Consider the following 57,671-nt stretch of genomic DNA (forward strand, 5'->3'; position numbering starts at 1 on the left):
TGTTCCTGTGTCTGGCGGCGCTCTACGAGAGCTGGTCGATCCCGTTCGCCGTGATGCTCTCGGTGCCGGTCGGCGTGTTCGGCGCGCTGGCGGCCGCGCTGATGTTCGGTCAGACCAACGACGTGTACTTCAAGGTCGGCCTCCTGACCACGATCGGCCTTGCGGCCAAGAACGCCATCCTGATCATCGAATTCGCGATCGCGCGCCAGCAGGCGGGGCTGGGATTGCATCGCGCTACCTTGCTCGCCGCGCGGCAGCGGTTGCGGCCAATCCTGATGACTTCGTTTGCATTCATCCTCGGTGTCACGCCGCTCGTCGTGGCCAGCGGCGCAGGCTCGGCGGCGCAGAATTCGATCGGCATCGGCGTGATGGGCGGCATGCTGGCGGCGACACTGCTGGGCATTTTCTTCGCACCGCTGTTGTTCGTCGTGGTCCGGCGTGTGTTCAGAGGCGCGGCCGGCCCCGAGATCCCCGCCAGCCTGTCCCCGCCTGACGCGGTCGCCTTGTCGGGCCGGCGCGAGTCGTGAGGGAAGACATGATGGAAGCGCGAACCGGGATGATGCGGGCTCGGCGGTGGCTGATGCGCTGCGGGCGCGCCGGAGCGATGGTCGTGACGTTGGCGTCGACTGCTACTGCGCTGAGCGGCTGCGCGATCGAGATTCCGCTGGCCCCTGCGAAGACGTCACCGCCCGCGCAGCCGCCAGCCCCACCTGCGAAGCCTGCGCCCGCGCCGTCCTTTGCGATACTGATGATCCTCGTTGCGGCGTTGCTCGGCGGATGCGCGGTCGGACCCGACTATCGGACCCCGCTTCTCGCGACGCCGACGCATTGGAGCCGGACTGGGGGCGTGACGACTGCGCCGCCCAAGCTGACGCGTTGGTGGGCTCGGCTTCACGATCCGTTGCTGGATCAGCTCGTGACCGAGGCGGTGGATGGCAATCTGGATGTCGCGACGGCGAGCGCGCGCGTGCGCGAGGCGCGAGCGAGCTATCGGCAGGCGGTGGGCGCGTTGCTTCCGACGATCGCTAACAGCGACTCGGCACGGCTGGCGAAGGGGACGAACTCCTTGTCGGCGGTACCCGGTGGGACAAATATCGGCAGTCCGTCATCACCGGTCGGACAGAACGGTACGTCTGGTCTGTATCAGGCGGGCTTCGATGCAAGCTGGGAGCTCGATCTGTTCGGCGCCAACCGCCGGGCCGTGGAGGCGGCGGCATATGGCATCGATGCCTCGGGTGAGAATCTGCGCGCAGCGCTGCTGACGCTGGTCGGCGACGTCGCATCGAACTACGTCCAAGCACGCGGTTATCAGGCGCGCATCGCGCTCGCCCGTCGCACGGCGCTGTCGCAGGACGAAACCACCAAGATCACCCGCAATCGCTTGGCGGCGGGCACGGCCTCCGCGGCGGACCTCGCCAATGCGACCGGGCAGGCGGCGACGACGCGCGCCTTCGTTCCGACGCTCGAGACGGCGTATGCTGAAACCGTGCATCGGCTGTCGGTGCTGACAGGACGGCCGCCGGCCGCGCTGGCGGACCGCATGGCGAGGCCGAGGCCGATCCCGGCGCCGAAGCTGCCGGTGCCGGCCGGTGTTCCTGCCGATGTCTTGCTCATGCGTCCCGATGTGCGGCTGGCAGAGCGCCGCTACGCGCAGTCCACGGCGCGGATCGGGCAGGCCGAAGCGGCGTTGTATCCGAGCGTCAGCTTGACGGGGAACATTGCAACCTCCGGCACCAAGCTCGGCGATCTCGGCAAGAACTCGTCGATCAGTTGGTCGCTCGGTCCGACGCTCACGGTCCCGATCTTCAACGGCGGAAAATTGCGGGCGGCGGTGGATATCGCGCAGGCGCAGCGTGACCAGCAGTTTCTGGCCTATCAGGCGTCTGTGCTCGCCGCATTGAAGGACGTCGAAGACGCCCTGGTGTCGCTCGGTCACGAGCGTTCGCGAAGCCGCCTTCTGGCGACATCGACCACGGCCTACCGGCAGGCAGCGAGCCTGTCGCAGTCCCTGTATCGTTCCGGATCGTCGAGCTTTCTCGACGTCCTGACCGCCGAACGATCGCTCTACAGCGCCGAAGATTCGTTGCTGCAGAGCCGGGTCAAGATTGTTGCGGACTACATCGCACTGAACAAGGCGCTCGGAGGGGGATGGGGCGGCGACGTCGATACGCTGACGCCGGAGGTAATCGATGTCGACACCGGGCCGCATCCGGCCGATGCGATCACGCATCGGCGTGCGGCTTTATGAGCGAGACGATTGGGAAACACAGGTCGACAATGCAAGAGACGAAGCAATGAGATTGGATGAGGCAAAACGCGTCATCCTGGTCCCGGAGCAGGAAGCGGATCTGACGGATCCTCGGCTCGGCCTGCAGGACGATGATCGACTTCGCTTGCGTATCGCGTTAGCCGATTCAAGCCAGTGAATCTCGCGACTGCCGACGCGCTTCGTCGCGATTCGGGCGCGGCCTCGTCCCGGCCGGCCGTGATCCGCTATTGCTGGTTGCAACGCGCTATTCGCCGCGGCGCTGCGGCGCTGGTGCATCCGCGGCTCGGCACTCCGTTGCTGTTGGGCGTTGTCCTCAGCAACGCGCTGCTGTGGGTCGCTGTGCTGACCATCCTGAAATTCGCTCAGGTGCTGCATTCCGACAGCACGGAAGCGTTCGCGTGGGGCCAGACCCTGGCCTGGGGCTCGGGTAAGCACCCGCCGATGGCCGGGTGGGTGGCGCGGGCGTGGTTCAGCGTGTTTCCGACCAGCGATTGGGCTTTCTACGCGCTGGCGATGGCTGTCACCGGCGCCACCGTCTTGCTGATCAGGTTGCTGGCCGGGAAGGTGGTCGATCGCCGGCGCGCCGTGCTCGCCACGCTGCTGGCGATGATCTACCCGATCCTGAATTTCAAGGGCTACAAGTTCAATCCCGACTTGTTGCAACTGCCGTTCGTGGTGCTGATCGTTTGGGCCTATATCGTCGCAGCCGAACGGCGGACCGCGCTGTGGGGCGTGGTAATCGGGCTCGCCGGCGCCGCCGCGGTGATGACGAAATACTGGGGCGCGTGGGCGCTGGTGGCGATAGCGGTTGCAGCGGTGACGCGACCGGACCGTAACCGGTTGTTTCGCTCGCCGGTGCCCTATGTGGCGGTCGCGGTTTTCATGCTGGCGATTGCTCTGCATCTCGACTGGCTTTATGCGGTCGGCTTCACGCCGTTCCGCTATGCCTCGCAATATCTCGTGTTCGATCGCGGGACGGCGGCACGGTATGCCATCGACTCCACGCTGCACGCCTTCGCTCTGCTGCTGCCGGCGCTGGTGGCCGGCGCCGTCTCCGTGTCGCTGCCGCGGCTTCGGCGTGTGGCGGCGCCCCCGGCCGACGCGCTGGATCGCGCCTGCCAGATCTGGATCATCGTCGCCGTGTTGACGATCGGGCCGCTCATCGCCGCCATTGCGACGCCGGTCTTGATGAAGAGCGATTGGACCGTCCCGCTGTTCTCGCTGGTCCCGCTCGCCGTTCTGACGTTGCCGAGGCTTGCGGTGCCGCTGCGCGCTTTGGCCAGGGCGGCGGTGATCCTGCTGATGCTCGGGGTGGGAGCGTTGATGGCGGCGCCGGGGCTCGCGACGGTGAAGGTGCTGTTCGAACCGAACCGTGCGCTGTCGCCGCGGCTGGATCGTTTGGCGGCGCTAGCAACAGACCTGTGGCGTGAGCGCGCCGGCACGCCACTCAAGTTCGTAGTCGGCGACAGCGAGGAGATCACGACCGTATCGTTCTACAGCCCCGACCATCCGCGCATGTTCTTGGTCGGCGCGCCCGAACTGACGCCGTGGACTTCGGCTGAAACGCTCGGTCGCAGCGGCTTCGTCGGGATATGTCCGGCCGCAGCACCGGCCTGCGTCGACCGGGTCCTCGCACTGCGACCACGGGCCGAGCAGATCGCCGTGACCACCGAACGGAGTGCGCTCGGGCAGACCCTGCCGCCAGACCGCTGGGTCATGTTGCTCGCGCTACCGGAAGCCGATGCTGAGGTCACTCGCTAAGGCCCCGCCAATATGGAGAAGCGGGGGGAACAGCTCGCCTCCGGCTTTCGATGACGCATGGGCGGGCGGCTCTATGACTGAGACGATTGGAAAACAGGTCGACAATGCAGGAGACGAAGCAATGAAATTGAACGAGGCAAATCGTGTCATCCTGGTTCCGGCGCAGGACGCCGACCTGGCGGCTTTCCGTCAGAATCTGCAGGATGCGTTCGCTGCCGGATTTACGGCGGCATTCGGAACGGTCCCCGAAGGCCCGATCCCTTCAGACGCAGAGCTCGGTGATTTCTTCCATGCGCCGGGGGCGGTCACGTATCACCTGCTGCTTGATGGGGTGCGTGTCGGCGGAGTCGTGCTGACCATCGACACCGTCTCGCACCGCAATTCTCTCGATCTTTTCTTCGTATCTACCGAGCATCACAGTCGAGGCATCGGCTCCAGAGCGTGGCGTGCGATCGAAGAGATGTATCCCGAGACAGTGGCCTGGGAAACGCACACCCCGTATTTCGAGAAGCGCAACATCCATTTCTACGTCAACAAATGCGGCTTCAAGATCGTCGAATTCTACAACGTTCATCATCCGGATCCGCATCCCGAGACCCGAGAGGGAATCCCGGGCGGGGAATCGTTCCGGTTCGAGAAGGTGTTTGCGGATCGATCGACGCATTCAGGCGAACGATGACCGGCAGGCCTACGGATAGAATTCAAACACCAGTTGGTTAGCGAACGGGGGTAGGGAGGAAATCAGTCCCTCTCCGCAATATACGCCGTGTCCGTTCGCAGCAGACTGCCGCGGCTATAACTGAGGCCCGCGTCCCCCTCGATCCATCATTTCAATCGTTCAGCGAGAAGCGCACGACGAAATGGCCGCGAAACAGCCCGTCCGGCGGCGGGGGTGGTTGGGCGGTTTTCATCATCGAATCGATTGCGCGGTCGAGCGCTTCGTTGCCGGTCGAGCGGGTGATTTTGTAGCTGATTACTTTGCCGGACGCCCCGATAGCGAACGACAGTGAAGCCGTCCCCTGCTGGCGGGTCTGGCGCGCGGATGCCGGATACACTTTGCGGCGATTGAATTCGGCGACCACCAGCGCTGCGTAGCTCGCCCGGGACGTGGCGGTCGATGTCTGCTGTCCTGTGTCCGCACCCATGCGTGTCCGGACGCGTGATATCTCGGAATCGCCGGTGTCGTCGGAGGTCGCGGCTGCGGGGCGCGAGGCGGGGCGAGCCGGTGCGGCGATGTGCTTGTGGTCTCTCTTGTCGTGACGCTTAACCGGTCGCGATGGCTGCGGCCGGTTCGGCTTCGCCGAGGTCTCGACCCGGATGGGGGATTGCGGCGTCTCGACAACTTCCGGGGAAGGTGCGGGGGAGGGCGGCTGATCGTTGGCGTGCGCTGGTTCGTTGGCCGCTGGAGAGCTTTCGGGCGGTTCGGGCTGCGAACGCTGCGCCGGTGCCGCGACGGCTTCGGGGATATCGATCGCCGCTTCGCCGACCGCGATGATTGTCACTTCCATCGGCGTCTCGGTCGCCAGCGCCGACGGCGTCGCCGCCCAATGCAGGAATATCATCGCGTGAAAGGCGGCGACCGCGCCGAGCAGCACGAGCCGTCCGCCGGGTGTCAGCGCCGGAGTCGGCTCCGTCATCTCGGATCGCGCGGTTTGTCGTCCTGGCGCGGCGCGCGGCCGCCAGGGGCGCGCTCGGTCAGGATCGCCACGCGGGACAGGCCGTGGGCGCCGAGTTGGTCGAGCACCGCCACCACCGCTCCGTGCCGACATTCGCGATCGGCGCGGATATGGACGGCGCGCGTTCGGTCGCCGGCGGTCAGCGTCAGGATGGCATCGCCGACCCCGTCCACCGCGACGCTGGTGTCGCCGAGCTGGACGTTGCCGTCGCGATCGAGCGTGACGACGATCGGCTCGGATCGCTCGAGCGGAGGTGCAGTTGCGGCTTTCGGCAGATCGACCGGCAGGCCGGCGGTCAGCATCGGCGCGGTCACCATGAAGACGATGAGGAGCACGAGCATCACGTCGACCAGCGGCGTGACGTTGATGTCCGCCTGCGGACGCAGCTCGCTGCCCCGAGAACGCATCGCTTCGAGAACGCCCATGAGGCGGCGCTCCTACCGGGATCTCGCGGAGGGTCGCTCGAGCTCCGCTCCGGTCAGGCGCTCGGCCTCTGCCTGCACGAAATCGTCGAGCGCGATCGCGGTCCTGTTGAACAGTGCGCCGATGCGGTTGTACCCGATCGACGCCGGAATCGCGGCCGCAAGTCCCCACGCGGTCGCCGCGAGCGCCTCGGCGATACCGGGAGCGACCACAGCCAGGCTGGTGTCCCGCGCTTCGGCAATGCCGGCGAAGCTCGTCATGATTCCCCACACCGTCCCGAACAGGCCGACGAACGGCGCGACCGAGGACACGATCGCCAGATTGGGCAGCCCGCCTTCGGCCTTCAGGACCAGGTCGCGTGCAGCTCGGGTCATTGCGTCGACGATTTTTGCCCGGCGGTCGGCTTCGCTTGCGCCTCGCGGTGACGCCTCGCGTGCCGCCGCACCTGCGGCCGAGACAGCGGCGAGGATGGTGGCGTCGTCGCCGTCGCGGCTGCGGCGGAGCGCAGCCGACAGCCGCATGAACGCCACCACCGCTTCCACGATCCAGACCCAGGTCAGGATCGATGCCGCGAGCAACAGGACCAGCACGGTTTTGACGACCGGCCCGGCCTGGGCGAACACCGCGGTGGGTGTCAGCGAAACGTCGTGCATCGAATTCTCCGTTGCAGGCCCCGCCGGAGCAGGGCCTGCTTGCGTTCACACGGTCAGAAGGTGCCCTTGAAGCCGACGTAGAACGTGCGGCCGGGCTCCGGATAACCCCAGGCGAGCTGGTAATCCCTGTCGAAGATGTTCTTCACGCCGCCCGACACGGTGAAGTTCTCGCGCACCTTGTAATCAGCCGCGAAGTTGGCCAGCACATAGGCGCCGGTCTTGACGTAGCTGGAGACCGATTTGTTGCTGATCACCTCCGTCTTCTGCGACCAGCGTTCGTCCGCATAGGTCACGTTCGGCGTCAGAGTCAGTCCTTCGACCGGGCTGTAGCTCGCATAGAGCATGCCCTTCACGGTCGGAATGCCGGTCTGCTGGATCGACGGGTCGATCGGATTGGTGAGTGTGTTGTGAATGTAGGAGATGTTGCCGCCCGCAATCAGCGTTGGGGTGAAGGCGTAATCGACGGCGACATCGACGCCGTAGCGGTAGCCGTCGCCGACGTTCTGGTATTGCGTGATCGCCGAGACCTTGCCGGATATCGGGTCGGTGTAGCTCCGGCCGGTGGCGACCGACTGCATCATGTTCTCGACCGTGGCGTAATAGCCGAGGATCGAAATCTGGCTCTTCGGCGCGAAGGCGTTGGTCCAGCCGATTTGGTAGTTGATGGCGCGCTCCGGCGCCAGGCCGGGATTCGACGCGCCGGTGCCGAACCGTGAGCTGAACCGTTCGAACAGCGTCGGGAAGCGGGTGCGGTCGGAGATGTTCGCAAATACCTTGGCGGTCTCCGAATAGCGCCAGACCGCCGCGGTCTGCCAGTTCAGCGCCGAGGAATCGCTCAGCGGGTAATTGATCCAGTACGGCTCGTAGTAAACCGACTTGCTGACTTGCCCGAGCACATACTCTTCGGCCTTACTGATGTGGCGCCAGTCGTAACTGATGCCCTGCACCCAGTCGATCTGGGGGCCGAAATGGACGGTGTTCTCGGTCGCGACCGAATAGGTGTCTTCGGTCGACGTCTGGGCCGGTTCGTCGAAGCAATTGAAGTTGGCCGTCTTGGTGGTAGCGCAGGTCTTGCTTTTCGGCGTCGTCGTGCCGTTCAGGCCGTAGCTGTCGGTGTAGAGTTCGTTCCACTCGGAGTGATTGTCGCGCCGCACATGGGTGGCGAATTTCAGCGTGTCGAGTTGGCCGAAATCCTTGCCGACCTCGATCGTGTTGCCGATCGCCCAGTCCTGATAGATCGAGCGTGACGCGCTGCTCGAATAGCGCAGCGTCTGCGCGGCGTCGTCCCACATGTCGATCGCGTTGTCGAACGTCTCCCAGAAGGTCCGCGTCTTGACGTAGGCGTCGTCGCCGATCGCCGTTTTGGTCGCCGCGGACAGGATCTGCACGTTCCAATACGGCCACGACCAGTATTTCTGCGACGACGTCGGCTCGACGTTGTAGGGCGCGCCCTTCCGGCCGTTCTGGCGGATGAAGTTGATCGAGTATTCGTCCTCCGGATTCGGTGTCCATCCGGCTTTCAGGTTGACGCTCCAATCGTTCGACGACGAAAAGTCGCGCCGCCCGCCGTCTTCGTTCACGGTCGGCGTGAAGCTCGACGGCAGCTCCCAGCCATCGATCTTCTGCCAGCTCGCGCTCGCCTGGAAGTAATAGTCGTTCTGCCGGCCGCCGACCCGGCCGTAATTGCGGAAGCCGTCGAACCGGCCGCCGTTGCCGAACTCGGCTTGGGAACGCCATTCGCCTTCGATCGGCCGCACCGGCTTCTTCGTCACCAGGTTGATGGCGCCGCCGAGGCCGCCCGGACCGTCGAGCACCGAGACGTAGCCCTTGGCGATCTGAATCTCGGAGATGTCGTCGGTGAGGAAGCGCGAGAAATCGATCCGGTTGTCGGCGGGAAGATAAATGCGCACGCCGTCGATCGACAGCGGCACCTGCAGCCGGTCGAAGCCGTGAATATAGATGTTGGTCTCGTTGCGCTGGCTGCCGGTGGTGCCTGCGGCCACGCCCGGAACGAGGTCGATCGCCCGGTCGAGCGTGTGTTTGTCGAAACGCTCGGTCTGCTGGTTGGAGACCGTGCTGCCGCCGAAGTTATTGAACTCCGACGAGTTGGCACCGGCCGCGGTCACATGAATCGTCCCCAATTCATAGACGCCTTCGTTGCCCGCTCGTGCAGCGTCGACTGACGTCATCGTCGCCGCGCTCGCGAGCAGGATGCTCAGCTGGCTCACTCGTTTCATTCTTGCCCCCTGTGAACGACGCCCCTTTGCGTCGGAAAACGAGAAGCGCCGCGGTCCTTGGCCGGCCGCCGGCGATAATGGTGTCGTGAGGTCGGTGCTCCGGCCGATCCGATCGAGCGTCGCGCGATCGAGACGCGACGATTCCGCGGTCAACGCGTCATCGTGCTGGGTTGTCGGGGCGGAGAGACCGATCTGGAGCGTCGCCGGATCCCCGCATGCCGAGCGACAGGTCGCTCCCGTGGCCGGCAGAAATTCTGGGAAAGCCATCACGACGTCACAATCATATAATCCATTTACATATAATATCTGCGCTGGCCGCTTTGCGAACCGCAATGGGCAAAATCGGTCAGTTCGCGCGCAAGTGCCTGGACGTTAAGCAATTCGGTAATTGGGTGTGCAGAAACGGCCAGAAGCGGGTATTTTTGGTGCCATACGTTGCATTTCCGCAACTATGTCGGGAGCGATCGCGTGATCGCGAGCTGGCGTCGCTAGCGAAGGCTGGGCGTGCGAACGTCGGCCGTCCCCGCTAGTCGAAGGTCGAGCTTGTTTCTTTTATGTACATATAACTGATTATGCCCTTACCTTCGTCGAGACCTCTCGATGGGCAGCAAAGGGCATGTGAGCCGAGACATGGGCGCGACCGACGACATCCGAGCTGGCGAACTCGCCTCAGATTGGTCGGGAAGCCCCGACGCCGGCGTGGTCTTCATCGGCCGCATTCACACGCCGTGGAACAGGCTGGAGGAGTGCCCCCGCCACGGCCGTGCCGATGGTCCGGTTTGTCGAATCGAGGTGTTCGAGACCTGGCTGCCGGCTCTCGCCGGCATCGACGACGGCACATTGCTCGAAGTCTTCTATTGGCTGCATCGGTCGCGGCGCGATCTGCTGCTGCAATGTCCGCGCAACGACGGTGACGCGCGCGGCACGTTTTCGATCCGCTCGCCGCTGCGGCCGAATCCGATCGGCACCTCGATCGCCCGTGTCGACCGCCGCGACGGTGCCAACCTGTTCGTGCGCGGACTCGATTGTCTGGACGGCACGCCGCTGGTCGATCTGAAGCCGGACCGCGCCGAATTCATGCCGCTGGCGCCGGCGAAGCCGGGCGACTTCCAGGTCGGCGAGCCGCGGCGATGATCGGACCTGCCCGGCGTCTGGTGGTCCTGCTTGCGCTGACGATGTTGATCTTTGCCGCATGCGCGCCTGACGCGCACGCGCGCACCGTGACGGACTCCGTGGGCCGCCGCGTCGAGGTTCCCGACACCATTACACGCGTGTTCGCGGCGGGTCCGCCAGCCGGGATCTTTCTCTATGTGGTCGCACCCGAAAAGATGATCGGCTGGGGCCGCGCGCCACGCGACATCGACAAGCCGTTCCTGCTGCCGATGGTCCGCGATCTTCCCGAACTCGGACGGCTGACCGGGCGCGGCGATACCATCAGCGCCGAGCGATTGATGGCCGCGAAGCCGGATCTCATCATCGATCTCGGATCGGTCAACGAGACCTATCGCTCGATTGCCGACCGCATTCAGGCACAGACCGGGATTCCCTACGTCCTGATCGACGGTCGCTTCGAAAACACGCCCGCCGCGATCCGGCTGCTCGCGCAGATCCTCGGGGTGAGCGCGCGCGGTGAGGAGTTAGCCAAAGCCAGCGAGGCGATCTTCGTCGAAGTCGACCGTGTGGTTGCGACCGTGCCCGCAGCGTCGCGTCCGCGCATTTATCTCGCGCGCGGCAATGACGGCTTCGAGACGGGCTCGCGTGGCTCGATCAATACCGAGATCATCGAGCGGGTCGGCGCCGTCAATGTCGTCGAAGGCATCCGCGAGGCTGGCGGGCTCGCGCGCGTGTCGCCCGAGCATGTGATCGGCTGGGCACCGGATACGATCATCACCATCGATCCAGCTGTGCGGGATCTGATCATGAGCCGTCCCGAGTGGCAGCCGGTCCCGGCGGTTCGGAACAAGCGGGTGTTTCTGCTGCCGAACCAGCCGTTCGGCACGATCGACCTGCCGCCTTCGCTCAACCGGCTGATCGGTCTGCCGCTGCTGCTGCACGCGCTCTATCCGGCGCAGGCAACGTCCGATCTGAAGACCGAACTGCGCGACTTCTATCGTCTGTTCTATCAGGTCGATGTGCAGGACGCCGATCTCGACAGGCTCCTCGAAGGGCTTCGTCGCTGAGGTGCCGATCCTGCGCGTCACGCCGGTCGTCGCCGGCCTTGCCATCCTGTTGCTGGTCGTCGCGGTGATCGCCGCCGGGATCGGGCCGTATCGCATTGCGCCGGGCGACGTCGTTGCGGCGGTCGTGGCGTGGATCGGGGGTGGCCACATCGACCAGCACATTGCGGCGGTGCTGTTTCAGGTGCGGCTGCCGCGCATTGCCGCGGCGATCTGCGTCGGTGCAGCGTTGTCGGCCGCCGGCGCGGCTTATCAAAGTCTGTTTCGTAATCCGCTGGTGTCTCCGGACATCCTCGGCGTTTCGCAGGGCGCGGGCTTCGGCGCCGTCATCGGCATTCTGTTCGGGCTGCCGGTGGTGATGATCGAAGCGCTCGGCTTCGTGAGCGGATCGCTGACGGTGATCCTGGTCGTGACGCTGGCGTGGTCGCTGCGCCAGCGCGGCGATATCCTGATGCTGGTGCTGTCCGGCATTGTCGTCGGCGCGCTCGCGGCCGCGGCGATTTCGCTGGTGAAGATCGTCGCCGACCCTTACGCGCAACTGCCGATGATCACCTATTGGCTGCTCGGCAGCCTGGCGAGCATCCGGCCCGACGACATCGCAGTCGTCGCGCCGACGGTCGCGGTCGGCATGATTCCGCTGTTCCTGCTGCGCTGGCGCATCAGCGTGCTGTCCTGCGGCGACGACGATGCGCGTGCGCTCGGCGTCGATGTCCGCCGCACCCGGCAGATCGTCATCGTCGCGGCGACGTTGATCACCGCGAGCGTCGTCGCGATCTCCGGCATCATCGGCTGGGTCGGCCTGATGGTGCCGCATCTCGCCCGGCTCCTGGTCGGGCCGCGCTTCGACCGGTTGCTGCCGGTATCGATTCTGATCGGCGCGGCCTTCATGGTCGTGGTCGACACCATCGCCCGCACCGCCGCAACGATCGAGATTCCGATCGGCGTGCTGACCGCCCTGGTGGGCGGCGGTCTGTTCGTCTGGTTGATGACGCGGCGGGGATCTCGTTCGCTGTGGAGGCGCGAGTGACCAAACGCCTCGTGCTCGACGGCGTCGCGATCGGCTATGACGGCGAGCCGCTCGCCGAAGGAATCGACCTTGCTCTGTCGGGCAGCAGCATCACTTGCCTGATGGGACCGAACGGTGTCGGCAAGACCACACTGTTCAAGACCGTGCTGGGGATTCTGCCACCGCTGCGCGGCAGGATCGTCATCGGCGGTCATGATATCTCGACGCTCCGCCCGGAGCAGATCGCGCGCCGCATCGCGCATGTTCCGCAAGCCTACCAGGGCGATCCCACCCATACCGTGCTCGATATCGTGGTGATGGGCCGAACCGCGCGGCTCGGTCTGTTCGCGTCGCCCGGCCGCGACGATTATGCTGCGGCCTGGCGCGCCCTGGAGGCGCTTGGTATCGCTGACATCGCCGACCGATCCGCCGACCGCATCTCCGGCGGTCAACGGCAATTGATGCTGATCGCACGCGCCCTGACGCAGGATACCGAACTGATCATCATGGACGAGCCCACTGCCAGTCTGGATCTCGGCAACCGCTTCGGCTTGCTCGACCAGATCCGGGCGCTGTCGGCGCGCGGCCTGTCGCTGCTGGTGTCGACCCACGAACCCGAGCACGCGTTTGCGATCGCCGATCGTGTTATGATTCTCGGCCACGAGCAGCGCGTCGAGGTCGGGCCGGTCGACGAGATTCTGACGGCGGAACGGCTGCGCAAGCTGTATGGCCTCGACCTCGCGATTGAGACGACCGCGATGGGACGGCGCGTCGTCACGCGATGCGATCAGCCGCCGCCCCGGTAACTCAGCTCAAGGAGACCCGACCAATGGCCCCGCTTCCTCTCGCCGTGATGGTCTACCAGGCCGGCGATTCGCTCGAGCAGATTTTGGCCGCCGCACGCGATCGCCTTGTCGAGTTGCCGGACGTTCGTATCGCCGGGCTGGTGCCGCGGCTCGGACCGCGCCACTCCAACGGCCGCGCCTCGCTTTGGCTCGACGATATCGCTCGCGGCGATTCAGTCGCGTTGTCTTTGGATCTCGGGCCAGGTTCGACCTCGTGCATCCTGAGCGCCGATGGCCTAGCGGCCGCGCGGGTGCGCCTGGCCGAAGCGATCGCCACCCGGCCCGACCTGGTGTTCTTTGGCCGATTTGCCAAGGAGGAGATCGCCGGTCGCGGCATCCGCGAAGATATTGGGCTGGCGCTCGCGCAAGACGTTCCGGCGCTGGTCGCTGTGGAGCGCAGCATGCTGCCGGGCTGGATCGCGTTCGCGGCCGAAGACTGGACGATGCTACCTGCCACTGCCGACGCTGTCGTTGGCTGGTTCATCGCACTCGCCGCACAGCGCCAGTCCGCCGCGGCCTGATTGCGGTGCCGATGATGCGATCGGCATGACTGGCTTTGCCTCTGTCCCCGTGCGCTTTCGTATCGAGACTGGATCGCCTAGGTTAGCCGGCGGCTAGCGACCCGTGGCACGAGCGATGACAGACAACAAGATCGACGCATATCTGGTGTTGCGGAGCGGCGGGCGTCTTCTGGCCGGCCGCGACCGCATCCACCTGCTCGAGGCCGTCGCCGAACACGGCAGCATCAGCAAGGCCGCCAAAGCGATGGGCCTGAGCTACAAAACCGCCTGGGAAGCTGTCGACGCCATCAACAATCTGCTGCCGACGCCCGCGTTCCTGACGCGGACGAGCGGCCGCGTCGGCGGCGCTGCGGACATCACTCCGGAGGGGCGGCGGCTGATCACCGTCTTCCATCGGCTCGAAGAGCATCTGACGAAGATTTCGACGCTGATCGCGGAAGAAGGACTGGAGGAAATCGGCGACGCGCTGCTGTGGGCGAGCGGCTTCAAGGTCTCGGCGCGCAACAAGTTCATCGTCGAAGTGGTCAACGTCCGGCGCTGGCCGGTCGACGTCGAGGTCGAGCTCAAAGTGTCCGACGACCACACCATCCATGCGACGATCACCAACGCCGCCGCCGAACAGCTCGATCTCGCCCCCGGCCGCAAGGCGCTCGCGCTGATCAAGGCGCCGTTCGTGCGCCTCGTCACCCTTGACGAAGCGTCGAGGCTGCGCCGCAATGTGTTTCGAGGCGTCGTCAAGCGCAGGGTCGACGCCGAGGTGCACTCGGAAGTGAATCTCGACATCGGGGGCGGCAAGACCATCGTTGCGGTGGTCCCGCGCCAAGATGCCGAAGATCTCGGAATCGTGGAGAACGGCGAGGCGGCCGTCACCTTCGAAGCCGATCACGTCATCATCGCGGTCCACTGAGCGCGCGCAAGGCAGCGCCCACCCGCTTTCCGCATCTGCCCCCAGCGCGGCGTCAGGCTGGTTGCGAGAACACCGTCACGGCCGGAACGGGGCCGGTGTATCGCTCGACCTGCGCCACGCCGGTCTGGCCGCAGTTGCCTTGTGCCAGTCGCGAAGTCGCGATCCCTGTCGTCAGAGTGTTGACGTCGCCATATCGGCACAGGCTGCCAATCTCGCGCGGATCGACCGGGTCGAACCAGCCGCCCTCATTGATACGGATGACACCGGGACGAATGTCCTCCGTGATCTTCAGGCCTGCCAGAATCTGGCCGCGGTCGTTGAAGACTCGGACGACGTCGCCGTCGGACAGCCCGCGCGTCGCCGCGTCCTGCGGATTCATCCAGCACGGTTCACGCCCGGCCACCGCATAGCTGCGCCGGTTCGAGGTGCCGCAGAGTTGGGAATGCAGGCGCATCTGAGGATGGTTCGACGCAATGTGCAGCGGGTATTGCGTTGTCGGACCATCGAGCCGTTCGATCGGCTCCATCCAGGTCGCATGCGGCGGACAATCGTCGTAGCCGTATTTCTCGATGGCGGCTGAGTACAGCTCGAACTTGCCCGAAGCGGTGCCGAGCGCATTCAGAAGAGGATCAGCCCGGAAATCCGCGTGACGCACGAAATTCGCCTGCTCGGTGCTGAGCGGGAATTCTAGCGGCTTGTTGCTGTCCCAGAACACGTCGAACACCGGCAGTTCCATGCCCTTGGCGCGCGCTTCGACCTTGGCGGCCTCGTAGATGCCGCGGATCCAGTCCATCTCGCTGAGGCCTTTGGTGAACTCGAAGCCTTTGCCGAGCTTGGCGGCGATCGCGGCGAAGATGTCGAAATCGTTGCGCGATTCGAACATCGGCTCGACGATCTTCTTCATCGGCACGATGTGGCTCAATGCGTAGTCGCCGACCTGCTCGATGTCGTTGCGCTCGTAGCTCGTCGTCGCGGGAAGCACGATATCGGCGTGGCGGGCCGAGGCCGTCCATTGGAAGTCGTGGACGATGAAGGTGTCGAGCTGCCGCCAAGCGCGCAGCATCTCGTTGCGATCCTGATGATGCGAAAACGGATTACCACCGGCCCAATAGGCCAGCTTGATCAGCGGCAGTTTGATGTCGTGTCCGTTGAACTGCATCGTCTTGCCGGGATTGAGCAAGGTCTCGACCAGCCTGGACACCGGAATGGAAACCGCGCCGCTCTGGGCGAGCCATGCCGCTCCTTCGGCTTTCTGCCCCGAAGCATCGTCGATCGCCTTGAGAATCGGCGTCGTGTGCGTCGGAGCTCCGCCGGATGCGTAGTGATAGCTCAGACCGTAGCCGCCTCCCGGCAGGCCGATCTGTCCGAGCATCGCCGCCAGCGTGATCAGCATCCAGTGAATCTGCTCACCGTGATGCTGACGCTGTGTCGAGTAGCCCAGCGCCAGCATTGTTCTGTTCGCTGCGAAACGGCGTGCGAGATCCTGGATCTGGGCCGCGGGCAGCCCGCAGATCTGGGAAGCCCACTCGGCGGTCTTCGGCGTGTTGTCGGTCGTGCCGAGCAGGTAGGGCAGGAACTTGTCGAATCCGGTCGCGTAGCGCGCCAAGAAATCCGCGTCATGGAGCTTTTCGACATAAAGCGTATGAGCGATCCCGAGCATCAGCGCCACATCGGTCTGCGGCCGGGGAGAGATCCATTCGCCGTTCAGTTCCTTGCAGGTCTCGGTTCGGACAGGGTCGATACAAATGACCTTCGTGCCGGCAGCCTTCAGGGCCTGCACGCCCGGGAAAGCGCCGTGATCGGCGACCTGCCAGGAAATCTGCGAGTTGTTGAGCGGGTTGCAGCCCCAGAACACCATCAGCTTGCAGTTTTCGGCGAGGTTCTTCCAGGTCGTGCACTGTTCGTAGACTTCGATCGAGCCGGAGACGTAGGGCAGAATGACCTGAGCCGCGCCGGTCGAGTAGTCACCGGCACTGTTGGTGAAGCTGCCGGTCAGGTTCAGCATGCGTCGCAACAGCGTCTGGCAATTGTGGATCTTGCCTGGGCTCTTCCAGCCGTAGGAGCCGGCGAAGACGGCCTGCTGTCCATACTTCTGGCGCACCCGGGTGATTTCGCCAGCGACGAGTTCGATCGCCTTGTCCCAGCTCACGCGCACGAAATCGCCGCTGCCGCGCCCATCCGGATCGGCGCCGGGACCATCCTTGAGCCAGGCGCGCCGCACCATCGGATAGCGGATGCGGGATTCCGAATAGATCGAATCCATCACGCCGGGAAGCTGCGGCGAGGGTGCCGGATCGCCTTCCCAGGGCACGAACGCCGTGGCCCGTCCGTCCTCGACCTTGCCGTAGAAGACGCCCCAATGGCAGCCGGACAAGATCTGCCGGGTCTGGCCTTGCGCTTCGGCACCGTGACCGAACAGACCGAGGCCGGAAAGGCCGAGGGCCGCGGCTGCAGACCCCTTGAGAAAGTCCCGCTTGGATAAAGACAGGCTGTGTGCAGCCTTTGACGGCGTATTAATGCTCATAACCTGCCCTTTCATAGTCCCTGGCATTGTCCTGCTCGCGGCCTGTCTCGCCGCAGAGGCGTTTGCCTATGCGGTCGAGCAGCGGGACCAGGAAGCGCGCCAGATCTCCGTAGTAGTTAGTCCCATCGGCTTGGATGAGCGCTTCGCTGAAGCGAGGCACCCAACCGCGCATATCGCTCGCCAGCGCCGAAACGACATCCTCGCGCTCCTGCCGCAGTGCTTCGGCGAGCACGGCAAGGCAGATGCCGAGGTGGTCGGGCATTTCCTTGCACGCGCTGTCGAGATGGATATCGAGATCGCGCATCAGGCGTTTCATTCGAGTCACGGCGGGGCCACCCAGTCGATCGGTCCCGTCCCAAACGCTGGCGTAGGGGAGAACGCAACGCTGGCGAAACATGCCTTCGAACAGCGCCACATGCCGGCGCTGCAGCGTTTCGGCGACGCTCTCGCTCGAATCTGCGTTCATCATCTGGCAGATCGTGTCGGCAGCCTGCTGCTGATTCAGCGACGCTCCAATCTCGCGCAGCGCAATCTGGCCCCGAAGGCTGCGGATGGATCGAACCTGCTCGGCATCCGGCGGAGCGAGAAATTGCTTCGCCAGCCACTCGCACGTCAGAACCATGTCCGAGCCGCCGGGATCGAAAGAGCTCACCCCGCCGCTCAATGCTTGGTCCCTCCGCTCGCCTCGTTCAGATCCTTGGAATGGTTCTGGAGATAGGCCAGGATCAGCCGGTACTGGTCGTCACTGAACGACGTGAAGCGCTTCATCGCCTTCAGCGTGCCGATCCATTGGTTCGCCGTGAAATGCGTCTTCTGCGGCAGGACGTGGCAAGCCGAGCACGACTTCTGGAAGGTCGCCTCGCTGTAGCTCCAGAGCGCCCGACGATCCGTATTGAGGTTCTTCTCGTCGCTCCAGAAGGTGATCTGAATCGGCATCCAGGACTGGCCGGTGTCGGCATCCTTCTCGGCGGCGCCACGCTCGATTACGGCAACGGCGTCCTTGTCGAGAACCGCCACCATGATCCGATGGCCTTTGCTCTGGTAGACAATCGACGGCACATCGGTCATCTGCCAGCCCTTCACGGTGAGCTGCACCTTGTCGCCGACACGTTGTCCGACCTTCGCATGCGCGCCTCCGAGCAGTTTGCCCTGCTCCGGCGCGGCGCTGCCGACGCCATCCTGCGACACCCACAAGGACTTGGTTCCGGCGACCCATACGTCGGCGCCTTGCACGATCGCGGTCTCTGGCGACACCGGCAGCGTGGGCACTATTCGCACCGCGTTCTTCAGCATCACCACCTTGTCGGTGCGGTTCGGCTCCGGCATCCCGGGAGCGGGTTTGTCGACCGCCGGGACGTGCTTCAAGTAGAGCGCCATCGCCTCCAGGTCTTCGCGGGGAAGCTGTGAGGTGTTCTTGATCACTTCGGCCATATCGCCGGCGGCAGTCCGGCCGATCGGATTCACGCCAGTGGCGAGGTAGTTCGCAATCGCCGCGGGCGACCAGAAGCCGATGCCGGTCTCGTCGGGCGTGATGTTCGGAAAGTAGTCGACTCCGTCGGGCGCGCTGCCGCCGGAGTAGCGTTTATTGGCGATGACGTTGCCCATGAAACCGCGGGGCGAATGGCATTCAGCACAATGGCCGGGGCCTTCCACGAGGTACTCGCCACGCTTGAACTTCGCGATATCGACGCCCGTGGGGACGGGGGCCTCCTTGCGGACGCCGTCGAGGAAAAGCAGTCGCCAGGCGCCCACGCCACGGCGGATGTTGTACGGGAATTTCAGCTCGTGGTCGGACACGACATTGCGGATCGGCTCGAGCGTTTTGAGATACGCGAACAAATCCCTGACATCGTTGCCCTTCAGTCTTTGATAGGAGGTGTAGGGGAATGCCGGATAGAGGTTCTTGCCGTCCGGCCAGACCCGGTCCGGGCCGACGCCCTCGCGCAATGCGCGATCGAACTCGGCGAGAGTCCATCCACCCAGACCGGTGTCGCGGTCCGGGGAAATATTGGGCATGTGAAACACGCCGAATTGAGTCTGAAGCTTTCCGCCGCCGCCGAGCTTCGTGTCGTCCTGCTGACCGGGCGTCATGTGGCAGGTCGCGCAATCGGATGCGACGAACACCTTCCGGCCGTTGGCGAGGTCCGCGCCGGCGAGATCGATCGCCTCGCGCGACGGGTGGGTGGCAGACCACATCCAGGGAGAGGTCAAAGCCAGGAAGCCGACCGCACCGAGGAGCACGCAGGTCCCGGCCAGGAGATAGAGCTTTTTGTGGCGCAGTCGCATGTGCTTGCCTCCTGGCATTGGAAAGCGTCCAGTGGATAAGCCTTATCCTAGTAGGGTGACGGCTGTGGCGGGCTGCCGTCTTGTGAGGGAAATGTAAATGGCTTGTAAACGGCCGGCGGCGGCGACTGGTGTCGTTGGCCCGCACGGGACGCGTCATGGCGATTGGCCGAAGGAGCAGCCGTGAGGACTTGGCCCGCGGAGTTGACCGGCCCTTTGCTTTTGCGCCAGCAGGAGCAATTGGTCGACAGGACGATCGAGCTTGCACAGGAGCGGGGCTATTCCGACAGGACGAGTTCGCTGCGCGCAGCGTGGACCGAATCGATCGACAGCCTCAATGAAGGACTGGTCGCCTATCTGGCCGATCATGTGCGCAGCGGCGGACATAACGGACGCTACGACTACCGCGTCGACAGCCGGTTCACCCGGCTACGCCAAGCCGCGCAGGCTCACCACGACCTCGGCATCCCGCTCGAACTGCACAATGGGCTCTTCAAAATATATCATCGAGCCTATCGCGAGCACTTCAGCGACCTCTTCGCCTCGGCATCGGCCAAGGACGAAGCTGCGCTGCAGCTCTCGCCGCCCGAGGAGTTCATTCGAAGGCTCGACGACTTCTTCGGCGAGGCCGAACTCGCCATGCTCGCCCCTTGGGCGGCCACCGAAGCGAAGGACAGCGCGTTCGCCGAAACGCAGAGACGCCTCGCGCGTGAGCGCGACCAGTATTTCGCTGCGCTCGAGAGCTTGCGTAACCCTGTCCTGATCGTCGCCGAAAACGGCACGCTGATCACAGCCAATCAGGCGGCGCTTCAGACATTCGCGGGGGTCTCCGAGCCGGGCGGATTGAATTATCGCTTGGCCTTGCAGTCGCATCGCCAGCATCTGCAGGCGGTCGTCGATCAGATCGTCGGCGTCGCCGGGAACGAGTGGGACGCGATCTGGATGCCGACCCGCCTCGGCAGCCGATGTTTCGATATTCGGCTGCGGCGGGTGGAAGATACGGCGAACAAGCTGGAGGCTTCGCTGGTCCTGCTCCTGCACGATGTCACGGAGCACCGGGCGGCAATTTCGAAGGCGCGTGAATCCGAGCGCACGATGTCGCTGTTCCTGGCAGCGATGTCCCACGAAATCCGTGCACCGCTTCACAGCATCCTGGGCATCGTCGGCCTGATGAAGGGGGCGGACGGCCCCCAGCAGCGCGAACTCGTCGACCTCCTCGAAGTCTCGGCCCGTTCGCTGAATTCGACGCTCGGCAACGTCATGAATTTCTCGCGCTTCGAGCATCAGGCGCCCGTGCCGCGGCCGGAGAAGGTCGTCTTGAGCAAGGCGCTCAACGACATCATCCGGGTGAAGGGCGTCTTCGCGCGGCAGCGGGCGATCCCTCTGCGGCTCGATATTGCCGAAGGAATGCCCGATGAGGTCCAGCTCGATTGGTCGATGTTCGAACAGGTTCTGGGCAATCTGATTCAGAACGCATTACGCTACGACGATGGACGTGGCGTCGAGGTCAGCGCCCGACCCGGTGATGGGATGCTTGTCTTCCGTGTCTCCGACCATGGACCCGGCCTGCCCGACGAGATCGCCGAGATGCTCGAGCATCCGCCGAGCGAGCTGCGGCCGCGGATCACGCACCGAACCGGTTCGGGTCTCGGGCTGGCGATCGCGCAACGAATGACGCTCGCTCTCGGCGGGAGCCTCGAGGCGATCGAGGAAAGCGACGGCGCCGTCCTCGAAATCCGTCTGCCTCTCGCGCTGCCGGATCCGGGAGGTGCCGTCGGTCGCGATGGCTTTGCACAGCGGGAGCTCGATCTGAGCTGCCTTCTGGTCGATGACGACGACATCAATGCGTGGGTTACGACCGCGATGCTGGAGCGGGCGGGCCTGTCGGTCGATCACGCGCAGAGTCTTGCGGAGGCGAACGTCCTGCGCGATGCCGCATCGGATCACTACGACATCTTCATCGTCGATTATCGGCTTCCTGACGGGACCGGCGTCCAATTCGCCGAAGAGCTCCGGCGAGATCCGGCGTACAGCGCCACACCGCTCTTTCTTCTGAGCGCGAATGTCGATGTCGTGCGGGAGTCGGCAGAGCAACGTGGCCTGTTCACCGCCCTGCTCCAGAAGCCGCTCGATGCCGAAGCCTTGTCCAAGGCAATCTATGGACTCTCACCTCGGTCCGCCGACTTGCTCGGGGGATTGTCCGTCGCCGCGCGCACCAAGATGGCCGATGCCCTGTTGCAGAGCTGGGTCGAATTTCGATCCATGTTGAGCGAGATGAAGCCGGGATCTGCCGATGGCGCGGTCTCTGCGAAAGCCCACAAGCTGGCGAGCGGTGCGGCGATCTTCGGATTGAACGATCTCGCCATCATGTTGCGTCAACTCGAGCAGGCGGGCGAGGAGCGAGCGCCTTGGTCGTTCACGGCTCCGATCGTGGGTCGGCTGCTCGCCTATGTGATTCCCGAAGACGGTCTGACGAGCGAGCCGACGAAACGATCAACATGAATTCTCCAGCGAAAATCCTCCTCATCGACGACGATGTCCTGATCCATTTCATGGTCGAAGACATTGGCAGGCAGATGGGGCATTCGATCACCTGCGTGGCCGATGGCGCCGGCGGGCTGGCCGCGCTCAAGGAGGAGCATTTCGACCTCGTCATTCTCGACAGGCGGCTGCCCGACACCGACGGCTTGCTTCTCGCCCAGGAGATACAGGCCGGCGCGAGATCGTCCTTCATCGTTTTGTCGAGCCTGTCGGCGCCGAACGATCAGTTGCTGGGGCTTGGTCTCGGCGCGCTCGACTACATCAGCAAGCCGGTCGAGCCGGCGGTGTTGAAGGCGCGCATGGCGAGACACCTTGCGACGCGTCGCGACACGGCCGCCCCTGCCACATTGTCGATCGGCAAGACGTTCCATCTGAATCTCGTGACTCGCCGGCTCGCGGTGGCAGGACGAACGGAGTGCCTTTCGCCGGCGGAGTGCCGCCTGCTCGCTCATTTCATGCAGAACATCGACATCCCCCAAAGCCGCAGCGACATCAGCAAGGCCATCGGGGGGCGAGAGTGGGTTTATGGCGACCGCACGGGTGATGTGCTCGTTTCGCGGCTCCGGAGGCGGATCTCCGGGAGCTCGCTGCAGATCATCACGGTTCACGGTCTCGGTTATTCCTTGACCGAGGACGCAGGGGCGTAATCGTCCGGCGCCGACCGGGCCGGTCAGACTGCCGACTTCGTGGGCTCCGGAACGTCCGAGTTCAGCGCGGGCTGGAGCGGGGCTTCGTCTCTCGGATGGAGCTGCAGCCGGTTCGTCGCGATTCCGACGACTTCGTCCCAGCGCTCCAGAAAGACGTCGACGCAGGTCGGATCGAAGTGCTGTCCACGGCCGTTTTCGAGGTGCTGCCGCGCCACCGGAAGCGGCATCGCTTCTTTATAAGGACGGGCGGTCGCCAGCGCGTCGAACACGTCCGCGACCGCGACGATCCGCGCCGCGATCGGAATCTCCTCGCCCTTCAGTCTGTTCGGATAACCTTTGCCGTCCCAGCGCTCGTGATGGCCGATGGCGATGTCGGCGGCGAGCTGAATGAGCTCGCACCGGCTGCCGGCGAGGATCGACGCGCCGATCGTGGTGTGAGTCTGCATCACGGCGATCTCGTCCGGCGTCAGCTTGCCCGGCTTCAGGAGTATATGGTCAGGGGTGGCGACCTTGCCGACATCGTGCAGCGGGGCGGCCAGGTAAATCTCGCGGCACAGCCTCTCCGGCAATCCCAGTCCTTCCGCGATCATCCGGCTGTACTTCGCGACCCGCAGGGTGTGATCGCCGGTGTCGTTATCGCGGTACTCGACCGAGAGCGCCAGCCGCAGGATGATTTCCTCCTCGCGCTCCTGCAGCGCACGGGTGGCGCGCGCCACCTCGCTGGTGAGCAGCGCGGCGCGGTCGTTCAGCTTTCGGACCGCGGAGCCGAGCCGGATCATGTTGCGCAGCCGGACCTGGGTCTCCAGATTTTTCGGCCGCTTCGGGAGGAAGTCGGTCGCGCCTGCGTCGAGCGCGTGCAGCCGCACCTCGTCGCTCTCGATCGAGGTGATCATGACGATGGGAATGTCGGAGAATTTCGGCAGGGATCGCAGCCGCCGGATCAGGCTGATGCCGTCCATCTTGGGCATCTCGTAATCGGCAAAGACGATGTCGATGTCGAGGTTGCGGGCCGAAGCCAGGGCCTGCAGCGGGTCGGTAAAGGCGCTCACATGGACCTGTCCGTCCGCCTCGATCGTTCGTGTCAAATACTCCAAGGCCGACCGGCTATCATCCACAACCAGTGCTTGAATGAGCATTATTATACCATCCAAATTGCATGCGCTACAATTCAGTCTATAAGATGCCTCTTAAGCCCAAACTAAGCGTCACACACAGCTATATCTTTTGATCTAATCACCAGATCGGGTATTGTCGCCTAATTTACCGTATCCGTGGCTTCGAGCTATGCGTCGGCCGCCGAGGGGATTGCGCTGATGCAGTTTAGCTGTGTGTAGTACACTATTTTAATAATTGGCCGTCACGCTTTCCTGTATCGACAAAGTAATCGCGCAAACGACGATCAGTCGTCCCGCGACTGGGGACTGCAATGACGTTAGATCCCACCGAAGCGGGGGCCGCGCTTCGGCTCCCGTCCGACTGTAGTATTTCTTCCATCAGAAGCATTCACGAGAGCATCCAGAAGGCGCTCGGCCGCCAAGGTTCGCTGGAGATCGACTGTTCAAAAGTGAACAGGGCGGACATCACCTCGATCCAACTTCTGCTGTCGACCGCCAAGACCGGCGAGGCCCAGGGCCGTCCGGTGGTGCTGACCGAGCTCTCCGAAGTCCTTCGCACCACCATCGAGCGCGCCGGTTTTGCCGGCGACGAAATTATCGACAAGCACTTCCCGCAAAAGAAAGGTGGCTCGTAATGGCCACGATCCTGACCGTCGACGATTCCCCCAGCATCCGCCAGATGATCAAAGTGACGCTCGAGCCGGCCGGCCACAGCGTCCTCGAAGCCGGCGACGGCGCCCAGGGCCTGTCGAAAGCGCAGGCCACCAAGGTCGACCTCGTCATCACCGACCTCAACATGCCGGTCATGAACGGGCTCGAGCTGATCAAGGCGCTGCGCAAGCAGCCCAACCTGGTCGGCCTGCCGATCGTGTTTCTGACCACCGAGTCCAATGACGCGGTCAAGCAGGAGGCCAAGAGCTGCGGCGCCACCGGCTGGATCACCAAGCCCTTCAAGCCGGAGCAACTGCTCTCCGTGGTGAGCAAGCTGGTGCGGTCATGACCACGATCGATCCGGCAGCAGTCTTCCGCCAGGAGGCGGCCGAGCTGTTCGAAGTGCTGGAAGCGGCGCTGCTCGATCTCGGCCAGAACCCCGACGACCGCGAGCTGGTCGATTCCGCGTTCCGCGCCCTGCACACCATCAAAGGGTCGGGCGCGATGTTCGGGTTCGACAAGGTCGCCACCTTCACCCACGAATTCGAGACCGCGTTCGAGCGCGTCCGCAAGGGCGAGATCAAGCCGACGCACGATCTGGTTTCGGTCGCGCTCGCCGCCAAGGACTACATCCGCGCACTGATCGAGACGCCCGACGACACCGATGCGATTATCGGCGACGCGATCCTGGCCGATCTCAGCCGCTTCGTGTCGCCGGCGGCACCGGTCGAAGCCACCGCGGCAGAGCGCCGGCGAGTCGGTTGGCATCTGCGCTTCGAATTCGACTCCCAGATCCTGCGCAACGGCTCCAATCCGCTGGACCTGCTCGACGATCTCAGCAAGCTCGGCTCCTGCTTCGCGACGCCGCTGACCGACGGCATCCCGTTCCTCGACGAGCTGGTGCCCGAGGATTGCTATCTGAAATGGGATGTCTCGCTGCATTCGGATTGCGACAAGGCCGCGATCGACGACGTCTTCATGTTCGTGCAGGACGAGATGCAGCTCGTTCTGGAGCCGCTGATCGAGGGCGAGGTCGCGCCGCCGGTGCTGGTGCTGGATCTGCCCGATGTCTCGATCCTGCCGCCTGAGCCGCCGCAGGCCGTCGAAGTGACGATGCCTGCGCCGCAGCCCGTTGCGGCCGCGCCCGCCGTCGAGCGGCGCACCGGCGAGCCCCGCCGCACCGAAGACCGCGGCATCGCCACCGTCCGGGTTCATGCCGAACGGCTCGACGAACTGATGGATCGGGTCGGCGAACTGGTGATCGCGCAGGCGCGCCTCAGCCAGCTCGCCGCCTCCAGCAATGATATCTCGATCAAGCTGATCGCCGAAGAGATCGAACGGCTCGCTTCCAGCCTGCGCGACACCACGATGGGCGCGCGGATGGTCCCGATCGGCTCGCTGTTCGGCCGCTTCCGCCGTCTGGTCCACGATCTGTCGCGCGATCTCGGCAAGCCGGTGGAGTTCATCACCTCGGGTGAGGACACCGAACTCGACAAGACGATGATCGAGTGCCTGGCCGATCCGCTCGTCCATCTGATCCGCAATGCGATCGATCACGGCATCGAATCCCCGGCCGCGCGGGCCGCCGCCGGCAAGCCCGAGCAGGGCCGGATCGAACTCGCCGCCGTGCATGCCGGCGCGCAGGTTCTGGTCACGGTGAAAGACAATGGCGGCGGGCTGAACACCGCCCGGATTCGGGCCAAGGCCGAAGAGCAGGGGTTGATCACGCCGGGGGCTTCCGCCAGCGATCAGGAGATTCATCAGTTTCTGTTCCACCCCGGCTTCTCGACCGCGCAGACCGTCTCGGCACTGTCAGGGCGCGGTGTCGGCATGGACGTGGTCAAGCGCACCATCGAAAACATGCGCGGGTCGATCGATCTCTCCACCGTGACTGGCGAGAGCACCACCGTCACTCTCCGCCTGCCGCTGACGCTGGCGATCATCGAAGGCCTGCTGATCCGCGTCGGCAGCGGCCGTTACATCATTCCGCTGTCCGCGGTGGAAGAGTGCGTCGAACTCACCGCCGAGGATGAGCGCTCCCGCAGCCGCAACTTTCTCAACGTCCGCGGCAATCTCGTGCCTTTCTTGCGCCTGCGCGACGTCTTCGATGCCGACGGCGAGCCGGATCAGCACCAGAAGACGATCATCATCTCGACCGGCGAGACCCGCGTCGGCCTGGTGGCGGATCAGATCATCGGCAACCACCAGACTGTCATCAAGTCGCTGTCGAAGCTGCACTCCGACGTCACGATCTTCTCCGGCGCGACCATCCTCGGTGACGGGACCGCCGCGTTGATCCTCGACGTGGTGCAGCTCGTCGGCCTCGCCCAGGCACAGGCGGAAAAGCAAATGAGCGAGGCAGCCTGATGAATAGCGATCGAGTTCACAACGCAGCCGGCGGCGATACCGACGCGATGCAGGTCGTCATGATCGGGCTCGGCGACGAGAAGTTTGCGCTCGATGCCGGAACGGTCCGGGAAATCATCGATCCGATTCCCGCCACCAAGGTCGCGGGCGCCAAGGCGTTCGTGCCGGGCGTCATCAACGTCCGCGGCAACGTGATTCCTTTCGCCGACCTGCGCATCCGCTTCGGCATGCCGGTGACGAGCCGCACCGCCGACAGCCGCATCGTGGTGATCGAAGTCCGCATCGACAACGAGCCCGTGCTGGTCGGCGTCAGCGCCGACCGGGTCTACGAGGTTACGGAGATTTCCCGCACCGACGTGCAGCAGACACCGCGCGTCGGCATGCATTGGAAGCCCGAATACATCCGCTTCATCAGCAAATGGCGCGAAGAGTTCGTGGTCGTTCCGAATATGGAACGGATTCTGAATTGAGTGCCCTCGGCCCGACATCCGGCAGTGCTGCCGACAACCTACGCTGAAGTGAGGAAGACATGGCCGAAACGGCGCAATATCTGACGCTCGGGCTCGCCGGCGAAACGTTCGGCATGGCGATCCGCAACGTGCGTGAAATCCTTGACATGCGGCCGATCTCGCGGCTGCCGCATGCGCCCGAATTCATGCTGGGCATGATCGACGTGCGCGGGACCGGCTATCCGATCCTCGATCTGCGGTTGAAGCTCGATCTGCCACCGGTGCCGCCCACCGAGGCGACCCGGATCATCATTCTCGACGTGCCGGTCGCCGGTCGCATCGTCGGCGTCGGCTTCGTCGCCGACTGTGTCTACGAAGTCACCGACATCGAGGAGAGCTCGCTGGAGCAGGTCCCCGACGTCGGCGGCAAGTGGAAGTCGGACTACATCGCCGGCATTGGTCGCAAAGGCGACCGCTTCGTCATCATCTTCGATCTGGCGCGTCTGATGGTCGGCACCGACGTGCCCGCCGACGCTGCCGCGAACCCGTCGAACGACTTGGCGGCGTGAGCCGCCCGGTCCGGATCTGTTGTTGCGTGAGTTTGTCCCAAATCTTCGACCTCAAGGAATCTCGAAATGAGACTGACTGTTAAAGCAAAGCTGGCCGGCGCCTTCGGTGTCGTGATCCTGCTGTCCGCCGTCACCGGCGGAATCGCCTACGTCAAGCTGACGCAACTCGCCGATAACGCCGACATGCTCGTGCAGCGCGCTGGCCGGCTCGACAAAGCGGGAGAATTGCAGAACTACATCCTGCTCCAGACCCGAGCCGAACGCGATATCATTATTGCCTCGACAGAGGTTGAGCTGCAGAAGGTGACCGATGAAGTCCGGCAGCTTCGGAAAGATGCCACGCGTGTTCGCGAAGAGATCTATGGGACGACAAACGAAACCGGCAAGCGGCTGCTCGAGAAGTTCGCTTCCGCCTACGAAAAGATGAACGCTACCGAGGACGCGATCATCAAGTTCGGGACCATGAACTCGAACAACCGCGGCGCCCAACTTTGGGCCACCGAAGGTGTGGCGGTTTTGAAAGATTGGAACGAGACCATTACCGGAGTCACGGCCGAGGCAAATAAGCTGCCTCCCTCGACTGAGCGCACCAACGCCCTGCTCACCCTGCAGACGATCCGCTCCGATAGCGAGGCACTGCAGAAAGACATGGCGCAGTCATTCTCGGCCTCAAATCTCGAGGACCTGAGTGCAGCGATCAAAATCATGACCGATCAGATGGAGCGGCTGCGGACGATTACACAGCAGGGTGGCGGGGCGCTCGGGGCGGCAGGACTGCCCTCGGCGGCGATCATCTCTCAGACCGATCGGCTGCTGAAGGTGGTTGCACGTGTGGCCGACATCGTGAAGGAGGGCGGAAATATCCGAGCTGCCGCACTCGCGGCGACGGAAGGCAAGGTTGCGGCAGCGGCTGCGATCGCAACGTCGAGCGAGTACATGGCCGCCAACAAGAAGTTGATGGCAGAGGATGCCGCTCGGTCGGCTGCCGAAGCCGCCAGTGCCAAGATGCTTGTGATCAGCATCGTGATCGCGTCGCTGCTCGCGGCGGTCGCATCGGCCTTCTGGATCGCGCTCAACATCAGCCGCGGGCTGGCCCGGGCGGTGGGTCTCGCCGACGCAGTCGCGATCGGCGATCTCAGCCAGAAGATCGATGTCTCCAGCGACGACGAAGTCGGCGATCTGGTCAAGTCGCTCAATGCGATGACGGCCAACCTCAACGCCACGGCTGCTGTCGCCAACGAGATCGCCCGCGGCAATCTCACCGCCGAAGCCAAGCGGCTGTCCGAAAAGGACACGCTCGGCATCGCGCTGGAGCAGATGATCCAGAAGCTGCGCCAGATCGTGTCGGAAGCGCTCACCGCGGCGCAGAATGTCTCCGCCGGCAGCCAGGAACTGTCGGCCAGCGCCGAACAGCTGTCGCAGGGCGCCACCGAGCAGGCGTCGTCGGCCGAGGAAGCCTCCTCCTCGATGGAAGAGATGGCGGCGAACATCAAGCAGAACGCCGAGAACGCCAGCCAGACCGAGAAGATCGCCGCGCAGTCCGCCAAGGACGCCGAAGCCAGCGGCACCGCCGTAGGCCGTGCGGTTCAGGCGATGCAGACGATCGCCGAGAAGATCACCATCGTGCAGGAGATCGCACGGCAGACCGATCTTCTGGCGCTCAACGCCGCGGTCGAAGCGGCCCGCGCCGGCGAGCACGGCAAGGGTTTTGCGGTGGTCGCCTCTGAAGTTCGCAAGCTCGCCGAACGTAGCCAGGCGTCCGCGACCGAAATCGGCGAACTCTCCGGCGAAACCGTGCGGGTCGCGCAGGAAGCCGGCGATATGCTCGCCAAGCTGGTGCCGGACATCAAGAAGACCTCCGAGCTGGTGCAGGAAATCTCCTCGGCCTGCCGCGAACAGGACGTCGGCTCGTCGCAGATCAACCAGGCGATCCAGCAGCTCGACAAGGTCGGCCAGCAGAACGCCAGTGCCTCCGAGCAGGTCTCTTCGACCTCGGAAGAACTCGCCTCGCAGGCCGAGCAGCTGCAGTCGACCATCGCGTTCTTCCGCATCGAGCAGGACACTGCCAAGTCGCACGGCGCGCCGCTCGACAAGGCGGTCAACCAGCTCCGCGCCAAGGCCGCGCACATGGCGGCCGTCGATCGCGGCGCCAAGAAGCCGGTGGCTGCCAAGCCCCAGCGCCAGCTCAAAGCCGCCGGCGGTGGTGGCTTCGCCTTCGCGCTCGGCGACGGCGAGGATGATCGCGACGCCGACTTCCAGCGCTGAGCGAAAGACGAGGCGGGGTTATCTCCACTCCAGATCCAACAGTGATGAACGCCCGACAGGGCGTTCATCTTTTCAAATCGCCAGCCACCCATCGCGCAATCGACCGCGCTGGGATCACATTGCAAGACGCGCGGTCATTGGGCCGGCAGTTCGAGTCATCCCCCATGGTCCACGCCAAACGTCAATTGTCGGACAGGCAGTTTCGCTCGCTCGCCGAACTGATCGAAGATCAAGTCGGCATCAAGATGCCGACCGCCAAGCGGCTGATGCTCGAGGGGCGGCTGCACAAGCGGGTGCGGGCCCTGAACTATTCGGGCGTCGGCGAATACGTCGACAATCTGTTCGACAAGCAGATCTTCGAGCACGAGCTGACGCATCTGATCGATGTCGTCACCACCAACAAGACCGACTTCTTTCGTGAGCCGCAGCATTTCGATTTCCTCAAGACCGTCGCAGTTCCCGACCTGCTGAAGCTGCCGAGCCGCAAATCCAATGATCTCAAGATCTGGAGCGCCGCCTGTTCGTCCGGGATGGAGGCCTACACCACCGCGATGGTGCTGGACGACATGGTGCGGTCCGGCTCGCGGTTCCAGTTCCGGATTCTGGGCACCGACATCTCGACCACCGTGCTGCGCCTCGCCAAGGCGGCGATCTACAATCGCGATGTGATCGCGCCGGTTCCGGCGCCGTTCGTCAGCCGCTATTTCCTGACCTCGCGCGACCGCACCCGAGAAGAGGTGCGAGTGGTGCCCGAGCTGCGGCGACTGACCAACTTCACGCGGATGAACCTGATGGATTCGTCGTATCCGGTGGACCGGGACGTCGACATCATCTTCTGCCGCAACGTGCTGATCTATTTCGATCGCGAGACTCAGCGCAAAGTGGTCGAGCAACTGTGCTCGCATCTGCGGCCGGGCGGCTACCTGCTGGTCGGCCACTCCGAGTCGATGATTCACAGCGCCCTGCCGAAGTTAAGGCAGGTTCAACCAACCGTCTTTAAACTCTAGGGATGATTGGAGCGCATCAGATGGCGAAGCAGAAGGTTCGAGTCCTCATCGTCGACGACTCCGCCTCGGTGCGACAGGTCCTCGGTAGCATCCTCGGCGAAGACCCCGAGATCGAGGTGATGGCCACCGCCTCCGATCCCTTCGTCGCGGCGAAGCGGCTGCAGAACGAATTGCCCGACGTCATCCTGCTCGACATCGAGATGCCGCGGATGGACGGCATTACATTCCTGCGCAAGATCATGGCGCAACATCCGATCCCGGTGGTGATCTGCTCGTCGTTGACCCCCGAGGGCTCAGACCTGATGTTCGAGGCGTTCGAGGCCGGCGCCGTCGATATCGTGCCCAAGCCACGGGTCGATACCCGACAGGCGCTGATGGAGAGTTCCGGCCGGCTGCGCGAAGCAATCAAGTCCGCGGCCCGCGCCCGGGTCCGTCCGCGCGCGGCACGCAAGGTGATCGAGCAGAAGCTGACAGCGGACGCCATCATCCCGCCGCCGGTGGCCGGACGCTCGCGCCCGACCACCGAGCGGATCGTGTGTATCGGCGTATCGACCGGCGGCACCGAGGCGCTCTACGACGTGCTGGAAGTGCTGCCGCCGAATTGTCCCGGCATCCTGATCGTCCAGCACATGCCGCAGGGGTTCACAGCGGCATTCGCCAAGCGGCTCAACGCCGGATGCCGGATCAACGTCAAGGAAGCCGAGGATGGCGATCCGGTGCTGCCCGGCTGGGCCTATATCGCGCCTGGCGCCCGGCACATGCTGCTCGTCCGCAGCGGCCTGCGCTATCAGATCGCTATCAAGGACGGCCCGCCGGTGTCGCGGCATCGACCCTCGGCAGACGTGCTGTTCCGTTCCGCCGCCCAATATGCCGGCGCCAACGCGCTGGGCATCATCATGACCGGCATGGGCGACGATGGGGCGCGCGGCCTGCTCGAGATGCGCAAGCTCGGTGCCTACACTTGTGCGCAGGATGAAGAGAGCTGCGTGGTGTTCGGCATGCCGAAGGAAGCGATCGCCTGTGGCGCGGTCGAGAAGGTGGTGTCGTTGAACCAGATTCCGCGCGAGATCATGGCTTGGCAACAAGCGAAGCAACCGGCCTCAGCGGATTGATCGCGTCGTGTCCTCATTGAAACATCCGATTGCCGACGCCGTTGCGTCGATCGAACTGGTCGCGTCCCGGATCGAGACCACCTTCGCCCAGGTCGGCGGTCAGCTCGGCGAAGGCCACGGCATCTTCCAAGGGCTCAACGAGGCGCTTACCGATCTCGCCCGCGAACTATCGTCCGCGCAGATCGAGGGCGCATCGGGCGCGCTGCGCGACATCGCCGGCCGGCTGAAAAGTCTCGCCGACACGCTGCCGGCCGAAAGTGCGCTGCTCGACCGGCTTCGCGGCAACGTCGCCGAGGCGGGGACGGTCTTGAAGCAGCTCCTCAAGCACGTCGAGATGATCACCACCATCGCCCGCAGCGCCAGAATCGAGTCGGCCTCGCTGGAAGGCGACCGCGAGGGCTTCATCGCCTTCACCCGGGAGGCCTATGATCTCGGCAAGACCGTGCAGTCGTCGATCGAAGCCTGCGTCAAGGATCAGCAGTTGCTGGCAGCCGCGGTGGAAACCACCTGGGGCCATCAGAGCGAGTTCGAGCGGCGCTATCGGCCGCAGCTCGGCGCTTCCGGCGGCGAACTGATGTCGGCGTTCTCCGATCTCGGCCGGCAGCGCAACGACAGCGTCGGCGTTGCAGAACTGGCGGGCAGTAGCGCGCGAACCATCAGCGAGGCGGTCGGACGATCGATCGTGTCGCTGCAAGCCGGCGACAGCACCCGGCAGCGGCTCGAGCACGTCTGCGAAGGACTGCGGCGCGCCGCCGATCCGGAGCCGACGCTGGTGCCGGACATCGCCGAAGTCCGGCCGCTGCCCCGGCTGCTGGTCAATCTCGAAGCGGCGCAGCTACAGGACGCCCAGCAGGAGTTCGACGCCGGCATCGGCGACATCGTCCGAGCCCTGTCGACGATTCTCGCCGAGGTCGCGACGCTGGTCGACAAGGGCCGCTCGCTGCATGGTGGCCGCGAGGGCGGATCCGCTTCGTTCCTGTCGCGGGTGCGGCAGACCCTCGCCCAGGCGTCGAACCTGATCGCGATGTGCGATGACGGCGGACGCTCGATCGACGAAGCGCTGAGCGTGGTTGAAGACACGCTGGAGAAGTTTCGCGAGGCGATCGCCAACCTGTCCGACTCGGTTGTCGACATCTCGCTGATCGGCATGAACGCCGGTCTTCGCGCCGGGCATCTCGGCGTCAAGGGCCGGGCCTTCGTGGTGATTGCCCACGAGATGAAGCTGACCGCGGATCAGATGACCGGCGCGGCGATCCGGCTGCGGCCACTCCTGGAGGAGATCGGCAAGGTCGGCGACGATCTCCGGAAAACGCGCGCGAACAGCGATCAGACCAATCTGACCAGCATGGAGACCGCCATTCTCCATACGCTGCACGACGTCGAAGCCGGCAACGACCGGCTCGGCGGACTGATCGGCCGTCTGATTGACGAAGGCGCCAAGTTCGACGCGGTGATGAACGGAGCCTGCGAGCAGATGACGTCGCTGGGATCCAGTGCTTCCGCGCTGCCGGCGGTAGCAAAATGCCTTGAAGAAGCGAGCGGTAATCTGGGGCGGGCTGGCTTGGGCGATCACGATGAAGCCGTGTTCGATGAGCTCTACGCTCGCTACACGATGGAGCGGGAGCGCGACGTGCATCGCCGGTTCCTGCTGCAGTTCGGAATTACCACCAAGCAGCAGGCACCCGCCGCAGCCGCAAGCGATTGCGACTTCGAGCTGTTTTAGGGCCTTCCCGCCCACGCGCCCCACTGCGCCGACGAAATCTCGCCTCGCCGATCCGCACTCCGTCCCGCAGTCGCGCGGCCGGCCGATGATTTGTGATCTGTATCATCACGGGATCAGCGCAAATCGGCTTTGATCGGCTGATCGATGCGGGCAGCACCCTGGGGCGGGGTCGACATGACGCAGGTGGTGTACGGGGTCTGGGACGGCGTCGCCTACGACGCACGCGCCGGCGGAGTCGACGCGCGGGTCGCAGGCTATGCGCTGGTGAATTTCGACGCGTTCGACGAGGGCAACGCGATCCGGGCCTTCATCGCCGACCGCGGGTTCTTCGTTTTCGATCCCACGGTGTCGCTGGTCGATGCGCTCTATCACTACCTGAAGACCGCTGCTGAGCAGTCCTGCGGGGCCTGCACGCCTTGCCGGATCGGCACGGTGCTGGTGCGGGACGCGCTCGATCAGATGCGTCGCGGAATGGACGCGGCGCTCACGCTCGACGACATCGCGGTGCTCGGCGAGCAGATCCGCCAGACCTCGCTGTGCGGGCTGGGCCAGACCTGTGGGGTCGCGCTGCTGGCGGTGCTGCGCGAGTTTCGCGCGCGGATCGACCAGGAGCTCGCGCCGCACCGGCCGATCCCGACGCAGCACGGCATGGCCTATGTGACGGCGCCGTGCATCGAGGCTTGCCCCTCCAAGGTCAACGTGCCGCGCTACATCGACTACATCCGCGACGGCAAACCCGAAAGCTCGCTCGGCGTCCTGCTGCAGAAGTACCCGATGGCTGCGACCTGCGGCCGGGTCTGTGTGCGCTATTGCGAGCAGGCATGCCGGCGCAAATTCGTCGACGAGGCGGTCGGTATCAAGACGCTGAAGCGCTATGTGGCCGACCAGCAGAGCGGTCCGCACGCGCTGAAATTCAGCCGCGACATGATCCGCAAGCCGCTCGCCGACGGGATGCGGGTGGCGGTGATCGGCGCCGGGCCGGCAGGCATCTCGTGCGCCTATCACCTGCTGCTGCGCGGCTATCACGTCGACGTCTTCGACAAGGCGAGCCAGGCTGGCGGCATGGCGCAGATCGGGATTCCGAGCTACCGGCTGCCCAAGGATACGCTGGCGCTGGAGACCGACATCATCGTCGATCTCGGCGGCCGGTTTCTGTTCGATCAGCGGCTCGGGCGCGACTTCTCGGTCGACGATCTGTTCGCGCGCGGCTACCGCGCGGTATTCCTCGGCCTCGGCTGCCAGCAGGGCGCGCGGCTCGGCGTCGACGGCGAAGATGTCGCGCATGACGGCTACTTCAGCGGCATCGATTTCCTGCTCAAGGTTCACGACCACGTCGATGGCATTGCGCCCCTGGCGCTGGAGGGCGAGGTGGTGGTGGTTGGTGGCGGCAACGTCGCGATGGACTGCGTGCGTTCGGCGATCCGGCTCGGCGCCGAGAAGGTCCACGTCGTCTATCGCCGAACCTTGGCCGACATGCCGGCGGACCCAGTGGAGATCGAAGCCGCGCGGGCCGAAGGCGTCGAATTCCACGTCCTCAGCGCGCCGGCCGAGATCGTGACCGACCACGGCAAGGTCACCGGGGTGGTGCTGACGAAGATGCAGGCGAGCGCGCCCGATGCGGGCGGTCGCAGCTCGGTACGCCCGATTCCGGGCAGTGAGACCGCGATGCGTTGCGACGTGCTGATCGCAGCGATCGGCCAGCAGGTCGAGGACGGTCCGCTGATCGAGAGCGACGGCATTGCGTTCGACCGCTGGCGCTGCGTCGCGACCGACCGGGTGCTGGCAACCTCGCGGCCGGGAGTTTTTGCCGGCGGCGATTGCGTCACCGGTCCGTCTACGCTTGTTTACGCGATGGCTGCAGGACTGAAGGCAGCGCGCAACATCGACGACTGGATTCAGCATGGCTCTGTGCGCTTCTTCAAGCGATCGCGGATGCGCAAGCTGATCGCCGACAATCACATGCTGGCCGACGAGATCGTCGAGGCCCCGGTGCGCAACGCCTATCGGGTTCACAATCCCGAAATCGATCCCGAGCTGCGCAAGCACATGTTCGGCGAGGTCGAGCAGACCATCGACGCCCGCGCCGCCTATACGGAGACCCAGCGCTGCATGCGCTGCTATCGCGTCTATTCCGTCGTCACCAAGCATCCGATCCCGGAAGGAGCGGCTTGAAGCGATGTGTACGCCCGATCAGGCCAGCCACCCCGCCCGCGATCCCACCGAGGCGACGATCACGCTGTCGATCAACGGCGTCGCCTGCGCCGGCTTCGCCAACGAGACCATCCTGTCCTGCGCGCGGCGCTACGACGTCTACATCCCGACGCTATGCGAACTGGAAGACATCGACCACACCCCCGGCGCCTGCCGGGTCTGCCTGGTCGAGATCCTGCAGGCCGGCAAGGACACCCCGCAGATCGTCACCGCCTGCAATACGCCGGTGCGCGACGGCATGGAGGTGCAGACCCGCTCCAAGAAGGCGCGCGACATGCAGCGCCTGCAGGTTGAATTGTTGATGGCCGATCATCTGCAGGATTGCGCCACCTGCATCCGGCACGGCAGTTGCGAGCTGCAGGATTTGGCACAGTTCGTCGGGCTGCAGCAGAACCGGTTCTTCGATCGGGAACGGACCGAGTCGCGCCCGGTCGACCACAGCTCGCCGTCGATGGTGCGCGACATGCGGCGCTGCGTCCGCTGCCAGCGCTGCGTCGCGATCTGCCGCTATCACCAGAAGATCGACGCGCTGGCGATCGAAGGCAGCGGGCTGGACCGGATGGTGGCGCTGCGCGATGCCGACGGCTATCCGAATTCGGTGTGCGTGTCCTGCGGCCAATGCGTGCTGGTGTGCCCGACCGGCGCGCTCGGCGAGCGCGACGAGACCGATCGGGCACTCGACTACATCTGCGATCCGGACGTCGTCACCGTGGTGCAGTTCGCGCCCGCAGTGCGGGTCGCGTTCGGTGAAGAATTCGGTCTGCCTGCCGGCACCAATGTCGAGGGCCAGATCATCGCCGCCTGCCGCAAGCTCGGCGTCGACGTGGTGCTCGACACTAACTTCGCTGCCGACGTAGTGATCATGGAGGAGGGCGCCGAGCTGCTGGCGCGGTTGAAGCAGGGGCGGCACCCGACCTTCACGTCGTGCTGCCCGGCCTGGATCAACTTCGCCGAGATCCACTATCCGGACGTGCTGCCGCTATTGTCCTCGACCAAGTCGCCACAGCAGGTACTGTCGACCATCGCCAAGAGCTATCTGCCGGCGCAGCTCGGCGTTCCGGCCGAGCGTATCCGGGTGATCTCGATCATGCCGTGTATCGCCAAGAAGGACGAGGCGGTGCGGCCGCAGATGGTCCACGATGGGCGGCCCGAAACCGACCTGGTGTTGACCACGCGCGAATTCGCCCGGCTGCTGCGGCGCGAGGGCATCGATCTGAAGGACCTGCCGTCGTCGCAGTTCGATCGCCCGTTCCTCAGCGCCTATTCGGGTGCCGGCGCGATCTTCGGCACCACCGGGGGCGTGATGGAAGCGGCAGTGCGGACCATCTATGCGCTGGTCAATGGCCGCGAGCTGGATCGCATCGAGCTGACGCAATTGCGCGGTTTCGAAGGCTTGCGGGAGGCGCGGGTCGATCTCGGCGGTGCGGTCGGCGAGGTCAAGATCGCGATGGTTCACGGCCTGGGCGATACCCGCAAGCTGGTGGAGTCGGTGCTGAGCGGCGAAGCGGAGTACGACTTCATCGAGGTGATGGCCTGCCCGGGCGGCTGCGTCGACGGCGGCGGGTCGCTGCGTTCGAAGAAGGCGTATCTGCCGCTCGCGCTGAAGCGCCGCGAGACCATCTACAACGTCGACCGTGCCGCGAAGGTCCGGCAGTCGCACAACAATCCGCAGGTGCAGGCGCTGTATCGCGAACTGCTGCAGGCGCCGAACTCGGATATCGCGCACCGGCTGCTGCACACCCACTACGCCTCGCGCAAACGCGAGCTGCAGCATACCGTGAAGGAGATCTGGGACGATCTCACCATGAGCACCATCCTGTACTGACGGGGAATGCGCGAGATGACGCCGCCACCGCATCTGGTCCCCAATCGGCGCGATGTGGTGCGCGGCCTTGCGGCGTTGCCGGCGCTGGGGCTGACGCGGGCGTTCGCCGCCGAGCCGCTGACCCTGTGGGGGATTCCGGCGACGCCGTCGGCGCTGTTCGTCCGCGCCGTGGCGTCGGAGCGGCTGCAGCAGGCCGCGCCTGGGATTCGCTTTCAGCTCTGGAAGAGCACCGACCAGATGCGCGCCGGCATCGCGTCGGGGCAGTTCCGGCTGTTCGCGACCTCGACCTATGCGGCCGCCAATTTCTTCAATCGCGGCGCCGGAACGCGGATGCTGAACGTCGTCACCTGGGGCGTGCTCTACGTGATGGCTCGCGATCCGGCGATCAAGTCGGTCGCGGATCTCGCCGGCCGCAGCATTCTGCTGTCGAACAAGAATGAAGCGCCCGACCTGCTGTTTCGGCTGGTGCTGCGCTGGGCCGGGCTCGATCCGGACCGCGACGTCCGCTGCGAATATGTCGGCTCGCCCGGCGAAGCGGTGCCACTGTTTCTCGCCGGCCGCAGCGAGGTCGCGGTGCTGCACGAACCCGCCGCCACCACCGCGCTGCTCCGCGCCGAGCGGGAGGGCAAGCCGGTGTACCGGGTGCTGGATATCGCCGAACTGTACGGCCGCCACACCGGGCGCGGGCCGCGGATTCCGCAAGTCGGACTCGCAGTCAGCGCTGAACTCTTGAACACTCAGCCCGAGATCGTCGCGGCGGTACAGGCCGCCTGCGTTGAAGCCAGCGCTTGGATTGCGGCGCATCCTGCAGAGGCCGCAGAACTTGCCGCGCCGGCGCTCGGCCTGTCCGCCGAAGTGATCGCTGCGTCGCTGCCGCATGTCCGCCTTGACGCCGTTTCGGCGCGGGAGGCTCGCGCAGACATCGAACTGTACTTTAAGAATTTGATGGAGCTCGATCCCGGCATCGTCGGCGGCTGGCTGCCCGATCCGGCGTTCTATGCGGGGTGAGCGGCCGGTGCGGCGAAGTAACACGCGGATCTCGTGGGCCTGGAGCCTGATCGGCATCGCGTTGCTGCTGGCGCTGTGGGAGGCGGGCCATCGTGCGTATGGGCCGTTGGTCCTCCCGGGGCTCGGCGACACGGTCCTGACGCTGTGGCGGATGATCCGCGTCGGGCAGGTCGGGCCGGCGCTACTCGAGACCGCCGGCAATGCCGGGCTCGGCTGGCTGATCGGCGTGCTGATCGGCTCGTGTGCCGGGATGCTCGCTGGCCTACGCGAAGAAGCGCAGCGCGCATTGCAGCCGGTCGCCATCATCCTGCTCGGCGTGCCGGCGATCGCCTGGGTGGTGATGGCGCTGCTGTGGTTCGGCGGGCGCTGGGCGGTGGTGGTCACGGTCGCGGCCGCCATCGGGCCAATGCTGTTCGGCGCGGCGCTCGAGGGCGTTCGCAGTCTCGATGGTACGCTCGCCCGCATGGCGCGGGTCTATCAGGTGCCGTTCTGGCCACGGCTGATCGAGGTGTATGGGCCGCAACTCCTGAGCCATCTGTTTCCGGCGCTGGTGACCACGCTGGCGATGTCCTGGAAGGTCGCGGTGATGGCCGAGCTGCTCGCCGGCGCCGGCGGGATCGGCGATGGTCTCGCCGCCGCACGCGCTCATGTCGACACCGCCGAGACCATGGCCTGGGTGGTGGTTGTGGTCGGCGTGCTGATCGTGGTCGATGCCGGTGTGCTGCAGCCGTTGCAGCGTCGGCTGTGGCTGTGGCGCGACGACGAGCGGAGCGGTCGCCGATGAGCGGGCCGCTACTGCAGTTCCGCGGCGTGCAGTTTGGCTATCAGGCGGCGCCGGTGTTGCGCGACATCGATTTCGACGTCGAGGCGGGCTCGATCACCGCGGTGATGGGCCCGTCCGGAAGCGGTAAGAGCACCTTGATGGCGCTCGCCGCCGGGCTCTTGATGCCGGACGCCGGCGTCGTGCAACGCCGCAGCAAGCGGCTCGGCATGGTGTTTCAAGACCCGGCGCTGCTGCCGTGGCGCAGCGCGCTGGACAATGTGGCGTTTCCTCTGATTGCGCTCGGCCTTCGCCGATGCGAGCGGCGCGACCGCGCCCGTGCGATGCTCGCGAACGTCGGACTCTCCGGCGAGGATGCCGGCAAATATCCGCGCCAGCTCTCCGGCGGGATGCGGCAGCGGGTGGCGCTGGCGCGGGCACTGGTGATCGAGCCGGATCTGCTGTTATGCGACGAGCCGTTCAGCGCGCTCGACGCGCTGGTGCGCGCCGGACTGTGGCAGGTTCTGCGCGGCGTTCACGCGCGCGGCAGCCTGACGATGCTGATCGTCACGCATGACGGCCCGGAGGCGATGCAGTGTGATCGGCTGGCCATCCTGTCCGCCGGCCGCTTCGAACAAGTCGGTGCGCCTGCCGAGGTCGTCCGCCATCCCGACAGTGAGGTGGTGCGGGCCTTCGTGTCGGCCGCGGCGGGCCCGTGACCGCACTCGCACGCCGTTATCCGCGCGGTGGTGAGTGCGTGCCATGGGCGAGGAAGAACAGTTCGACCAGCCGCCCTTTCTTGCCGGCCAGCGCGAAGATGCACTCCGGCGACTCGGCATCGAGTTCGGTGATCGGCACCTTGGCGATGCGGTCGACCCGGCTCGAGCCGTGCTCCCACATGAAGCCAACGCCGAGATGGTTGGCGACCGCCTCCAGTATGCCTTCGCGGGTGTTGACCACGATCGAGGGAATCGGCCGCAGGCCGGCCGTGCGGAACGCGCGGTCGACAGCGCGCTGGGTCGAGGAGTCGCGGGTGCGGAACACCAGCGGATAGCGCATCAGCTCGGCGATCGGGACCTGCTGTTTCTTCTTCAGCGGATGGCTCGGATGGCACAGCGCCACGACGCGCTGTTCGAGACAGACCTCGCGGCGGAAGCGGCGATCGGCCGGCACGTCCGGCAGCACACCGATGTCGACGCGCTGATCGACCACGGCGGCGACGATCGCCGACCAGCTTCCGATCTCGATCGCGACCTGCACCTTGGGATACATCTGCTTGAAGGTCGCGATCAGCGCCATGCCCGGCATCGAGTTGCCGAGTCCGACGCGTAGTTCTCCGCCGGCCAGTTCCTCGCGCTGCGATAGGATCGACACCGCGTCGGTCTCGATCGCCTGCATCCGGCTGGTGGCGCCGTAGAGCTGGCGGCACAGCGAGGTCGGAATCAGATTGGCGCCGTGGCGCTCGAACAGCGTCACGCCGAACTCGCCTTCGAGTTCGCGCACCGATTGTGCCACCGCCGATTGCGTCACGCCGATCCGCCGCGCCGCGGCTGCAAAGCTGCCGGCATCGAACACGGCGTTGACGGCGCGGACCCGCGCCGACGTCAGAGCCATTGCGCTCGCTGCTCCGTATCACCAGGAAACCTAGTGAGCGTCATAAGCCCGGCTGCTGACCGTTATGTGACTGTCAGACGCCGCCCTTAACCCTGTGCCGCATCGCAACCAAGCCAGGGGACAGGTGATGGCGAAGATCGAGCTCAGCGCGATCCGCAAATCGTTCGGCGACACCGAAGTCCTCAAGGGCGTCGATCTGTCGATCCACGACGGTGAGTTCGTGTCGCTGGTCGGCCCGAGCGGCTGCGGCAAGTCCACCCTGCTGCGGGTGATCGCCGGACTGGAGCCGCAGAGCTCCGGCGAAGTGCAGATCGGCGGCGTCGCGGTCGATCACATCCGTCCGAGCGCGCGCAATCTCGCAATGGTGTTTCAATCCTACGCGCTGTACCCGCATCTGTCGGTGTTCGACAACATCGCGGTGCCTCTGCGAATGAAGCGGTTGTCGGCGCTGGAGCGGGCGCCGCTGCTCGGGCGGCTGCTGCCGAACCGCTACCGCGTCGAGCGCGGCATTCGCGCCGATGTCGAGCGCGTCGCGGCGCATCTCGAAATCTCGCCGCTGCTCGCGCGCAAGCCCGGGCAGCTCTCGGGCGGCCAGCGCCAGCGCGTCGCGGTCGGTCGCGCTTTGGTACGCGAGCCGGTCGGCTTCCTGTTCGACGAGCCGCTGTCCAACCTCGACGCCAAGCTTCGCGTGCACATGCGCGCCGAGATCGCGCAGCTGCATCGCCGGCTGAAAGCGACTTTCGTCTACGTCACGCACGATCAGGCCGAGGCGATGACGATGTCGGGCCGGATCGCCGTGATGATCGGTGGCGAGCTGGTGCAGGTCGGCACGCCGAGCGATGTCTACGACAATCCGCGCGATATCCGCGTCGCTGAGTTCATCGGCAGCCCGAAGATCAACGTGCTGCCCGGCACCGTACAGGCCGACGGCCGGATCGTGATGCTCGATCGCGTGCTCTCTGTAAGGGCCGGGGCCAGCGCCGGGCCCTGCCGCGTCGCGGTCCGCCCGGAGCGGATCAGTCTCGGGAGCGGCGATCTGTCCGGCGTGGTGATGCATGTCGAGAACATGGGGGCCGAAGCCTTCGTGCATCTCGGCTGCGAAGGGCTGAACGATCCGGTGGTGACCCGGCTCGACGATCCGCTTCGGCTTCCAGCGATCGGCAGCACCCAGCGGTTCGGCTTTGCGCCCGAGGCGATCCGGCTGTTCGATGCCGCCGGCAAGCGGCTCGCGCTTCGGACCGGTACGTCCATCGAGACGATCCGTGAGGTGGCCCATGTCTGAGGTCGCGATGTCTGACACTGCCGTCTCGCTACGTGATCTCGACGCGCTGCCCGACGTGCGCGCCTCGGCCAGACCGCGTCGTCGGAGCCGCGGCACCGTCGCCTACGGCCTGGTCGCGCCGGCGTTCACGCTGATGTTGCTGATGCTGCTCGGGCCGCTCGCCGGCGTGATCGCGCTGTCGTTCACCGATTATCAGCTCGGCGCGCCGTCGTTCGCCTGGATCAGACTTGCCAATTATCAGCAGCTCGTCGTCGACCGGGTGTTCTGGATCTCGCTCACCAACACGCTCACTTACGCGGTGATCGCGGTGCCAGGCTCGATCGTGCTCGGGCTCGGCGTGGCGATGCTGATCGAGAGCGGAGCGCACTTGCGCAGCTTCTATCGCACCATTTACTTCCTGCCGGTGATGGCGACCCTGATCGCGATGGCGATCGTGTGGGAGTTCATGCTGCATCCGCAGTTCGGCCTGGTGAACGGGCTGATCAAGATGGTCGGCCTCGCGCCGCATCCGTGGCTGCAGGATCGCGGCACCGCGCTGTACGCGCTGTGCGTGATCGGGATCTGGCAGGCGGTCGGCTTCAATATGGTGTTGTTCCTGGCCGGGCTGATGTCGATCCCCAAGCATCTCTATGACGCCGCCGAAATCGACGGCGCGGCCAGCGCGTGGTCGCGATTCCGGTTGGTGACCTGGCCGATGCTCGGACCGGTGACGTTGTTCGTGGTGGTGATCACCGGCATCCGGTCGTTCCAGGTGTTCGATACCGTCCACGTCCTCACCAAAGGCGGCCCGTCGAAGTCCACCGAGGTGCTGATCCACACCATGTACATGGAGGGCTTCGAGTTCTTCCGCTCCGGCTATGCCGCCGCGGTGACCGTGGTGTTCCTCGGCCTGGTGCTGCTGCTGACCCTGGTGAAATCGCGGCTCGCCGCCAAGCAGGTGCATTACGCATGAGCGCCGCGCGACGAAGCCTGATCCGCGCTGGTTTCCGCCACGCTGTTTTGATGCTCGGCGCGGTGCTGATGCTGACGCCGTTTGTCTGGATGCTGTCGACGGCGTCGAAGCCGCCGGACGAGATCTATTCCAGCGACCTGCATCTGATCCCGCATCACTTTGCGCTGTGGGAGAATCTCCGCATCGCGTTCGGCAAGGCCGATCTCGGCCGCTTCCTGCTCAACGGTGTCATCGTCACGGTGGCGATCTTCACCTGCCAGGTGCTGATCGCGCTGCCGGCCGCCTATGCGCTGGCCAAGCTGCGCTTCGTCGGGCGCAAGGCGCTGTTCGCGCTGGTTCTGTTCGGCATCCTGATCCCGCCGCAGGCGACCGCGATTCCGGTGTTCCTGCTGCTGTATCAGCTCGGCGCGCTCGACAGCTACGCGGCGTTGGTGCTGCCGTTCACGATTTCGGTGTTCGGCATCTTTCTGATGCGGCAGTTCTTCATGACCGTGCCGGATGATCTGCTCGACGCCGCACGGATGGACGGGATGTCGGAGTTCGCGATCGTCTGGCGGGTGATGCTGCCGACCGCGATTCCCGCCGTCACCGCGTTCGGCATCTTCTCGGTGGTGGCGCACTGGAACGATTATTTCTGGCCGCTGATCGTCCTCAACAGCCAGCAATATTACACGCCGCCGCTCGCTGTCGCGCATTTCCGCAACGCCGAGGCGGGCACCAGCTACGGCCCGCTAATGGCGGCCGCGATCGTGATCATCACCCCGCTCGTCGTCGCCTTCCTGCTCGCGCAGCGCCGCTTCATCGAAGGCATCACTTTGACCGGACTCAAGTAATCTAACCCCAACAGGAGGCCAACATGCTGAAGAGATGGATCGCCGCAGCCGCGATGACGCTGGTTGCGGGTATCGCCCACGCCCAACAGCAGACCGAAGTGGTGCTGCAGTTCCCGTATCCGGAGCTGTTCACCGAGACCCACAAACGGATCGCGGCCGAGTTCGCCAAGGAACATCCCGAAATCAAGGTCACCTTCCGCGCGCCCTACGAATCGTATGAGGACGGCACTCAGAAGATCCTGCGCGAGGCGGTCACCAACCAGCTCCCCGACGTCACCTTCCAGGGCCTGAACCGCATTCGCGTTCTGGTCGACAAGAATATCCCGGCGCCGCTCGACGGCTACATCGCGGCCGAGAAGGACTTCGACAAGCAGGGCTTCCATCAGGCGATGTTCGACATCGGCACCGCGAGCGGCAAGGTCTATGCGCTGCCGTTCGCGATCTCGCTGCCGATCGTCTACGTCAATCTCGATCTGGTGAAACAGGCCGGCGGCGACGTCAACCACCTGCCGACGACCTGGGACGGCGTGCTCGACCTCGCCAAGAAGATCAAGGCGCTCGGTCCGGACACCAACGGCATCACCTACGCCTGGGACATCACCGGCAACTGGCTGTGGCAGGCGCCGGTGTTCGCGCGCGGCGGCACCATGCTCAACGCCGACGAAACCAAGGTGGCGTTCGGCGGCCCCGAAGGCCAGTTCGCGATGCGCACTATCGCCCGCCTGGTCACCGAGGGCGGCATGCCGAATCTCGACCAGCCGTCGATGCGCGCCACCTTCGCGGCCGGCAAGACCGGCATCCACATCACCTCGACTTCGGACCTGAAGAAGACCACCGACATGATCGGCGGCAAGTTCGCGTTGAAGACCATCGCGTTCCCCGACGTGGTCAAGCCGAACGGCCGGCTGCCGGCCGGCGGCAACGTCGTGCTGATCACCGCCAAGGACAAGGCCAAGCGCGACGCCGCCTGGCAGGTGGTGAAGTTCTGGACCGGCCCGAAGGGCGCCGCGATCATGGCGGAGACCACCGGCTACATGCCGCCCAACAAGGTCGCCAACGACGTCTATCTGAAGGACTTCTACGAGAAGAACCCGAACAACTACACCGCCGTCAGCCAGCTCGGCCTGCTGACCAAATGGTATGCCTTCCCTGGCGAGAACGGCCTGAAGATCACCGACGTGATCAAGGACCACCTCAACTCGATCGTGTCCGGCGCGCGCGCCAAGGAGCCTGATGCGGTGCTGGCCGACATGAGCCGCGACGTCCAGGCCCTGCTGCCGAAGACCGTCGGCGCCGCCAAGTAACGGACGGACAAATTCGCGACGGAGTGCATCCTGCGCTCCGTCGCGTCTCGTTTTGGAGCGGGCCATGAAACTGATCCATCTCAGCGACATCCACCTCACCACGCCGGGCGCGACGATCGGCGGCCGCAATCCGCGGCTGAATTTCGAGAAGGCGCTGACCCATATCCTGCGCGACCATCAAGACGCCGAGCTGATGGTGATCACCGGCGACCTGTCGGACTGGGGCGACGCCGACGACTATCGCTGGCTAAAAGCGCAGATCGACGCGTTTCCGATTCCGGTGCGGCTGTGCATCGGCAATCACGATCGCCGCGAGAATTTCCTGAGCGTGTTTCCGGAATGCGCCGACGAGCACGGCCTGGTGCAGGCTGTGTACGATACCCCGGCCGGCCGCTGCCTGCTGCTCGACACCGCCGAGGCCGGCACCCATGCGGGTCGTTATTGCGAGACGCGCAGGGCGTGGCTGACCCGGCAGCTCGCCGAACATCCCGGTCCGTTCCTGCTGTTCATGCATCACAATCCGATGCCGACGCATCTCGGTCCGATGGATCAGATTCGGCTGCTCGACGACGGCGCGTTCCGCCAGATCGTCGGCCGGCATCGCGACCGCATTCGCCACATCTTCTTCGGTCACTGCCATCTGCCGCTGGCCGGCTCGGTCGCCGGCGTGCCGGTCAGCTCGCTCCGCGGCACCAACCACGCCAGCTATCCGCTGTTCTCCGAGCGCCGGATGCTGAGCGCGTCCGATCTGCCGGAATCCTACGGCGTGGTGTTCTTCGGCGACGACTACGTCACCGTTCACATGGTCGAGTTCGGTTACACCGGCGAGGTCCGGGTCGAGGGCTCGCCCGACTACAACGCCTGGAACAGGGAGACCATGCTGCGATGAAGTTCGTCGTTCTCACTGATACGCATTTCGTCGCCCGCGGTCGCCGCATCTACGGGCTCGATCCCGCCGAGCGGCTCACGGCCGCGGTGGCGCGGATCAACCGCGAGCATCCCGACATCGCCTTCGTGATCGTCACCGGCGATCTGGCGCATTGGGGCGAGGAGCCGGCCTATGACAATCTGGCGTCGGTGCTGGCGGGATTGCGCGCGCCGACCATGCTGATGATGGGCAATCACGACAAGCGTGACGCCTTCGCCAAGTTCTTCCCCGGCGTGCCGCGGGACGCGGGCGGCTTCGTGCAGAGCGTGCAGGTGTTCGAAGCGGCGACGATCGTCACGCTGGACACGCTGAACGAAGCCGCGCCGAACCACGAGGGGCTGTTGTGCGAGGCGCGGTTGGCGTTCCTCGAACACGCGCTGGCAGAGGCGCCCGCCGACCGGCCGCTGCTGCTGTTCCAGCATCACCCGCCGTTCGACACCGGGCTGCGCTACATGGATACGATCCGGCTCGCCAATCCGGACGCCGAGTGGGAGGTGATTGCCCGCACCCGCAAGCCGGACTATCTGTTCATGGGGCACCTGCACCGCCCGATTTCCGGCGTGTGGCGCGGCATCCCGTATCACATCCAGCGCGGGCTGGCGCATCAGGTCGCATTCGATCTCGTCGCTGAAGGCCATATCCCGGGCTCGCACGAGCCGCCGGACTACGCCCATGTCAGCGTCGAGGCCGACCGTATCGTGATCCACCAGTGCTCGTTCATGTACGACGGGCCGCTGTTCTCGCTGCACGACAGCGTCGCGCTGCACCGCGTCTCGTTCTGACGGGTACGGATCGGGCGCGGCGGGTCAGCGCCGCCGTCCGAGCAGCCTTTGCCGCCATCGTCCGGTCCTGTCCCCCGGCTCGAGCGGTTGACCGGAGACCCAGGCGGTCGCGTCCGGATTGCCGAGCATGCGTTGCTGCATCGTCTCGGCGGTCGGGGAGCCGACGCACAACAGCGTATCGCCGGGCTGCAGCACCTCGCCGTCGTCGGGCGTCTCGATCGTGGTCTCGCCGCGGATCAGGCGCAGCACGATCACGCGCCGCCGCTGCGGATGTGCGGCGCCTGTGTGGTCCGGGTCGACGCATAGCTCGGCGATCGTCAGCGGGCGCTGCAGCGTGCCGTCGCTGCCGATCAGTTTCGGGGCGTGTTCGGCATCGAGCATGGCGCTCCAGAACCGTGGCGTATCGTTGCCGAATGCGTTGCGCAGCCGCTCGGAGAGCGTGAACGCCCGCAACGCGTCCTGGCGACGCGCGGCTTCGAGAAAGTCGGCGAGCAGAGGCGTGCGCAGTGCCGTAAGGCATTGATTGGCGATGATCTCGCTCGGCACCATGGTGATGTCGGCACCGAGCTTGGCGAACAGCATGCGACTGGACCGCTGGTTCTGCCGGGCGATCACGAAGATGTCCGGCTTCAGCCGCCGCGCCGCCAGCGCGATCGCCAGATTCTCCGCATCGTCATCGGTGCCGGCCACGATGCCGGCCGCGCGGCCGATCGATGCTGCGTGCAGCGCCGCGACGTCCGAGCCGCGACCGTGCACGGCGTGATGGTGATCGACGAGCGAGCCGACCGGGTCGATCAGTGCCGCGGTGAATCCGCCGCGCTGCACGGCGGCGATGACTTCGCGGCCGAAACGGCCGTAGCCGCAGACGATCCAATGTCCAGGCGCGGCCGGCATCCGCGCCGGCGCGCTCGGAAACAGATAGGCGCCGGGTGCGCCGGTCAGCCAGGCGATCAGCCGATAGACGTCCGGCGCACGCATCGCCAGCGTCAGGTGGTCGGCGAATTCGCGGAACGGGTTGATCACCCGATGGGTGCCGAGCGAATCCATCGACGCGGCGGTCGCCTGGGTGTCGGCGCGACCGATCACCGGCACGCCGGGACGCAGGATCGAGGCGGCGATCGCGACGGCGAGATTGACCTCGTCGTCGTTGCACAGCGCCAGGACGCCCTTGCATTCGGCCTTCATCAGCCCGGCGGTGGTCAGCGTCTCCGGAGAGCGGGCGTCGGCGACCAGCGCGGGCGCTTTGCCGTTCAGTCCCTCGATTTCGAGCTGCTGCACGGCGCGTTCGTCCTTGTCGATCGCGACCAGCCGTGAACCGAGCTGGCGCAGTGCGTGCACCACGGTCATGCCGGTGTCGCCGAGCCCGCACACCAGATAGAACGGCTGATCGAGCTTCGCGACCGCGCGGCGAAACCGCCGGTTGACCTGCGTCTGCTGAAACGCCTTCTCCTGAACCAGGCTGAGAAACGAGCCGAGCAGCCAAGCCCAGCCGATCACCGACAGATAGATGATGATGGTGACGAAGACGCGCTGCTGATCGGTGAAGGGATGCGGCAGCTCGCCGAAGCCGATCGTGGTGGCCGTGTAGGTGACGAAGTAGAACGCCTCGAACAGCGTCATCCGCCACGGGTGACCTTGGGCGTCGACCCCGGGAATGAGCATCAGGCCGATCGTCGACAGCGCGAACACCAGCGCCAACAGCACCAGGGGCAGGCGCAGCCGTGAGAGCCCGAGCCAAACGACACTACGCATCGCTGCGCTCCTCGTCCGCTGCGAGCGTGAAATAGAACGTCGAGCCTTCGCCGATGCGGGACTGCACCCAAATCCGGCCGCCGTGATGGGCCACGATCCGACGCGCCATCGCGAGGCCGGAGCCGGCATTCTTGGACTTCTCGTCCTGCTGATCGACGCGGTGGAACATCTGGAAGATCAACTGCTGGTCGGTGTCGGCGATCCCGACGCCGTTGTCGCGCACATAGTAGCGCAGCGGCGTGCCGGCCTCGACGCCGATCTCGATCCAGCGCTCCGGCTTGTTGTTGTAGCGGATGGCGTTGCCGATCAGATTAGTGAAAACCTCGCCGATCCATTCGCGGTTGCCCAGCGCCGTGCCGAGCCGCATCGGCCGACGCACGTCGATGCGGTCTTCGGCGATCCGGCGGTCGAACGGCGCCAATGCTGCGTCGACCACGGCATCGAGATCGACCGTCTCGACAGCAATGTCTCTGCCGCCCTGGCTGCGGTCGAGCAGCGCATCGACCAGTTCATCCATCCGCTGCGTCAGCTTCAGGATCGTGGCGACCTGCTGGCGCCCTTCCTCATCCAGCACCTCGCCCTGGCGACGGCGCAGCGAGGTGGTGAGATGGTGGATGCCGCGCAGATGCTCCTTGAGTTCGGCGGAGGCGACATCGGTGTAGCGGCTGAGCTCAGAATGCGATGCATCCAGCGCCCGATTGATCCGCTCGATCCGCCCCTTGCGGGCCGCGACAATCTCGGCGATGGCGGCGGCGAGCCGCGTGGCGGCATCCTTCTCGTCGTCGCGCCACGGCACCGCGCGGCCCTGCACGCTCTCCTTCCACAGCGCGAAGGAGTTACGCGGCCGTAGCCGCTGCATCCCGTCCGCCTCGCTGATTTCGACCGGCTTGCGCGGGTCGCCTGCCCATTGCACGTCCTCGATCTGCTCGGGCCGCAGCCAGGCGATCAGGATCGGTTGATCGGGCAGTGGCCGAACTGCCAGCGCGCCGCTCGCCTGTTTGGCGATGGCTTGCGCGGTGGCGTCGAGATCCGGCAGCCGATCCGTGGCAAACACCGGTGTGGCGTGATCGAACAGCCAGTTTGTCAGTTCGAGCAGCGGCCCGGGGGCTGGTGTGTCGCCGCGCGTCGCTACGCCGCCGCCGGACAGCACGGCAACGCCGCCGGCATCGATCAGCGCGTTCAGCAAGTCGAGCGAGCCCGCCGCGCGCAACGCTGCACCGACATCGGCCTCGTTGGTCAGCAGGCGGATCAGTTCGTCCGCGGTCGCCTGCCTGGCGTTGCTCCGCTCGAACTGTTCGGCGTCTTCCTTCGCCGACATCAGCAGCGACAGCGTGTGGGCGAGAAATTCCGCCGCCATCCGCATCTGATGCGAGATGTGGCGCGGCGCGGCATGATGCATCGCCGAGATCAGCCCCCACAGCCGGCCTTCCTTCACCAGCGGCATCACCAGCGTCGACTGCACGCCCATGTTCTTCAGGTAGCCGGTGTACATCACCGAGACGCTGCGCAGGCTCGCGAAGCTCATGTCGACTGGCCCCGTCACCAGTGGCGACTTCGCCGCCAGCAGTGGCACCGGCGTATAGCCGACATCCGGCAGGTGCCGCACCCAGCTCAGCGCGAACAGCCGGCGTGCCGGCGCCGGAATGTCGGTCGCCGGATAATGCAGCCCGAGATACGGTTCGAGATCGTCCCGCCTGGCCTCGGCGATCACCTGCCCGCTGCCGTCCTCGGCGAAGCGGTAGGCCATCACCCGGTCGTAGCCGGTGAAGGCGCGGATCCGCTCGACCGCCAGATCGAAGAATGCCTGCACGCCCTCGGTGGCCTGCAGTGCCGCGAGATCGGCACGGACTTCCGAATACAGGTTCGACGTCGTGCCGGCGGCTTCCGGTTCCGCCTTTTCGAATTCAAGGATGATCAGGCCGCCGCAGCGATGGGCGAACAGATGCCAACCCTGGTCCGAGCCGAGAAAGGATTCGCGGGCGATGTTGACCGGGCCGCTGTCGAGCGGCATCCGGTGCAGCGAGCCGAGCAGTTCGTGCCAGCCCGCCCCGAGCACCGCGGCGATCGGCGCGCCGATCACCGCTTCCGGCGGCTTGCCGATGAACGCCGCGCAATTGGCGCTTGCGTGCAGCACCCGGTCGGATTGCTCGTCGACGGTGAGCATCGCGCCGTGCGGCTGGATCGCCTCCGGATATTGCACCAGCTCGCGGTCGCAGCTCGACAGGTCGACGTTCCTGGCGGTGACGATGCCGCCGCTGTCGGCTTCACCCATCCACGTCCTCACTCAGTCTTTCCGTCACCCGCTCGAGCGTCCGCCTGACGGCACAGCTTGTGACGGGACCCTAGCGGACGCTTTGACTCGGATCAGCGAGGCGGCAGATTTCGCGCAGCCTCCAAATGCGGCGCCAGCAGCTCAACGACCACCCGGCGCTTGTCGCGCATGATCTCGGGCTCGCCCATCTGGCCGACTTCGTGCAGCCAAGTGCCACACCATTGAAAAGGCCCGTCATAGGTGGCGAGGCCGTCGCGGTACGGCACGAATCGCGACGGGGATTGCTGCAGCTTGGCAAGGTCGAGCTTGCTGTAGAGCGGGCCCCAGTTGCCGCCGCCGGTATCGAGGCCGAGGAACCAGTCCTGGCCGAAGTCGAGCGGCAGATCGCGCACCGCGGAAAACCGCATCATGGTGAAGCCGGCCCACAAGAACCAGCGCTCGCTCGGTGGCTCGGTGGTGCGAACGTAGCCATAGACGTCCTGGGTGGCGAGCGGTGCGAACGGATTGTCCGGCGCGGTCGGGAATAGATCGTGGTCGAGCAGCCCGAACAGCTCCGGTTCGCCCGGCCGGATCATATTGTGCCAGATCCAGTTCAGCACGATGCCATGCGAGCGGCTGCTCTTCTGCCATGGATTTTCGGGCGCACGCAGATAAGGAACGCCGTGGGCGGCGGAGATCCGCTCGATCTCGGTGGCGCGATCGTCATCGGGCGAATTGTCGACCACGATGTACAGCGCACCCGGCACGAACAGCCGGATCAACGGTATCTGCAGATCGATCGCCTGCGGATCCTGATAAGCCACCGTGAACAGCGCGCGCCGGCCGGTGATCATCCTGGCCACCGCGGCGGGATCTCCGACCTTGGCGGGTTGCTGCCGATACCGCCGATCGATCCGATTGTACCGCGCGGTCTTCAGTCCCTGCGACAGCGGCCGCAAATGCGTCCAGTCGGCGAAGGTATAGTCGGAGAGCTTCTTCGGCACGGTGCGGTCTCAGGTCTGTCAAAGCCGGCGGGTGAGCCGGCGGATCGGCATGTCGCCTAGCCCGATGGTCTCAGCAGCTTCGCCCCGCCAAGGAAAGTCTCGGTTGCCCGCTTGCGCCAGTCCCGGGTGGCAGTTAGCCGCCGGTAACGAGAAAACGCTTTGTCATCAATCGTCTGGGGTTGGATTGCGGAGATAATCTAGCGGCTGGCAGGCGCATTGTCATCGGCACCGGCCTTATGCCGTCTTTATACCCGGTCGGGCAATTCCGCATCGTATCCTTACGCCCCACACCGTAGCTGCATCGTAGCCCGTTTTTCAGGAGGCTTCGATGCTGGACGTGCTCATGCTGCTGGTCGCTGCCGCGCTGTTCGCCGCGACGATCGGCTACGCCTACGCCTGTGACCGGATTTGATGGAGGCGGTGATGTCGTTCGACCTGTCGCTCGCCGCCGCGGTCAGTGCCGCTCTGTTGGTCTATCTGGTGGTCGCGCTGCTGCGCCCGGAAAAGTTCTGAGGAGGCGGCGATGACTCTGATCGGCTGGACCCAGATCATCCTGTTCTGCGCCATCGTCGCGGCGCTCACGCCGCTGCTCGGCGCCTATCTTACCCGCGTCTTCGACGGCCGCATCGCCCTGCTGCGCCCGGTCGAGACCGGGCTGTACCGCCTCGCCGGCGTCGATCCGCAGCGCGAGCAGCATTGGCTCAGCTACACCGTGGCGATGCTGCTGTTCCATGTGGCCGGCTTCGTGCTGCTGTATGGCCTGCTGCGGCTGCAGAGCCTGCTTCCGTTCAATCCGGCGGAGCAGAGCGCGGTAGCGCCCGATCTCGCGCTCAACACCGTGATCTCGTTCCTGACCAACACCAATTGGCAGAACTACGGCGGCGAGAGCACGATGTCCTATCTGACCCAGATGCTCGGCCTGACGGTGCAAAACTTCCTGTCCGCCGCGACCGGAATTGTGCTGGCCGTGGCGCTGATCCGCGGCTTCGCCCGCGCCTCGGCCAAGACCATCGGCAATTTCTGGGTCGACGTTACCCGCTGCACGCTCTACGTGCTGCTGCCGATCTCGATCGTGTTCATGATCTTCCTGGTTTGGCAGGGCATGCCGCAGACGCTGGGCCCCTACGTCGACGCGGCCACCGTCGAGGGCGGCAAGCAGACGCTGGCGCTCGGGCCGGTCGCCTCGCAGGTCGCGATCAAGATGCTCGGCACCAATGGCGGCGGATTCTTCAACGCCAACGCCGCGCATCCGTTCGAGAACCCGACCGCTCTGTCGAACTTCGTCCAGATTCTGGCGATCTTCGCGATCGGTGCCGCGCTTACCAACGTGTTCGGCCGCATGGTGGGCGACCAGCGCCAGGGCTGGGCGATTCTCGCCGCCATGGGCGTGCTGTTCGTCGCCGGTGTCGCTGTCTGCTACTGGGCCGAGGCTCACGGCACCGAGGCGATGCGGGCACTCGGTCTCACCGGCGGCAACATGGAGGGCAAGGAGACGAGGTTCGGCATCGCCGCTTCGGCGTTGTTTGCTGTGGTGACGACGGCGGCCTCGTGCGGCGCCGTCAACGCGATGCACGACTCGTTCACCGCGCTCGGAGGCATGATCCCGCTGATCAACATGGAGCTCGGCGAGATCGTGATCGGCGGCGTCGGCGCCGGCCTTTACGGCATGCTGCTGTTCGTCGTGATCACGATCTTCCTGGCCGGACTGATGGTCGGCCGCACGCCCGAATATGTCGGCAAGAAGATCGAGGCGCGCGAGGTCAAGATGGCGATGCTGGCGATCCTGATCCTGCCGCTGGTGATGCTCGGCTTCACGGCGATCGCGGTGGTGGTTCCGTCCGCGGTGGCGTCGATGGGCAACGCCGGTCCGCACGGCTACTCCGAGGTGCTGTACGCCTTCACCTCGCAGGCGGCCAACAACGGATCGGCGTTCGGTGGCCTCTCCGGCAATACGCCGTTCTACAACCTCACCGGTGCGATCGCGATGTTCCTGGGCCGGTTCTGGATGATCGTCCCGGCGATGGCGATTGCGGGCTCGCTCGCCGCCAAGAGATCCGTCGCGGCGACCGCCGGCACCTTCCCGACAACCGGACCGCTATTCGTCGGTCTGCTGGTTGGAACCATCCTGATTGTCGGCGGCCTCACCTTCTTCCCGGCGCTCGCGGTCGGTCCGATCGCCGAGCATCTGTCGATGCTGCAAGGCGTCGCCTATTAGTTCGGAGCAACGGTCATGAAAGTCTCGAAACTGCGCAAGAACTCACCATCGGCGACGATGCTGGATCCGGCGATCCTGCTGCCGGCGATCGGTCAGGCTTTCGTCAAGCTCGATCCGCGGACGCTGGTCAAGAATCCGGTGATGTTCGTACTCGAAGTCGTCACCGCGCTCGCTACCGTTCTGACCGTCCGTGACGCCTTCACGGGCGGCGGCGACATGCTGTTCGAATTGCAGATCGCAATCTGGCTCTGGTTCACCATTCTGTTCGCCAATTTTGCCGAGGCGGTCGCCGAAGGTCGCGGCAAGGCGCAAGCCGACACGCTGCGGCAGACGCGGGCGCAGACGACGGCCAAGCGCCTGCTGATGCCGGGTAACAACGAGCTGTATGAAGGTGTCGCGGCCGAGCGTCTCGAGGTCGGCGATCTGGTGCTGTGCGAAGCCGGTGATACGATCCCCGGCGACGGCGAAGTGATCGAAGGCATCGCCTCCGTCAACGAGGCCGCGGTCACCGGCGAGTCCGCACCGGTGATCCGCGAATCAGGCGGCGATCGGTCCGCCGTGACCGGCGGCACGACGGTGATTTCGGATCGGATCGTGGTCCGCATCACGACGGCAGTCGGCTCGTCGTTTCTCGACCGCATGATCAAGCTGGTCGAAGGCGCCGAGCGGCAGAAGACGCCGAACGAGATTGCGCTCAATATCCTGCTGGTCGGCCTCACCGTGATCTTCGTGGTCGTGGTCGACGCGATCCCGAGCTTCGCGACCTACGCAGGCGGTTCGATTTCGGTGGTCGTGCTGGTGGCGCTGTTCGTGACGCTGATTCCGACCACGATCGGCGCGCTATTGTCGGCGATCGGTATCGCCGGGATGGACCGGCTGGTGCGCTTCAACGTGCTGGCGATGTCGGGGCGTGCGGTCGAGGCCGCCGGTGACATCGACACGCTGCTGCTCGACAAGACCGGCACGATTACTTTCGGCAATCGCCTCGCCTCCGAGATCATTCCGGTGCCCGGCGTCAGCGACGCCGAAGCGGCCGAGGCAGCGCTGCTGGCCAGTCAGGCCGACGAGACCGCCGAAGGGCGTTCGATCGTGGCACTGGCGCGGGAGAAATTCGGGCTGTCGATCGATGCCGCTCCGTCGGACGCGACGTTCATCCCGTTCTCGGCGACGACCCGGTTGTCCGGCATCGATGCGGGCGGCCGCCGCTTGCGCAAGGGCGCGGTCGATTCGGTGCTGAAATTCGTCCGAGACGAATCCCGCGCCGATGTCGCCGAGCCCCCGGCGTTTCGCGCGGCGGTCGATCGTATCGCCCGCGCCGGCGGCACGCCGCTCGGCCTCGCGGAAGCCGGCCGGCTGCTCGGCGTCATTCATCTGAAGGACGTGGTCAAGCCCGACGTGAAGGAACGCTTCGCGGCGCTGCGGCGGATGGGGATCAAGACGGTGATGATCACCGGCGACAATCCGGTCACCGCCGCCTCGATCGCTTCGGAAGCGGGCGTCGACGATTTCATCGCCCAAGCGACCCCCGAGGATAAGCTGCGCTACATCCGTAGCGAACAGGCCAACGGGCGGCTGATCGCGATGTGCGGGGACGGCACCAACGACGCGCCGGCACTCGCCCAGGCCGACGTCGGCGTGGCGATGCAGAGCGGCACGCAGGCGGCGCGCGAAGCCGGCAACATGGTCGACCTCGATTCCGATCCGACCAAGCTGATCGAGGTGGTGGAGATCGGCAAGCAGCTCCTGATGACCCGCGGCGCGCTGACCACCTTCTCGATCGCCAACGACGTCGCCAAGTACTTCGCCATCATCCCGGCGATCTTCGTGGCGTTCTATCCGCAGCTCGGCGCTCTCAACATCATGGGGCTTTCGACGCCGCAAAGCGCGATCCTGTCGGCGATCGTGTTCAATGCGTTGATCATCATCGCGCTGATTCCGCTGGCGCTGAAGGGCGTGACCTATCGACCGGTCGGGGCGGTGGCGCTGCTGCGGCGCAATCTGCTGATCTACGGCCTCGGCGGCATCGTGCTGCCGTTCATCGGAATCAAGGTCATCGACCTCGCGGTGACCGCGCTGCATCTCGCCTGAAAGGTGACGCCATGTTGAAGGAAATCCGCCCCGCGCTCGTGACGTTCGTTGCCCTCGCCTGCCTGACCGGGCTTGTGTATCCGCTGGCCATGACCGGAATCACCCAAACGCTGTTTCCAGCACAGGCGAACGGCAGCCTGATCGAGCAGGACGGCCGGGTGATCGGATCGGCGCTGATAGGTCAGTCGTTCACCGAAGCGAAGTATTTTCACGGCCGGCTGTCGGCCACCACCGCGCCGGATCCGCAGGATCCCAGCAAAACCGTGCCGGCGCCGTACAATGCCGCCGCTTCCGGCGGCTCCAATCTAGGCCCGACCAGCAAGGCGCTGGCCGACCGGCTGGCGGCGGACGTCGCCGCAGCCAAGCAGGAGAACCCGAGCGCGCCGGTGCCGGTCGATCTGGTCACCACGTCGGGCAGCGGCCTGGACCCGGAGATCTCTCCGGAGGCGGCGTTGTTTCAGGTGCCGCGCATTGCCAAGGTGCGGAACCTGCCGGAGGCCGAGCTGCGCGCTCTGGTGGACAGCCGGATCGAAGGCCGCGACCTCGGCCTGTTCGGCGAACCGCGCGTCAACGTACTGAAATTAAACCTGGCGCTGGATAGATTGGGGCAAAATCGGCCGAGGACCTGATGTCCGTCACCGTCACTGCGCGCGCTTCCCCGGATGCCCTGCTGGCGCTCGCCAGCAAGGAAGGGCGCGGCCGGCTGAAGATCTTCGTCGGCGCCGCTCCCGGTGTCGGCAAGACCTTTGCGATGCTCTCCGCCGCCCGCAGCGAGCTGGCCGGCGGGCGCGATGTCGTCGCAGGGCTGGTCGAGACCCACGGACGGCGCGAGACCGAGCAGGTGCTGCAGGGGCTCGAGCAGTTGCCGCGCGCCCCGATCGTGTACCGGCATCGGGTGATGCGCGAGTTCGACCTCGACGGCGCCCTCGCGCGCAAGCCGTCGCTGCTGCTGGTCGACGAATTCGCCCACACCAACGTCCCCGGCAGCCGGCACCCGAAGCGCTGGCAGGATATCGACGAGCTGCTCGCCGCCGGCATCGACGTCTGGACCACGCTGAACATCCAGCACCTCGAGAGTCTCAACGACGTCGTGCTGAAGATCAGCAAGATCCGGGTCCGCGAAACCGTGCCGGA

The 57,671-nt window shown here is 65.2% G+C and carries 49 protein-coding genes (2 of these 49 running past the window's edge); 37 read left to right on the forward strand and 12 right to left on the reverse strand.

What is annotated here, in order from left to right; translation table 11 throughout:
* From M9H71_RS10350 to M9H71_RS10365, 4 genes are all read left to right on the forward strand, one after another.
* Window positions 1–527, forward strand: partial view of an efflux RND transporter permease subunit gene (locus M9H71_RS10350; protein ID WP_455404941.1) — the end only. Its footprint begins 2,641 nt before the window's first position; 527 of the gene's 3,168 nt are visible here — the last part of the coding sequence; the start codon falls outside the window, past its left edge; its stop codon occupies window positions 525–527.
* Between the two features lie 221 nt (window positions 528–748).
* Window positions 749–2,248, forward strand: a complete 1,500-nt coding sequence (locus tag M9H71_RS10355) for an efflux transporter outer membrane subunit (RefSeq protein WP_455405041.1) — start codon at window positions 749–751, stop codon at window positions 2,246–2,248.
* Window positions 2,249–2,422: 174 nt separating this feature from the next.
* Window positions 2,423–4,030, forward strand: coding sequence for a glycosyltransferase family 39 protein (locus M9H71_RS10360; protein WP_455404942.1), 1,608 nt, complete (start codon window positions 2,423–2,425; stop codon window positions 4,028–4,030).
* A gap of 121 nt (window positions 4,031–4,151) precedes the next feature.
* Window positions 4,152–4,709: a GNAT family N-acetyltransferase gene (locus M9H71_RS10365; RefSeq protein WP_455405042.1), complete on the forward strand. Its 558-nt coding sequence runs from the start codon at window positions 4,152–4,154 to the stop codon at window positions 4,707–4,709.
* Between the two features lie 151 nt (window positions 4,710–4,860).
* Here the strand turns inward: M9H71_RS10365 and M9H71_RS10370 are convergent, their stop codons facing one another.
* Genes M9H71_RS10370 through M9H71_RS10385 form a run of 4 tightly spaced genes read right to left on the reverse strand, consistent with a single transcriptional unit; the run spans window position 4,861 to window position 9,019 of the window.
* Window positions 4,861–5,667 carry a TonB family protein gene (locus M9H71_RS10370; protein ID WP_455404943.1) on the reverse strand — a complete coding sequence of 269 codons (807 nt, stop codon included), beginning with the start codon at window positions 5,665–5,667 and terminating at the stop codon, window positions 4,861–4,863.
* Entirely contained in the window at window positions 5,664–6,131 is a 468-nt protein-coding gene (locus M9H71_RS10375; RefSeq protein WP_455404944.1) for an ExbD/TolR family protein, read from the reverse strand. Before M9H71_RS10375 ends, M9H71_RS10370 begins: the two co-directional genes overlap by 4 nt.
* 12 nt (window positions 6,132–6,143) lie before the next feature.
* Complete coding sequence (locus M9H71_RS10380; RefSeq protein ID WP_455404945.1) at window positions 6,144–6,782, reverse strand: MotA/TolQ/ExbB proton channel family protein; 639 nt, start codon at window positions 6,780–6,782, stop codon at window positions 6,144–6,146.
* Window positions 6,783–6,835: 53 nt separating this feature from the next.
* Window positions 6,836–9,019, reverse strand: a complete 2,184-nt coding sequence (locus tag M9H71_RS10385) for a TonB-dependent receptor (RefSeq protein WP_455404946.1) — start codon at window positions 9,017–9,019, stop codon at window positions 6,836–6,838.
* 630 nt (window positions 9,020–9,649) lie between these two features.
* Here M9H71_RS10385 and M9H71_RS10390 point away from each other — a divergent pair.
* The 6 genes from M9H71_RS10390 (at window position 9,650) to M9H71_RS10415 (ending at window position 14,475) form a co-directional block, all read left to right on the forward strand.
* Complete coding sequence (locus tag M9H71_RS10390; RefSeq protein ID WP_455404947.1) at window positions 9,650–10,153, forward strand: SAM-dependent methyltransferase; 504 nt, start codon at window positions 9,650–9,652, stop codon at window positions 10,151–10,153.
* On the forward strand, window positions 10,150–11,199 hold the full coding sequence (locus tag M9H71_RS10395; RefSeq protein WP_455404948.1) for an iron ABC transporter substrate-binding protein: 1,050 nt from the start codon (window positions 10,150–10,152) through the stop codon (window positions 11,197–11,199). The genes M9H71_RS10390 and M9H71_RS10395 overlap by 4 nt, the downstream gene beginning before the upstream one ends.
* Window positions 11,150–12,223, forward strand: a complete 1,074-nt coding sequence (locus M9H71_RS10400; RefSeq protein WP_455404949.1) for a FecCD family ABC transporter permease — start codon at window positions 11,150–11,152, stop codon at window positions 12,221–12,223. The genes M9H71_RS10395 and M9H71_RS10400 overlap by 50 nt, the downstream gene beginning before the upstream one ends.
* The gene (locus M9H71_RS10405; RefSeq protein WP_455404950.1) at window positions 12,220–13,008 is read left to right on the forward strand and encodes an ABC transporter ATP-binding protein; all 789 of its coding nucleotides are present in this window, start codon (window positions 12,220–12,222) and stop codon (window positions 13,006–13,008) included. Before M9H71_RS10400 ends, M9H71_RS10405 begins: the two co-directional genes overlap by 4 nt.
* 23 nt (window positions 13,009–13,031) lie before the next feature.
* Window positions 13,032–13,568: a DUF2478 domain-containing protein gene (locus M9H71_RS10410; protein WP_455404951.1), complete on the forward strand. Its 537-nt coding sequence runs from the start codon at window positions 13,032–13,034 to the stop codon at window positions 13,566–13,568.
* Window positions 13,569–13,683: 115 nt separating this feature from the next.
* The gene (locus tag M9H71_RS10415) at window positions 13,684–14,475 is read left to right on the forward strand and encodes a TOBE domain-containing protein (RefSeq protein WP_455404952.1); all 792 of its coding nucleotides are present in this window, start codon (window positions 13,684–13,686) and stop codon (window positions 14,473–14,475) included.
* Between the two features lie 52 nt (window positions 14,476–14,527).
* Here M9H71_RS10415 and torA read toward each other — a convergent pair whose 3' ends face one another.
* Genes torA through M9H71_RS10430 form a run of 3 tightly spaced genes read right to left on the reverse strand, consistent with a single transcriptional unit; the run spans window position 14,528 to window position 19,285 of the window.
* Complete coding sequence (torA, locus tag M9H71_RS10420; RefSeq protein ID WP_455404953.1) at window positions 14,528–16,999, reverse strand: trimethylamine-N-oxide reductase TorA; 2,472 nt, start codon at window positions 16,997–16,999, stop codon at window positions 14,528–14,530.
* Window positions 16,989–17,651: a TorD/DmsD family molecular chaperone gene (locus M9H71_RS10425; protein WP_455404954.1), complete on the reverse strand. Its 663-nt coding sequence runs from the start codon at window positions 17,649–17,651 to the stop codon at window positions 16,989–16,991. The genes torA and M9H71_RS10425 overlap by 11 nt, the downstream gene beginning before the upstream one ends.
* Window positions 17,652–17,659: 8 nt before the next feature.
* Window positions 17,660–19,285 (reverse strand): c-type cytochrome, encoded by a 1,626-nt coding sequence (locus tag M9H71_RS10430; RefSeq protein WP_455404955.1) that lies wholly within the window; start codon window positions 19,283–19,285, stop codon window positions 17,660–17,662.
* A gap of 180 nt (window positions 19,286–19,465) precedes the next feature.
* Here M9H71_RS10430 and M9H71_RS10435 point away from each other — a divergent pair, with 180 nt between their 5' ends.
* Entirely contained in the window at window positions 19,466–21,784 is a 2,319-nt protein-coding gene (locus tag M9H71_RS10435; protein WP_455404956.1) for an ATP-binding protein, read from the forward strand.
* The gene (locus M9H71_RS10440) at window positions 21,781–22,470 is read left to right on the forward strand and encodes a response regulator transcription factor (RefSeq protein ID WP_455404957.1); all 690 of its coding nucleotides are present in this window, start codon (window positions 21,781–21,783) and stop codon (window positions 22,468–22,470) included. Before M9H71_RS10435 ends, M9H71_RS10440 begins: the two co-directional genes overlap by 4 nt.
* A gap of 23 nt (window positions 22,471–22,493) precedes the next feature.
* Here the strand turns inward: M9H71_RS10440 and M9H71_RS10445 are convergent, their stop codons facing one another.
* Entirely contained in the window at window positions 22,494–23,606 is a 1,113-nt protein-coding gene (locus M9H71_RS10445; protein ID WP_455404958.1) for an HD domain-containing phosphohydrolase, read from the reverse strand.
* A gap of 290 nt (window positions 23,607–23,896) precedes the next feature.
* Between M9H71_RS10445 and M9H71_RS10450 the strand changes: the two genes are divergently transcribed.
* The 14 genes from M9H71_RS10450 to M9H71_RS10515 all read left to right on the forward strand — a co-directional run bounded on the left by M9H71_RS10450 (window position 23,897) and on the right by M9H71_RS10515 (window position 40,251).
* Entirely contained in the window at window positions 23,897–24,220 is a 324-nt protein-coding gene (locus M9H71_RS10450) for an STAS domain-containing protein (protein WP_455404959.1), read from the forward strand.
* A complete protein-coding gene (locus tag M9H71_RS10455; RefSeq protein WP_110786846.1) occupies window positions 24,220–24,585 on the forward strand; it encodes a response regulator in 366 nt (121 codons plus the stop codon). The genes M9H71_RS10450 and M9H71_RS10455 overlap by 1 nt, the downstream gene beginning before the upstream one ends.
* Window positions 24,582–26,603: a chemotaxis protein CheA gene (locus M9H71_RS10460; protein ID WP_455404960.1), complete on the forward strand. Its 2,022-nt coding sequence runs from the start codon at window positions 24,582–24,584 to the stop codon at window positions 26,601–26,603. Before M9H71_RS10455 ends, M9H71_RS10460 begins: the two co-directional genes overlap by 4 nt.
* The gene (locus tag M9H71_RS10465) at window positions 26,603–27,073 is read left to right on the forward strand and encodes a chemotaxis protein CheW (RefSeq protein WP_455404961.1); all 471 of its coding nucleotides are present in this window, start codon (window positions 26,603–26,605) and stop codon (window positions 27,071–27,073) included. The genes M9H71_RS10460 and M9H71_RS10465 overlap by 1 nt, the downstream gene beginning before the upstream one ends.
* A 59-nt stretch (window positions 27,074–27,132) precedes the next feature.
* Entirely contained in the window at window positions 27,133–27,621 is a 489-nt protein-coding gene (locus M9H71_RS10470; RefSeq protein WP_455404962.1) for a chemotaxis protein CheW, read from the forward strand.
* A gap of 66 nt (window positions 27,622–27,687) precedes the next feature.
* Window positions 27,688–29,886 carry a HAMP domain-containing methyl-accepting chemotaxis protein gene (locus tag M9H71_RS10475; RefSeq protein WP_455404963.1) on the forward strand — a complete coding sequence of 733 codons (2,199 nt, stop codon included), beginning with the start codon at window positions 27,688–27,690 and terminating at the stop codon, window positions 29,884–29,886.
* Window positions 29,887–30,050: 164 nt separating this feature from the next.
* Complete coding sequence (locus M9H71_RS10480; protein WP_455404964.1) at window positions 30,051–30,893, forward strand: CheR family methyltransferase; 843 nt, start codon at window positions 30,051–30,053, stop codon at window positions 30,891–30,893.
* Window positions 30,894–30,913: 20 nt separating this feature from the next.
* Window positions 30,914–32,005 (forward strand): protein-glutamate methylesterase/protein-glutamine glutaminase, encoded by a 1,092-nt coding sequence (locus M9H71_RS10485; RefSeq protein ID WP_455404965.1) that lies wholly within the window; start codon window positions 30,914–30,916, stop codon window positions 32,003–32,005.
* A gap of 7 nt (window positions 32,006–32,012) precedes the next feature.
* Window positions 32,013–33,728, forward strand: coding sequence for a chemotaxis protein (locus tag M9H71_RS10490; RefSeq protein WP_455404966.1), 1,716 nt, complete (start codon window positions 32,013–32,015; stop codon window positions 33,726–33,728).
* A 144-nt stretch (window positions 33,729–33,872) separates the two neighbouring features.
* On the forward strand, window positions 33,873–35,900 hold the full coding sequence (locus tag M9H71_RS10495; protein ID WP_455404967.1) for an FAD-dependent oxidoreductase: 2,028 nt from the start codon (window positions 33,873–33,875) through the stop codon (window positions 35,898–35,900).
* Between the two features lie 4 nt (window positions 35,901–35,904).
* Entirely contained in the window at window positions 35,905–37,764 is a 1,860-nt protein-coding gene (locus M9H71_RS10500) for a [FeFe] hydrogenase, group A (protein ID WP_455404968.1), read from the forward strand.
* Window positions 37,765–37,779: 15 nt separating this feature from the next.
* On the forward strand, window positions 37,780–38,772 hold the full coding sequence (locus tag M9H71_RS10505; protein WP_455404969.1) for an ABC transporter substrate-binding protein: 993 nt from the start codon (window positions 37,780–37,782) through the stop codon (window positions 38,770–38,772).
* Between the two features lie 7 nt (window positions 38,773–38,779).
* Window positions 38,780–39,556: an ABC transporter permease gene (locus tag M9H71_RS10510; RefSeq protein WP_455404970.1), complete on the forward strand. Its 777-nt coding sequence runs from the start codon at window positions 38,780–38,782 to the stop codon at window positions 39,554–39,556.
* The gene (locus M9H71_RS10515) at window positions 39,553–40,251 is read left to right on the forward strand and encodes an ABC transporter ATP-binding protein (protein ID WP_455404971.1); all 699 of its coding nucleotides are present in this window, start codon (window positions 39,553–39,555) and stop codon (window positions 40,249–40,251) included. The genes M9H71_RS10510 and M9H71_RS10515 overlap by 4 nt, the downstream gene beginning before the upstream one ends.
* A 16-nt stretch (window positions 40,252–40,267) precedes the next feature.
* Here the strand turns inward: M9H71_RS10515 and M9H71_RS10520 are convergent, their stop codons facing one another.
* Window positions 40,268–41,146 carry a LysR family transcriptional regulator gene (locus M9H71_RS10520; RefSeq protein WP_455404972.1) on the reverse strand — a complete coding sequence of 293 codons (879 nt, stop codon included), beginning with the start codon at window positions 41,144–41,146 and terminating at the stop codon, window positions 40,268–40,270.
* A gap of 127 nt (window positions 41,147–41,273) precedes the next feature.
* Between M9H71_RS10520 and M9H71_RS10525 the strand changes: the two genes are divergently transcribed.
* From M9H71_RS10525 to M9H71_RS10550, 6 genes are all read left to right on the forward strand, one after another.
* Entirely contained in the window at window positions 41,274–42,428 is a 1,155-nt protein-coding gene (locus M9H71_RS10525) for an ABC transporter ATP-binding protein (RefSeq protein ID WP_455404973.1), read from the forward strand.
* Window positions 42,429–42,435: 7 nt separating this feature from the next.
* The gene (locus M9H71_RS10530; protein ID WP_455404974.1) at window positions 42,436–43,380 is read left to right on the forward strand and encodes a carbohydrate ABC transporter permease; all 945 of its coding nucleotides are present in this window, start codon (window positions 42,436–42,438) and stop codon (window positions 43,378–43,380) included.
* Window positions 43,377–44,213, forward strand: a complete 837-nt coding sequence (locus M9H71_RS10535) for a carbohydrate ABC transporter permease (protein WP_455404975.1) — start codon at window positions 43,377–43,379, stop codon at window positions 44,211–44,213. The genes M9H71_RS10530 and M9H71_RS10535 overlap by 4 nt, the downstream gene beginning before the upstream one ends.
* 23 nt (window positions 44,214–44,236) lie before the next feature.
* Window positions 44,237–45,517, forward strand: a complete 1,281-nt coding sequence (locus tag M9H71_RS10540; RefSeq protein WP_455404976.1) for an ABC transporter substrate-binding protein — start codon at window positions 44,237–44,239, stop codon at window positions 45,515–45,517.
* Between the two features lie 64 nt (window positions 45,518–45,581).
* The gene (locus M9H71_RS10545; protein WP_455404977.1) at window positions 45,582–46,406 is read left to right on the forward strand and encodes a phosphodiesterase; all 825 of its coding nucleotides are present in this window, start codon (window positions 45,582–45,584) and stop codon (window positions 46,404–46,406) included.
* A complete protein-coding gene (locus tag M9H71_RS10550) occupies window positions 46,403–47,227 on the forward strand; it encodes a phosphodiesterase (RefSeq protein ID WP_455404978.1) in 825 nt (274 codons plus the stop codon). The genes M9H71_RS10545 and M9H71_RS10550 overlap by 4 nt, the downstream gene beginning before the upstream one ends.
* A 24-nt stretch (window positions 47,228–47,251) precedes the next feature.
* On the opposite strand, the gene M9H71_RS10555 is transcribed toward M9H71_RS10550, so the two are convergent.
* From M9H71_RS10555 to M9H71_RS10565, 3 genes are all read right to left on the reverse strand, one after another.
* Window positions 47,252–48,979, reverse strand: coding sequence for a potassium channel family protein (locus tag M9H71_RS10555; RefSeq protein WP_455404979.1), 1,728 nt, complete (start codon window positions 48,977–48,979; stop codon window positions 47,252–47,254).
* Window positions 48,972–51,251, reverse strand: coding sequence for an ATP-binding protein (locus tag M9H71_RS10560; protein ID WP_455404980.1), 2,280 nt, complete (start codon window positions 51,249–51,251; stop codon window positions 48,972–48,974). Before M9H71_RS10560 ends, M9H71_RS10555 begins: the two co-directional genes overlap by 8 nt.
* Window positions 51,252–51,343: 92 nt before the next feature.
* Entirely contained in the window at window positions 51,344–52,234 is an 891-nt protein-coding gene (locus tag M9H71_RS10565) for a hypothetical protein (protein WP_455404981.1), read from the reverse strand.
* Window positions 52,235–52,657: 423 nt separating this feature from the next.
* Here M9H71_RS10565 and kdpF point away from each other — a divergent pair, with 423 nt between their 5' ends.
* The 5 genes in view from kdpF to M9H71_RS10590 are tightly spaced (at most 15 nt apart) and all read left to right on the forward strand, a layout consistent with a single transcriptional unit that may run on beyond the window.
* On the forward strand, window positions 52,658–52,747 hold the full coding sequence (gene kdpF, locus M9H71_RS10570; protein ID WP_164604702.1) for a K(+)-transporting ATPase subunit F: 90 nt from the start codon (window positions 52,658–52,660) through the stop codon (window positions 52,745–52,747).
* Window positions 52,748–52,757: 10 nt separating this feature from the next.
* Window positions 52,758–54,449 carry a potassium-transporting ATPase subunit KdpA gene (gene kdpA / locus M9H71_RS10575; protein ID WP_455404982.1) on the forward strand — a complete coding sequence of 564 codons (1,692 nt, stop codon included), beginning with the start codon at window positions 52,758–52,760 and terminating at the stop codon, window positions 54,447–54,449.
* A 15-nt stretch (window positions 54,450–54,464) separates the two neighbouring features.
* Window positions 54,465–56,537 (forward strand): potassium-transporting ATPase subunit KdpB, encoded by a 2,073-nt coding sequence (gene kdpB, locus M9H71_RS10580; protein WP_455404983.1) that lies wholly within the window; start codon window positions 54,465–54,467, stop codon window positions 56,535–56,537.
* Window positions 56,538–56,548: 11 nt separating this feature from the next.
* Window positions 56,549–57,166, forward strand: a complete 618-nt coding sequence (locus M9H71_RS10585; RefSeq protein ID WP_455404984.1) for a K(+)-transporting ATPase subunit C — start codon at window positions 56,549–56,551, stop codon at window positions 57,164–57,166.
* Window positions 57,166–57,671 carry the beginning of an ATP-binding protein gene (locus M9H71_RS10590; protein ID WP_455404985.1) on the forward strand. It continues 2,194 nt past the right edge of the window, so the window shows 506 of its 2,700 coding nt (coding positions 1–506); the start codon lies at window positions 57,166–57,168; its stop codon lies off the right edge, out of view. Before M9H71_RS10585 ends, M9H71_RS10590 begins: the two co-directional genes overlap by 1 nt.

Source organism: Rhodopseudomonas parapalustris, from assembly GCF_053772255.1.

Excerpts from the sequence above, each read along its gene's own strand:
- M9H71_RS10375 (WP_455404944.1), bottom strand. The coding sequence starts at position 6,131 with ATGGGCGTTCTCGAAGCGATGCGTTCTCGGGGCAGCGAGCTGCGTCCG.
- M9H71_RS10555 (WP_455404979.1), bottom strand. The coding sequence starts at position 48,979 with ATGCGTAGTGTCGTTTGGCTCGGGCTCTCACGGCTGCGCCTGCCCCTG.
- M9H71_RS10410 (WP_455404951.1), top strand. The coding sequence starts at position 13,032 with ATGGCCCCGCTTCCTCTCGCCGTGATGGTCTACCAGGCCGGCGATTCG.
- M9H71_RS10430 (WP_455404955.1), bottom strand. The coding sequence starts at position 19,285 with ATGCGACTGCGCCACAAAAAGCTCTATCTCCTGGCCGGGACCTGCGTG.
- M9H71_RS10400 (WP_455404949.1), top strand. The coding sequence starts at position 11,150 with ATGTGCAGGACGCCGATCTCGACAGGCTCCTCGAAGGGCTTCGTCGCT.
- M9H71_RS10355 (WP_455405041.1), top strand. The coding sequence starts at position 749 with ATGATCCTCGTTGCGGCGTTGCTCGGCGGATGCGCGGTCGGACCCGAC.
- M9H71_RS10380 (WP_455404945.1), bottom strand. The coding sequence starts at position 6,782 with ATGCACGACGTTTCGCTGACACCCACCGCGGTGTTCGCCCAGGCCGGG.
- M9H71_RS10530 (WP_455404974.1), top strand. The coding sequence starts at position 42,436 with ATGTCTGACACTGCCGTCTCGCTACGTGATCTCGACGCGCTGCCCGAC.
- M9H71_RS10520 (WP_455404972.1), bottom strand. The coding sequence starts at position 41,146 with ATGGCTCTGACGTCGGCGCGGGTCCGCGCCGTCAACGCCGTGTTCGAT.
- M9H71_RS10515 (WP_455404971.1), top strand. The coding sequence starts at position 39,553 with ATGAGCGGGCCGCTACTGCAGTTCCGCGGCGTGCAGTTTGGCTATCAG.
- M9H71_RS10440 (WP_455404957.1), top strand. The coding sequence starts at position 21,781 with ATGAATTCTCCAGCGAAAATCCTCCTCATCGACGACGATGTCCTGATC.
- M9H71_RS10505 (WP_455404969.1), top strand. The coding sequence starts at position 37,780 with ATGACGCCGCCACCGCATCTGGTCCCCAATCGGCGCGATGTGGTGCGC.
- M9H71_RS10415 (WP_455404952.1), top strand. The coding sequence starts at position 13,684 with ATGACAGACAACAAGATCGACGCATATCTGGTGTTGCGGAGCGGCGGG.
- kdpB (WP_455404983.1), top strand. The coding sequence starts at position 54,465 with ATGAAAGTCTCGAAACTGCGCAAGAACTCACCATCGGCGACGATGCTG.
- M9H71_RS10390 (WP_455404947.1), top strand. The coding sequence starts at position 9,650 with ATGGGCGCGACCGACGACATCCGAGCTGGCGAACTCGCCTCAGATTGG.
- M9H71_RS10445 (WP_455404958.1), bottom strand. The coding sequence starts at position 23,606 with ATGCTCATTCAAGCACTGGTTGTGGATGATAGCCGGTCGGCCTTGGAG.
- M9H71_RS10480 (WP_455404964.1), top strand. The coding sequence starts at position 30,051 with ATGGTCCACGCCAAACGTCAATTGTCGGACAGGCAGTTTCGCTCGCTC.
- M9H71_RS10560 (WP_455404980.1), bottom strand. The coding sequence starts at position 51,251 with ATGGGTGAAGCCGACAGCGGCGGCATCGTCACCGCCAGGAACGTCGAC.
- M9H71_RS10495 (WP_455404967.1), top strand. The coding sequence starts at position 33,873 with ATGCGGGCAGCACCCTGGGGCGGGGTCGACATGACGCAGGTGGTGTAC.
- M9H71_RS10485 (WP_455404965.1), top strand. The coding sequence starts at position 30,914 with ATGGCGAAGCAGAAGGTTCGAGTCCTCATCGTCGACGACTCCGCCTCG.
- M9H71_RS10365 (WP_455405042.1), top strand. The coding sequence starts at position 4,152 with ATGAAATTGAACGAGGCAAATCGTGTCATCCTGGTTCCGGCGCAGGAC.
- M9H71_RS10455 (WP_110786846.1), top strand. The coding sequence starts at position 24,220 with ATGGCCACGATCCTGACCGTCGACGATTCCCCCAGCATCCGCCAGATG.
- M9H71_RS10535 (WP_455404975.1), top strand. The coding sequence starts at position 43,377 with ATGAGCGCCGCGCGACGAAGCCTGATCCGCGCTGGTTTCCGCCACGCT.
- M9H71_RS10395 (WP_455404948.1), top strand. The coding sequence starts at position 10,150 with ATGATCGGACCTGCCCGGCGTCTGGTGGTCCTGCTTGCGCTGACGATG.
- kdpF (WP_164604702.1), top strand. The coding sequence starts at position 52,658 with ATGTCGTTCGACCTGTCGCTCGCCGCCGCGGTCAGTGCCGCTCTGTTG.
- torA (WP_455404953.1), bottom strand. The coding sequence starts at position 16,999 with ATGAGCATTAATACGCCGTCAAAGGCTGCACACAGCCTGTCTTTATCC.
- M9H71_RS10585 (WP_455404984.1), top strand. The coding sequence starts at position 56,549 with ATGTTGAAGGAAATCCGCCCCGCGCTCGTGACGTTCGTTGCCCTCGCC.
- M9H71_RS10370 (WP_455404943.1), bottom strand. The coding sequence starts at position 5,667 with ATGACGGAGCCGACTCCGGCGCTGACACCCGGCGGACGGCTCGTGCTG.
- kdpA (WP_455404982.1), top strand. The coding sequence starts at position 52,758 with ATGACTCTGATCGGCTGGACCCAGATCATCCTGTTCTGCGCCATCGTC.
- M9H71_RS10545 (WP_455404977.1), top strand. The coding sequence starts at position 45,582 with ATGAAACTGATCCATCTCAGCGACATCCACCTCACCACGCCGGGCGCG.
- M9H71_RS10550 (WP_455404978.1), top strand. The coding sequence starts at position 46,403 with ATGAAGTTCGTCGTTCTCACTGATACGCATTTCGTCGCCCGCGGTCGC.
- M9H71_RS10470 (WP_455404962.1), top strand. The coding sequence starts at position 27,133 with ATGGCCGAAACGGCGCAATATCTGACGCTCGGGCTCGCCGGCGAAACG.
- M9H71_RS10475 (WP_455404963.1), top strand. The coding sequence starts at position 27,688 with ATGAGACTGACTGTTAAAGCAAAGCTGGCCGGCGCCTTCGGTGTCGTG.
- M9H71_RS10460 (WP_455404960.1), top strand. The coding sequence starts at position 24,582 with ATGACCACGATCGATCCGGCAGCAGTCTTCCGCCAGGAGGCGGCCGAG.
- M9H71_RS10540 (WP_455404976.1), top strand. The coding sequence starts at position 44,237 with ATGCTGAAGAGATGGATCGCCGCAGCCGCGATGACGCTGGTTGCGGGT.
- M9H71_RS10450 (WP_455404959.1), top strand. The coding sequence starts at position 23,897 with ATGACGTTAGATCCCACCGAAGCGGGGGCCGCGCTTCGGCTCCCGTCC.
- M9H71_RS10385 (WP_455404946.1), bottom strand. The coding sequence starts at position 9,019 with ATGAAACGAGTGAGCCAGCTGAGCATCCTGCTCGCGAGCGCGGCGACG.
- M9H71_RS10500 (WP_455404968.1), top strand. The coding sequence starts at position 35,905 with ATGTGTACGCCCGATCAGGCCAGCCACCCCGCCCGCGATCCCACCGAG.
- M9H71_RS10525 (WP_455404973.1), top strand. The coding sequence starts at position 41,274 with ATGGCGAAGATCGAGCTCAGCGCGATCCGCAAATCGTTCGGCGACACC.
- M9H71_RS10465 (WP_455404961.1), top strand. The coding sequence starts at position 26,603 with ATGAATAGCGATCGAGTTCACAACGCAGCCGGCGGCGATACCGACGCG.